The sequence below is a fragment of the Streptomyces sp. S3(2020) genome, from assembly GCF_013044505.1.
Taxonomy (GTDB): domain Bacteria; phylum Actinomycetota; class Actinomycetes; order Streptomycetales; family Streptomycetaceae; genus Streptomyces.
Map to the genome: position 1 here is coordinate 1 of NZ_JABERD010000077.1, position 41,772 is coordinate 41,772.

The following is a 41,772-nucleotide window of genomic DNA, read 5'->3' on the forward strand; positions in this document are numbered from 1 at the left end:
ATGTGCTCGCGAAACACCCGTCGCTCCGCGGTCAGCCCACCCCCTTGCGGATACCTCATATGACCGGCCTACTGCGAGAACCAACGCTTGTCAGCCCCTGCGACATCACGCCAACAAGGTCAGTAACGACAGTTGCCTGTACCTCGACAGCCTGGACAGCCTCTACAGCAACCTGTTGGAAGGGTGCGGCGCTCTGCGTGGTGTGGCGATCGGCCACTTGGAGGGCCAAGCCGTCGTGGTGAGTGGAGGCGGCACCGAGCTAAGAGTTTGGGACCTGTGGACGGGTGAGGAGATCCCGACAGGCTTCAGGATCAACAAATCCGATTTGCTGATCAGCAGCTTGGCGATCGGTCAGCTCAACGGAGACACCATCGCCGTCCTCGGAACGACTAATGACGTGACCACCCGGCGCGGTGAAGTCGACGTCTGGGACCTGACCAACGACAAGCGACTGGACCACTTGCTGTGGGCCCCAGGCGAGGTGAGTGCCGTAGCTCTGGCCGGAACATCTGATCACCCGCTGATGGTCGTCGGCGGGGACACGCACGGGCACGGCGCGGTCCATCTTCTCGACCTCGCCAACCAGCAAGGGCAGGCGTCTCCGATACCTCCGGCGGCCCCGGTCACCGCCGTCACGTTCGCCCAATACCGCGACCGCTCGATCGTGGCGGCGGGCGTGCTGACCCAGGACATCCAGAACCCGTTTGCTCGCTTTCCCAGTGAGTTGCGCCTCTGGGACGCCCAGACAGGCCAGAGACTTGGACCACCCATTCCCCATACTGACCTCATCCGCGGCATGGCAGTCACCAGCGTCGACGGTCGCCTCATCGCCCTCACGGGCACCATCCGCTCCGCCCAGGTCCGGCTGTGGAACATCGAGACAGGTGCATCTGAGGGCACCCTCAACCATGCGGCGGGCAAGGAAGACGAGACCGACCTGTCCGTCGCCCAGGTCGAAGTCGTATCCCACGACGACCGCCAGCTCGCCGTCACGCTGACGAAAGACGGCTCCTTCGGCGAAGTCTGGGTATGGGACCTAACCAGCAATGAACTCGTAGCAGGACCGCTGCTCGCCAAATCCTTTCTCAACGCCATGGCGGTCGCTACGACCAGGCAGGGCCTTCTCATTGCCGCCGGTTACGGATACCTCGAATCAGGCGAGATTGCGCTGTGGAACCAGACAACCGGCCAGGCCGAACGAGACCCTGTGCCGCACGCATGGCCAGTCCACGCGCTCGAGATCAGCGCCTGGGAAGGCCACACCGTCGTCGTCAGCTCAAGCGCTTTCAACGAGCGGGACGGGCTCGGTATCTGGAGCGTCCAAACGGGAAACAAGTTCCGTCGGCTCCTCTCGGACATACGAGGGACGGGGGTGCTCGCCATGGCTCCAGGCCCGCACCCCTTGGTCGCGGTGCCAGCCCTCGACCGTCAGATACGTCTCTGGCATCCGCTCACCGCGTCCGAACAGTGCCTCTTCGTGGGAGCTGCGGTGCACGCACTCGCCATGTCTCCCGACAGACACGTCTTCGTCGGAACGCCGGCGGGGCTGGCTTGCCTGCGCCGTCGCGGGAACAGCTCGGCTCCGGCCGCGAATCCGTGAAACCCCAGGTGAGCGTGCGAGTGCGGGAACAATTCTCGTGGGGATTGCCCCGGTATGGCGATCGAGGCCCCGAGCGCGATGGATGTCGCGAGGTGCACGAACACCACACTCCGGTTCCGCCAACCGCTCCCGCCCACGGGAAACATTCTGGCCAAAGCGGTGACAAGTCCGCTTCGGTCTGCCAGACGACGCAACAGGACGGCTCCGCTGTGACCGACGATGCCCTAGCCGTCGGCCCCGACCCGCAGGCCGTGGTCCCACGCGGCAGTGTTCCGCACCAGAAAGGTGACCTGACTTCTGCACCGGATATGACCTAGAAACTCACATCCTTGCAGGTCACGGGCGCCTTTCTGCTGTCAGGGCGTCACCTCACCCAATTCCACTGAACAGCCGAGGCTGAGGGACCGCGCGGAGATCCACGGACCAGCGGTACTGCATCAACTCCATCTCGCTGCGCCTGACGCCTTACGAGGGCGCGTGCCTACCGGAGTGCGAACAGGCCGGTGACCTCGGCCCCGCGCAGTTGCTTGGCGCGGATGGCCTTCATCCCCGCGTGCAGGGTGGTGGTGCCCTCCTGGTAGGCGGCCTCGATGGGCAGGTAGTAGGTGAGGTTGAAGTAGGCGAACGGGGCGGAACAGGACGGTTCGGTGCCGACGGCACGCAGCCATGTGGTGCCGCCGAAGTGGTAGTAGAGGCTGAAGGCGGCCATGCGCTGCCCCTCGTAGGCCGCTGTCACCCGGGCCTGCTCGCCCATCGCCTCGGCCTGCCGGCCCAGCAGACGGGTCATCAGGTCGGTGTCGTCGGCCGTGTGTCCGTGCGCGGACTGGAGGGCTGCCAGCAGCTGCCCGGCCTCCCGGAAGCAGTCGCCGAGCGGCAGGTGGCGGATGCTCAGCCCGGCCTCGTGGAACGCCGCACGTTCGTGGCGCACCGCGACCCGGCGCTTGGAGGGCAGGGAGGCGAGGTAGTCCTCGAAGGAGCTGCCGGGCAGCGGGATCGCGGCGTCGTCCTCCATCCGCTGCGGCGCGGCCCTGTCGTACACCGCGCCCAGCTGCTCGGCGGCGGCCTCCGTCAGATACGGCCACCAGTGCGTGGTGTCGTGGCGCTCGGCGTGGGTGCGCGCGCAGTCACGCAGCAGGGCCAGGCAGGCGGTGCGCCGCTCCGGAGACAGGCCGGGGTCGGTCAGGGGCGCGTTGTGGTAACCGCGGCGGGCACCGGCGAGCACCCGCGGTCCGGGCGGGCCGGACAGCTCCAGCAGGTCCGGGTCGTAGAAGTCGTTGGGTTCGCTGTGGACGAGGTAGAGGGGGGCGGCGGCGAGGAGCGTGCCGTCCCCGTCACGGACCAGGGCGTACGACGCGGTCGCGGTGGGATCCGACTCCTCTCCCAGTAGCCAGCGGTGGGAGAGGTACAGGCCTGCGGAACGGGCGAGCCGGTCCCAGTCGTCCGCCGGAACCTCGCGGACAGTGGAGGCGATGTGGGCTTTCACGGTGATGTCGGACTCTCCTCGGGATCGGCGGGGGCGGTGGCCGCCGGCCGCAGCGGCCGCAGGGCGGGAACCGCCAGCAGCGCCAGGAGGCAGGCAGCGCCCTGAACCACCCACGGCACGAGGCCACCGGCGGCCAGGAGGGTGGTGAACAGCACGGGGGCCGCGATGTTCCCGGTCGACCAGGAGAGCTGGTAGAGGCTCTGTTTGCCGCCCCGGGCGGCACCCGGGGTGAGGGTGACGGAGAGTTCGTTCAGGGCCGGCGAGCAGAAGATCTCGGCGAGGCTGAACAGCACCATCGCCAGCAGCAGTGCGGGCCATGCGGGGATCGCCGTGCCGGGCAGCGCCGGTGCAGCGAAGGCCAGCATGGCAGCCGTGAGGAGGCCGTAGCCGAGGGTGATGGAGTGCCGTGGCTGTGCGGGGGCAGCGTGGGCGGTCAGTGGGGTGGTGAGGGTGGAGACCAGGACTGTGTTCAGGATGAGCAGGAGGCTCGCAGTCCACGCCGCCAGCCCGAGGACGGTGGTGGCGTACAGGGCGATGAGCACGGCCAGCATCGACTGGGACAGCACGAAGGGAAGGGCGCAGGCGACGAGGAGGAGGTAGCGGCGGGTGCCGTCGTCGCGTGGCCGGTCGGGCTCCCGGCTGCTGCTCTCCGCGTCCCCGGAGTCCGGCCGCGGACCGGCCCGTGGCGCGGGCGGCGCCGTCACGGGCACGCGGGCGAAGCAGACCGCGGCCAGTAGGTACAGCGGGGCGGCGGCCACCAGCAGGCCGGTCAGGGCTCGGGTCCCGTACAGCGCGAGGGCACCCGCGGCCAGCGCCGCGCCCGCGCCGATGCCGATGTTGCGCAGGCTCCCGGTGAACGCGAACCAGGCTCGGATCTCCCCTGCCGGTGTGGCCTGGGTGATCAGCGTGCGCTGCGCCGTGTAGTACGTGTTCACCCCGGACTGCACCAGGAAGTAGGCGCAGACGATCTGCCAGGGTCGGTGGGCGAGGAGGAAGGTGAGGAATCCGGCGGCGGTGACCACGTTGGCCACGACGGTCGGCGCCCGGGGGCCGAAGCGGTCCATGGCGCGGCCGGCGAGGAAGACCGAGGGCAGGGCGGCCAGTTGACCGACCGTCACGGCGGCGCCGACGGCGGGGGCGGACAGACCGCGCACCGTGGTGAAGTACAGCAGCCCGAGGGGCAGCAGCATGCCGCTGCCCACGGAGTCGACGAGGTTGCCGGTGACGAACCGGCCGTACCCACGGACGGCGGGCAGGCCGAGGGCCCGCGACAGCGGGCCGGGACGGGCGGGCGCGGTGGAGGTGTCCGGCGTCATGAGGCGCGGAGCAGGGTGCGGATCTTGTCCAGCACCTCCTGCCGGGGGAAACCGGTGACGGCGTGCAGGTCCTCCAGCGCCTTGACGGTCTGCTGCTCCTCGCCGTCGGTGAGAGTGAACACGACGATGTCGCCGTGGTCGGTGCCGTCAATGAGAAGTTGGTGCGCGGTGACGAGGTCCACGCGGTCCGCCAGCTCTTCGCGGGCGCCCTGCGGCAGCCGTTCGGGCGAGAGGAACTCGACGGCCCAGCGGGTACGGCGGACCGCGTCGGGGGCGTACCGGCCGAGCGCCATGTCGGCCAGGGCGGTGAAGGTGTTGGTGCCGGAGGCGGCGCAGGAGAGCGTGGTGGCGCCGCCGATGCGGGGGTTGATCTCCAGGACCGCATACCGGCCGCCGCCGTAGATCATGTCCACGTTGACGGAACCACGGACGCCCAGCTCCTCGCAGAGGGCGACCAGCCGGGCGGCGACGGGCTCGAACGCCCGGTCGGCCTCGGGCCGCGGCCCGCACCAGCGCAGGTCGGCGAAGGTGAACACCGGTTCGGGGCCGGCGGTGCCGGTCCAGCACACCGGCAGGACCCGGTAGGCGCCGGGCTCGCCGACGATGTCCACGGAGCACAGGTCCCCGCTGACGCACTCCTCGACGACGGCCGACACGGGCGGCGGGTCGAGGAGGTAGGCGTCCAGCGCCGCCGGGTCGGGCACGGCCCGGATCCCGAAGCTGGTGGAGTCCCACAGTGGCTTGGACAGCAGCGGGTAGCCGATCCGCGCGGCCTGGGCCCGCAGCGCGTCGGCGTAGGCGGGGATCGCGAGGCCCCGCCCGGCCAGGAGGTCGGAGTCGGCCCGGAAGCCGCGCGGGACGTCGAGACCCGCACGGACGAGCAGCTGCTTGGTCTCCCATTTGTCGCTCAGCAGCGAGGTGGCGGCGAGCGGGGTCACGACCGTCGGTACGCCCTCTGCATCGAGCAGTTCCTTCGCGGTCGCGTCGCGCAGCGCGTTCTCGCACGGCAGGGAGATGGAGACCGCCGCGTCGGCTCCCCACCGCGTGACCAGCCCGGCCAGTTCGCGAGGGGTGACAGCCGGATCGACGGCCTGGCGGCCACCGGGGAAGTCGTCGTCCCCGGCCTGTCCGTGGGTGTGGAACAGCCGCGCCTCGATGCCCTCGCCGGCCAGCTCCCGGACGGTGCGCTGGATGTAGGGGTCGGCACGCTGGATGTCGACGGACCTCAGGAACGCGATCTTCCGCACGGTCCGGGGCGGGGTGTCCCGCTCGGCGTTCTGCATGGGCTTCCGCTCTGCTCTGGGGACGACGGGTGGGGTCACTTCACTTCTGCTCCGGGCGCGGGTGGGTCACTTCACGCTCAGACTGGTGCCGGCGATCGCCAGGTCGGCGAGGCTCCGGGCCTCGGCAGGAGTGTCGGCCACCGCCACCACGTGACCGATCCGGCCGGAGCTGTCCGCCGGTTCGGGGACGGGGTCTCCGGGACGCACCTCGATCTCGCTGTGGGTGCCGGGGACGTCGGGCACCTGGACGAGTTCCAGTACTCCGGAGCGCTCGGGGAGCAGGAAGCGGATGGCCGCCGCCCGTTCCCGGGTCACCCCTGTGTCGGGCAGTCGGCCCGTCACGGCCTGGAGGTAGGCGACGGCTTCGCTGATCCCGGTCGCGGTCTCGACGATCTCGCAGATGTTGTCACCGGGCAGCCGGGCTCCTGTCTCGATCACGACCGGCGTGTGGGATCCGGGCGGGATCTTCACCTCCGTGTGCGCGATGCCGTTGCGGATCCCGACGGCGAGCGCGGCGCGGGCCGCGGTGTGCTGCACCGCCCGGGTCAGCTCCGGAGGCAGTCCGGCCGGGCAGGTGTGCCCGGTCTCGACCCGGTACCGCCCTGAGGTGGTGTCCTTGGCGACCACCGGCAGCGCGTACGGGACGCCGTCGGCGACCACGGTCTCGGCGGAGTATTCCGCGCCCGGCACATAGCTCTGCAACAGTACCCGCGCGTCCAGCGGCAGCCCGTGCGGCATCGCCCGCGTGAACCGCCGGGCAGCGGCGACCGCGTCGTCGAGGCCGTCGGGTCCGGCCACGACGCTGACGCCCCAGGAACCGCCCTGCTCGGCGGGTTTGACCACCAACGGCCAGCCCAGCGCGGCATCGGCTGCGGCCCGGTGTGCCTGCTCGGCGTCGGCGGCCACCGCGTCCGCCGGGACCGGAATCCAGGCCGCCCGGAAGGCCGCGGCCATCGCGATCTTGTTGCGGGCGGCCTGCGCGAGGGCCGGATCGTTGCCGGGCAGTCCGAGCCGTGCCGCCAGCGCCGCCGCCAGCGGGGTGAAGAGTTCCCAGCAGGCCGCGACCGCGCCGATCCGGTGCTCCCGGCAGTAGGACTCCAGGTCGTCCAGCGCCCGGTCGGAGTCCGTCAGGTCGGTGAAGCAGACACCGGCCAACGCCCGGGTCAGCCAGGGGGCATAACTCTCGTGGACGTCGCGGTGCGTGGCGCCGTACAGCCGCAGTCCGAGGCGGCGGGCGGCCTCGGCCAGGAACGGTCCGGCGTTCCCCATCGGTTCGACCACCATCACGCCGGTGGCGTTCGACTCTTCACTCATTCGGCCTCAACTCTCTCCGGGTATGGGCGACTTGAAGGTTTCCCCAATGTAAATACCTTTCAAGAACCCAGAGTTGGTGCACTCACCCTATGGCCTCAACAAATTGTTGCATGTTCGAATGCGTAGGCACGATAGCCCACGCACGGCAGGCCCGACCAGGGGGACCCAACGTGAACAACCTGCACAACGAGCTCGCCCAGCACATCGAACAGGGCGTCATACCGCCCTACCAGTACTCCTACCCGCCGCGCTCGACCTACCGGCCCCTCGATGAGGGAGCCTGGGACGCACACGAGGTCTGGGCACGCGACCTGACGAACCATCAGGTGCCGGAGCTCAACCTCTACCTGCACGTGCCCTTCTGTCGCTACAAGTGCGGCTTCTGCAACCTCTACACGGTCATCTCCACCGACCAGGAGCTGTACGACGCCTACACCGACGCGCTCTGTACGCAGATCCGCGACCACGCCGAGGTCATCCAGGCACGCCGGCTGCGCACCGTCTACATCGGCGGCGGCACCCCCTCCCTGCTCGGCACCCGCCACTTCGAGAAGATCTTCGACACCCTCGGGTCCGTCTATCCCAACTGGCGCTCCACCGTCGAGGAGGTCGCCGTCGAGGCCACTCCCGACTCGATCGTCGCGGACCCGGAGGGCTTCGGCCGGTTACTCCAACTGGGCCTGACCCGGGCCAACATCGGCATCCAGTCCCTGGTTCCGCAGGAGATCCGGGAGGCGGGGCGCGGCCAGGCGGGCGAGGACACCATCCGCCGGGCCGTCGGGATCGCGCACGAGCGGGGACTGCCCGACCTGTCCACCGACCTGATCATGGGATTCGCGGGACAGACCCCCGAGTCCTGGCGGCACTCGGTGGACGAACTGGCCAAGCTGGCCCCCACCACCGTCTCCACCTACTTCCTGACGGTGCGCCCGGACGCGTGGTTCTCCCGGACGGGCGCCTACCAGTACATGTGGAAGCCCGAGCTGTACGAGCGCTACGACTACGCCCGCGAGGTGTTCACCGCGCACGGCTACGTCCAGGAGGGCTCGGTCCGCTACAAGACGCCCGGCCGTGGCGGCTACGTGCAGAAGGTCCTCACCTTCCACGGAGTTCCGCTGCTCGGACTCGGGGTCGGCGCACGCTCGTACACCTCGGTCCTGGACTACATGACCGGAAGCGTCAAGCCGTCGCTCACCGAGGTGGCGCAGTACATCGACCAGGCGAAGGCGCACACCCTCCGCCCCACCACGGGCTTCGTCCTCACCCCGGAGGAACGCGCCCGCAAGCGGCTGGTGTTGGACACCTTCGACCTCGACCTGGCCGAGCTGGACCGCTCCGGTCTCGACGCGATCGCCGACGAGGTGGGTACGGTGCTGGACGCCGCGGAGTCCAACGGGCTGGTACACCGGGTCGGCCCGAGCCGGATCCAGCTCACTCCCAAGGGGTTCAAGTACCGCGACGTCCTGTCCTGGATGTTCTATTCCGACCAGGTCAAAGACCTGGACCGCGAATACTACGAAGGGCTGCACGAGGTCAACAAGCGGGCCCGCAAGAACATGGGAACTCCGGTGCGCATCACCGGAATCACCGGTGCGCGGGAGACCGCGTGACAGACCTGTTCATCGCGGCGGGCGGGGGCGGAGACCCGATCGGGACCGCGATCACCGCCATCGCCATGAGCCCGCTGCTCACGACTGCCGGGCCGGGCGGGGCGCACGGGACCGGCGGCCCGGACCTACCCGTGATCGCCACCTACTCCTGGGAGCGCCCGGAGGTCGACCCGACTCCCGGCCCCCTCGGCGTACGGGACTTCACCGGACTCCTCGACCGTCCCGAAGGACACGTCCTGACTCCCGCCGCGCGGGCGGTCGCCCCGGCCGGCTCCACCCTCCCCCGGCTCGCCGCGGACCTGCCGGTACGGCTCGTGCTCCTCGACCCGTACGAGGGGCTCGCCGGTCTGGCGGCGCGGATCCGTCGGCTGGCCGAGGCCTGCGGCCCCGGCCGGGTGCGGATCGTCGACGTCGGCGGCGACATCCTCACCCACGGCGACGAGGACACGCTGTGCAGCCCGCTGGTCGACGCTCTGGTACTCGCCGCGTGCACCCTCGCCGAAGTCGACGCCACCGTGCACATCGCCGGCCCCGGGACCGACGGGGAGATCCCCCAGGACGTCCTTCTGGACCGCCTGGACCGCCTGGCGGGCCCGGACGACCGGTTCGCACCGACTCCCCTACACGTGCAGGCGGCCACCCGCGCCCTGGCCTGGCATCCGTCCGAGGCATCGGCCCTGTTCGCCGCGGCCGTCCATGGAGTGCGCGGCACCGTACGGACCGTGGGGCGGGCGATCCCGCTCACCGACACCTCCGCGTACGTCCTGAACACGGGCCTGGAAGCCGCCGTGGCGGAGAACCCGGTGGCGCGGGCCCTGCTGGAGTTGCGTCCCAGAACCGTGGACGAGGCGGCCGACCTCTCGGCGCAGCTCACGGGCATCCACGAGATCGCCCGCGAACGCCGCCCCACCGTGCCGCCCACCCCTTCGGCGGCACCGTTCCCGGCCGACGCGCACCAGGCACGGGAGCGGATACGGGCACAGGCCGGCGACGCGAGCCACGTGACGTCCCGCTTCGCCACCCGGGCACTGGGCCTGCCCTGGCAACGCATCCCCGAGGTACGCACCCTGCTCGACGACGAGGGGCCCGTCCACGCCCTGCACTGACCGACCACGAGTATCCGGCGCGTCCGCGCCCGGTGAAGGCCGGACATGCCTTGGTCAGCGCGGTGCCGCCGTGCTGTTCCTGACGGCCAGGCCGGTCGGGACGAGGTCGGTGCCGGGGCTGGGGCCGCCGTGGGTGCGGATCTGGCTCAGGACACCCTGGACCCAGCGGCGGCCCGCCTCGGCGAAGTCCTGGTGGACGGTGGTGAGGGGCGGGACGACGAAGAACGCGGCGTCGGGGATGTCGTCGAAGCCGACCACGCTGACGTCCTCGGGAACGGACCGGCCGCGTTCGCGGAAGGCGCGCAGCAGGCCCGGCGCCATCTGGTCGTTGGCGGTGAACATGGCGGTGCAGCCGCGCTGTTCGGCGAGCGCGAGGCCGGCCGCGCAGCCGGACTCGGCCGTCCAGTCGCCGTGCAGGGGTGGCGGCACCGGGCGTCCGGCCTCCTCAGTGGGTGTTCTGCGCGCCTTCGTCTGATGTCAGATTGAGCCGGTCTCTGAGGTGGTCGGTGCCGGCGGGGTGAGGGTGAACAGGGCGGGCTCGACTTCGGCGAGGATGCCGCGGTTGACCAGGCGTTCCAGCTTGGCGCGGGTGCCCTCGGTGTGCCGCGACTCGATGCCGAGGGTGTGACAGACCTCCCGGGCGCGCAGCCCGTCCCGGTTCCGCTCGAAGAGGGCGAGGATCTCGCGGTAGCCGGGCGGCAGCGGCTCGGGCGGTGGGGTGCCGTCCTCGGCAGCCAGTTCCAGCACGGTCTCGCGGGTGGTCTCCAGCCGTTCCAGGGTGCGCTCGGCGGCGGTGAGTTGCCCGGTGCGTTCGGCGATCCGCTCGCGCAGCTTCTCGGCGGTTTCAGGCACCAGCCGCTGCCGGGCCTCGATCTTGTCGAGGAGCTCTCTCACCGCCCGCTCCCGCTCGCCTGGGATGCATCGCGCCAGGTCGGGGTGGCGGTGGGGCTGAGGCGGCGGAGCATGACGTCGGCCATGGACCAGTGGATCATCACCACCGAGCCGGCCGGCCGGGTCTCGTAGTCCCGTGCGAGTCTGCGGTGCACAAGGAGGGTGCCGAACGTCTGCTCCACCACCCACCGCTCGGGTTCCGGGGGTGAACTCTCTGGCCCCGGGATCGCGTTGGACGATCTCCACATCGATGCCGAGGCGGGCACCGTGCTCGACCACGGCCTCCTTGAACCCGGCATCCACCCCGCTCTTGGTCACCGTGGGTGCGGTGGCGGCGACCTTGTCCAGCAGGGCGATGCCGATCACGTTGTCGTGCACACTCGCGGCGACCACGACCACGGTGATGATCAGACCGAGCACATCGGTGGTGATGCCCCGCTTGCGGCCCGGGCTCTTCTTGCCGGGATCCAGCCCGGTCGTGTCCTTGGGCGCATTCACCGAGGCCCGTACCGTCTGCGAGTCCAGGACGACGGCGCTGGGGTCCTCGTGTCGCTTGCGCATCTCGCGGGCCTGCCGGCGCAGCAGGTCGTGGACGGTCTCCGCGGTGCCGTCGTCCCGCCACTTGGCGAAGTAGTAGTACGGCGAAGTCCTGACCGCGCTCTTCGGCGGCAGAGTGCAACCCGTCGCTGACCTGCGATGGAATCCGATCGTTATCGGCGATCTGACCTGAGAACCCGCTGATCAACATAGGTTCACGGCCATGGACAGCCCCCAGCAGAAACCCATCAGCGAGCCCGAGGCCATCGCCGGCTTCCCCGAGCCGCCGGCCCCGGACGCCGCAGACGGCGAAGCCCCCACGGCACACGGCAGGTCCCGGTTCAAGACCTGGGGATGGGGCGGGCTGGCAGGCGCCGTGGCAGCGTCGGTCGTGTGGGGCTCGGGGCTCTATGCGGTCGACGCCGCCGGCACACCGGACACAGTGGTCGGATATCGCGTGACAGACAAGCTGTGCGACAAGACCCTCTGGCCGGGACTGAGCAGCCGGTTCACCAAGACCCCCAACTGGCAGTCCTCGGTGACGAAGCACCCCGCCATGGACACGGCGGACTGCTTCGGCGAGCTGCAACCCCTCGGAAAAGGCGCCCACGGCGCTCAGCTCGAGCTTTCAGTCGTCCTGCACAAGCAGACCGACCTGACGGCCGAGTTCGAGGCCCGGCGGGCAGGCACCATGAAGCGGTTCGCGGCAGGCGGCGGTGGCGGAGCGATTGAGGTCCACCGTGTTCCCGGCCTCGCGGACCACGCCTATCTGGTGACGAACGACTTCGGTGGCGGCACGCACTGGATGCAGCTGAACGTGCTCGACGCCAGAGCCGAGTTCACGCTGGGGGTGTCCACCCGGAGTTTCGGGGACCTGTACCCGGCCCCCACTCCCACAGAACTCGAACCACTCCTGATCAAGGACCTCAAAGACCTCATGCACAGCCTCAGGAAGAGCGGCTGAAACCCACAGCCCGGACATCCGGAGAACCCGAACAGTGCGACCACATCACGCCTCGTCCGGGTATCCCCACTCCACATCGATGTGAGCCTCGGGCGCCGTGGCACGGATCGACCGGGTCACGTCCGACTCGAACTGCTCGGACCACTTTGCGAACCCGCTGATGATGATCGGCCCGTTTTCGCTGCTCGTCAGGACCTTGGGCGGGTCATGAAAAACGCCCACGTACATCCACGAGTCGATCCCGTGCTCCTTGAAAACCTCTTCCACCGTCACCCCCACCGCGTCGGCTTCCTCGGCGGAGGCAAGCTTCGTGATGTCCAGGTAGAGATGGATGTTCACAGACATGCGCCCACCCTAGCCTCAACCTGACGACGGCCCGTCACACCCAGCGGTAAGCATCGGGGAGGCGTCCGGCGGTGGTCGCGCCGAGCATGCGTGACGTTCGCGCAGCACGTCCTCGTCGGTCGGATCTGAGCACACGCCGGCAAACGACGTCCGCTGGGGCTTGGACGTGCCACACCCCGCACCGCAGTTCACGGACCCGCCTGCGCTCGTCCAGGTGTCTTGCCAGGAGCACGGATCGCGCAGCTCCCGGGTGAGGCCGGCCTCTACTGTTGTGTCTGCCCGTGGTGGCGGGTGAGAGCCTGCCAGCGCCGTTCGAAGTCGTCGGCCTGGCCGGCGATGTAGGCGGCGGTGAGGGGCCGGTTGTGCCGATGCCGCCGGGGACCTGTGCCAGGGCCGTCTCGGCGCTAGCGCGCAGGGAGACGGGCTGGACGGCGAGGAGGGCGGCGAGATTCTCGAACTCCTCCGGGTGCTTGGGCAGGGCGACGATCGTGGAGTTCGCACCTAGGCAGCGGGAGAGGTGTGCGATGCGGGAGTTGTCGGTGCCCAGGCGTTCGCCTCCGTAGCGGGTGGAGCCTATGACGTCGCGGTACTCGAACTGGCCGATGCCGACCATGCCGCCGTTGGCGGCGGAGCTGTTGCCGTGGTTGCGCAGGTCGTAGGCGAGGACGTTGTAGCCGGCGTCGTGGAGGTTTTGCAGTCGGGCAGGAAGTTGATCTCGAAGTCGGCGAAGGGGGTGGCGTACTGGGGCAGGTGCCCGGGGTAGCCGTACCGGTTGGCCGGCATGGGGTGGTTGGCGATGACGAGCTTGTCGGAGTCGGCTGGGATGAACCAGCCTTCCAGCGGGGTGCAGTCCTGCGAGGGGAAGGTGACGTCCTCGTAGGCGAGGCCGTACTCGTCGGGCCGACGCAGGACCGGGACGCGCCGGGTGAAGGCGAATCCCTGGGCCAGGGTCGAGGCGATCGTCTCGGGCGAGGGCGTGCTCACGGGTGACTCCATGTCAGGGGCGCTGGGGTGGGCGAGAGGGCGTGGTTCCCTCTCGCCCGGAGGGTGTGCGTGCGGGGACGGCCCGATGCGCTCAGAGGTGCTTGGTGAAGAAGGGGATGAGCGCGTCGAGGGCTGGCTGGACGGCCTCGGGCTTGTCGTAGACGTAGTGGGAGACGTCGGGGATGATGAGCAGCTCCTTGTCCTTGGAGGCGGCGAGGTCGAAGACCGTGTGCGCGTCGCGGTAGGCGCCGAACTCTCCCGGCTTGTTGCCGACGATGAGCAGCAGCGGCTGGGTGAGGAGCTTGTCCGCGAGGTGGTAGGCGTCGAAGCCGACGGTGGGGGCGAGAGAGGAGAACAGCCACAGGTTGGTGCCGTGGGGGTGTGCTCCGCGCGGGGTCTTGTAGTACTCGGTGGCCTCGGCGACGTCGATGTGCAGCGGGGGCACGAGGCCGAGCTCGTTGGCCTTGTCGACCGAGGGGGGCAGGGAGCTGTCCAGGCGTCGCTCGCCGCCGCGGGCCTCTGCGGTGCGCTGGGCTGCAATGGCCTCCAGGGTGGTGATGGCGGCGTCGGCGGACATGTCGCCCTGGCGCAGGAGCCGGCCGAGGTTGACTCCGGTCACGGTCGCGACGGCCTTGAAACGGCGCTCGGTCATCGCGGCGGACCAGGTGTAGCCGCCGCCGGCGCACATGCCGAACACGCCGATGCGGTCCTCGTCGACGGAGTCGAGGGTGACAAGGTAGTCGGCGGCGCAGCGGAAGTCCTCCACACGCCATGTCGCGTCTTCCAGCTGGCGCGGCTCGCCGCTGCTGCCGGCCTGGAACCCGGCGTCGAAGGCGAGGACGACGAAGCCGGCTTCGGCCAGCGCCTTGCCGTAGACGGAGCCGGAGGTCTGCTCCTTGCAGCTGCCGACGGGGTGGGCGCTGACGATGGCCGGGTACTTGCGGACCGGGTCGAAGCCAGGCGGGAAGTGGATGTCGGCGGCGACGTCGATGTGCTTGTTCTTGAAGGTCACGGTTTCCACGGCTCACGCCTCCTGAGGGAAATGCTGTGTGTTCGGGAGAAGAGCCGGTTCCGGCGCTGTGAGCGGGGTTCCGGCTTGCCACCTGTGGCGGGGCTGCGATGTTTCAACCGTTTCATGGCGATTGGCCGGTGTGGAGGGTAGGGATCTCTACCCCCTCGTCGGGGCTGCTCGGCCTTTCGAGGACCGGGGAGCGCGGTGCCGCGCACGGGGCCGATGGCGGCGGCGTGCTGGTGGGGTTCGGCAAGGCGTACGCCGCCCGGCGCGCGGTCAGTCGAAGACGGGGCGGTCGCCTTCGGTGCCCGGCTTGTTCACGCCGACGTCGGCGCCTACCCACCGCGAGGGGTCCTTGATGATATCGACCGCAAGGGCCGCGACGGACTTCCGCGAGACGGTGGTTCCGCGGAACGGCTCGCCACGCGTGGTGACCTCGTAGTCGATCTCGTCCTTGTCCGAGAGCCATGCCGGACGCAGGATCGTGTAGTCGAGGCCGGAGGTGGTGATCGTGTCGGCCGCCGCCCGGTAGGTACGCAGCGTGCCGGTTCCGATCGTCTGCGTGTTCCAGCGGCCGAAGGCTCCGGGTACCTCGTCGTAGATGCCCAGGGCTGTGACGAACACCAGCCGCCGCACACTGGCGGCGCCCATCGCAGCCACGATCGCCCGGGCCTGTTCGTCGAGGTCACCGGCCAGGTTCGCGTAGACGACGTCCTGTCCCTGGAGCGCCTGCCCGAGCACCTCGGGGTCCCGAACGCCGCCCTCGACCACCCGCGCGCCCGGCGGCACGTCCGGCAGACGAGTCTGCTCGCGCGTCAGAAGGGTGAGCTCCACGTCCTCGCGCCCGAGCATGTCCACCGCCCACCGGGCGATCCGCCCGCCGGCGCCGAGGACCAAAACATTGACGGTCATGAGCGCGCACTCCCTGCTGCAGATGAACACCCCCATTCCGGACGATGCCAGAGACCGGTGAAGGGGAGCAGAGTAGAAATCCCTACCCCCATCCCGACATGCCCGTCTCCCCTGCGGGCCGTAAGATTCTGCGGCCAGGCAGCCCACCTGGTGTACGGGGCGGCCCGGGCCCCGCAGCGGGGTAATGATCCCTACCCCTCTTCGTCCGGTCCGGTGCCGGGACGCGGCAGTACGGTGGAGCCATGGCCAAGGAAGCGAACCGCACAGAGCTGGGCCAGTTCCTCAAGGCACGGCGTGCAGAGCTGATACCCGCGGACCTCGGCCTGGCTACGAACGGCGAGCACCGGCGCGTCCCCGGACTGCGCCGCGAAGAGGTCGCCCAGCTGACATCGATCAGCGTCCAGTACTACACACGCCTGGAACAGGGCCGGCTCCAGGCTTCCGCACCGGTCCTCGTCGCCCTCGCCGACGTGCTGCGCTTGGACGACGACCAGCAGACCTACCTCCTCGAACTCGCCGGGAAGGAAGCCCACCGCCGCCGACGGCCGCAAGTACAGGAAGTACGGCCCCAGACCCGACGCCTGCTCGACGCTATCGGCGCGCCCGCGATCGTCCTGGGACGCCGCATGGACATCCTGGCCTGGAACCCGCTCGCCGCAGCGCTCCTCACCGACTTCTCCCAGCTCCCCGACAAGCAGCGCAACTACGCCCGTCTGGTCTTCTCCGACTCGGAAATGCGACAGCGCTACGCGAACTGGGAAAAGGTGGCTCCAGACTGCGTCGCCTTCCTGCGCATGGAAGCAGCCCGCCACCCGGATGACCCGCGCCTGAGCGAACTGGTCGGCGAGCTGGCGATCAAGGACCCCCACTTCAGGCAGTGGTGGGCCGCCCACAACCTCGCCGCCCAGACCACGGGCGTCAAGACACTCCGCCACCCACTCGTCGGCGAACTCACCCTCGACTGGGAGACACTCGCCGTCGCCACCGACCCCGACCAGCAACTCGTCGTCTGGACAGCCGCACCCGGCACTGCCAGCCACGACGGCCTGGCCTTCCTGGCCTCATGGGTGACCGCGCACCCGTCCACCACCGCCGACAACGCCCCCGCCACCGGCACACCGGCACGAACCCACGCCGACGCCCAGCCCGCACCCCCTCCGCCTTCTACGGGACCGGCTCGTAGCTGACCACGATGGTGGGGCAGTCCTCGGCGAGATCGAGAAGGACATGCAACTCGCCGAAGTGCAACCGCCCCCCGTGCGGCACCACGGGCTCGCCGTCCAGCACGAGCGCCTCGCCCAGCTCGGCCGCCGCCGTGGCGACGTCGGAAAGAGCCCCGGTGAGGTCCCCGCCCTGGCGGCACTGGACCATGACCAGTCCAGGACACGCGAAGAGGATGGCCCTGAAGCCGTCCGGCTTGGCCTCCATGATCAGTTGTCCTGACAGCGCCCCGTCCGAGGGCGCTCACGGCGAGCATCGGCTGAGCAAGCGTTGACCGACACCTCTGGCCCGGCGAGGGCACTCATCGCGATCATGGCTGGCGGGAGAGGGCTCGCTGCACCAGGTCCTGGAGCGTGTCCTGCTCCTGCTGGGTCAGCGTCAAAAAGGGGTTCCTCGGACAGGAATTTCAGCCGCGGTCCGCTCAGTGGCCTGCCTTGGGGGACGGACCGTACTGATTGGCACCTGGAACGCCCTCCACGGTCATGCCCATGAGGTACAGGACGGGGCCGACGACCGGGATCAAGGCGATGAGCATCCTCAAGCCGGTCCTGCCTGTGTCGTGCAACCGGCGGACGGAGACGGACAGCATGGGCACGATGAACGGCAGCAGGAGGACGCTCAGCAGCGGGGCCTCCGCTGCCCAGGTGGTCCCTCCGATCACGGCGGTGGCCATCACGTACACCACCGAGTACCACCAGTACTCCGACCGCCGGGCGCGACCGGAAAACGTGGCGTACTTCGTGGTGAGACACGTGCGGGACGCCTCGATGAACGACATTCTCGGCATGATGGTTCCTTCGAATCGATCGGAGTGGGACACAAGCCGGACCGCGAGAGCGGTCATGCGGACATCAGGAAGACGGCAGCGTCCTCGCCGGTCACGGTGAAGCCGACAGGGTCGTGCCCGAGGAAGCCGGAGCGGGGCGGTGGCCTGATGGCCTTCGTCCAGCAGCTGCGGTAGAAGGGGGGCGGTTTCAGAAGCTGTACGGGCCGAAGCGTCCCCAAGCCACCAGCGCGGCGAGGATCAGCAGGACGGCGTTGAGGCCGATCGCGGGGAATTCCTTCTTGCGCGCGTGATAGGCCGCAGCCAGCAGCATCGTTGTGCCAAGGCCGACAGCGGCCAGTGGCGACAGGACGGTGGCGATGCCGGTGGCCGCGGGCAGGATCAGCCCAAGAACGCCGACGAACTCCACGATGCCGATGAAACGGGCGGTGCCGGGCGAGAAGTCGGCGACCCAGGGCGGTTTCTCGACGAGCCTGTCCTTGGGCTGGGCGGATTTCATGACACCGGCCATGGCGAACAAGACGGCCAGTACGGCCTGCACGATCCACAGCAAGATGTTCAACAGGCGTGGAGTCCTTCGGAACGAAGGCGAGGGTGAATGGGGCAGAGTGGGCTGCTTGCCGAGGAGGCTGCCGCCGGTGACGTCGAGGGAGGCTCCGGTGATCCACCGCGACCGGTCGGTGGCGAGGAAGACCATCACGCACGTCGGCGACCTCCTCCGGCTCGCCCAGGCGTTTGAATGCCGACAGCTGCGACATCGGCTCGCGCACCCCGGGCATCTGGACGGATTCGGCCTGGCCGCGACGCTCGTACGGGTCCCAGTACAGGCGCGGGACCTGCTCGGGGGCGGCCCCGAAGGAATGCTTTCGGGGCCGTCCTCCCCGAGCCAGATGTTGATGGCGAAGTGCGCGGCGTAGATACCGGGAGACCAGGCGGTCGGGTGGCTGATGGGCGTCAGAGATTGAAGACGAGTTCGGCCTGGTCGCGCTTGGTGGTGTGCAGGTCCCAGTAGACCGGGGAGATGTCCTCGGGCCGGGCGGTCGGGAATCCGGGGATCGCCGGCGTGCCGATCGACACGTTGATGGCAACGTGCGCGGCCTGGACACCAGTGCCCTCCAGCTCCTTGTGCAGGTTGATCACCCAGTTGCGCAGCGCCGCGGCGGCGGCATTGACGTTGGCGATCTGCGGCACGGGGTCGACGGAGCCGGCGCCGGTGGTGAACAGCAGGGTGCCCGCACCGGCCTCCCGCATGGCGGGCAGCACCGCGCGGGTGGCGGCGATGGCTCCGTAGAGCTGGAAGTCCATCTCGTGCTGCACGTCGGCCGGCTCGGTGGCGCCCGGGGTGGTCATGACGGTCTGGAGGCCGCCGACCGGGGAGTACTCCAGGACGTCGATGCCACCGAAGTGCGTAGCTGCATCCTTGAGTGCCTGGATGAGGGCGGGGCGGTCGAGGACGTCGGCGGGGAACGCGGCGGCGCTGATGCCCTCGGCGGCCAGCTCACCGGCCAGATCTTCGAGCTTGGCCCGGCTACGGGCAATCAGTGCGACGTCGTAGCCGTGAGTGCCGTAGGTGCGGGCGATGGCGAGACCGAGCTGGGGGCCGGCGCCGACGATGGCGATGGTGGGCATGAGACAGCCTTTCAGTGAAGGGGAGGTGGATAGGGTTATCCGTTTCATTTCCGGAAAGACCTATCCGGTTCGCCGTCCACCGTAACACGAGAATCGGATAAGGCATTCCGGTTTGCTAGTCTGGCGTCATGAGCCCCCGAGACCCGCACACCGAAGCCCGCGTCGGCGCTGCTGTTTCCGCAGGTCAGTCCAAGCGCAGCGATGCGGAGCGCAACCGGGGGCGGATCATCGCCGCCGCGCGCACGGTCTTCGGGCGCGACGGGCTGAACGCGTCGATGGCCTCAGTCGCACGGGAGACCGGGGTCGGGATCGCCACCCTCTTCCGCCACTTCCCCCACAAGGAGGACCTGCTCGCCGCAGTCTTCGCCGACCGCATGAAGACGTACGCACAGGCCACCGACGCAGCCCTGGCCGACCCCGACCCGTGGCATGGCTTCACCCGCTACATCGAGACCGTCTGCGCGATGCAGGCCACCGACCGAGCCTTCGCCGACATTCTGACCATGAACTTCCCGGGCGTTCCGGAGCTGGAGACCTACCACGCTCAGGCATACGAGGGCTTCCTCGAACTCATCGCCCGCGCCAAGAACAGCGGGAAACTGCGCGAGGACTTCACCAGCCGTGATCTCGTGCTGCTGCTGATGGCCAACGCCGGAGTCCTCAGCGCCACTGCCGATGCCGCCCCGGACGCCTGGCGCCGCCTGGTCGCCTGGATGATCCAGTCCTTCCAGGCCCCGGCCCGCGGCCCGCTGCCGGACCCGCCGGAGGACACCGCGCTGTACGAGGCCATGCGCCGCGCCAGCCAGAGCGCCACCGCCCCCGAGACCGGAAAGCGACGCTGAACCAGCGACCGGTGGGACAGGGCGACCGCGATGAGGCCGTACATCGGAGTGGCCTTGCCGGTGGTCGGATCTGCTTGGCAACCTCCCTCAACATCAACCATTCCGCACGTTCGCATAACCAGGTGCACCAGTACTACTCAAAGCCCTGCAACGGGCCTCGAAAGTCGCGGTCGCACGGTTCGCATGGCACGGCCGCGAACGCCTCGGGCCCCTCCGCGTCCGCGGCACCGCGATCGCCCTGCACGGCCTGCTCTGGCCAGACGACATCCGCGACCCCGCCCTGCTGCTCCCCGCCGCCATCCCGCTGGACGACAACGAGATCGACGAGGCCCTGGCCCTGCTCGAGGCCATGACCCAGGACGGCCTCGAAGGCCCGGACTTCACCGACCACTACACCAAAGCCCTGACCGAAGTGATCGAAGCCAAACGAGAACAACGCGAACCCCCCGACACCCCAGGCCAGCCAGCCAGCCGGGCCAGCTGGGCCAGCTGGTTGACCTGATGACCGCCCTGAGCTTGTCCTACCGTTCTGGAGCCGGTCTACCACCGGTCATTCGTAGGATCGGTGAGCCCGAGGGTTCCTGGTAGGGCAGTGAGCTTGTCGCCGCTCGATGGCTGAGAAGACTTGGCCGCCCGGAGCCCGTGACGGTCACAACCGCTCATCGGGATACGCGACTTGATCGCTGTGTAGGACAACGTCGGCAAGGCCGTCCGCGGGACCGCAGAACGAACCACTGACGGAGGCGGTCATGTTCAGGATCTGGGCCGGAGTCGACATCCGCAAGGAGCATCACCACTGTGTGGCACTCGACGCCCGTGGTCAATCACACGCCCAAGAAGCCCTCTTGACCTTCACCGGACAGGAACCATGCGACAGCCTCTGCACTGCCCAGCCCGTACACCGAAACGCTTAACACCCGGACCGGGCAGGCCACCTGGCTCGAAGAACCGTCAGCCCGCCACCCGCCACGACGGGGGCAAAACAACCAGACGACCGGAGACCATCGCCGAACACAACCGCCTGATACCTCGCAAAGGTTAAATAGCAAGCTCAGGAAGTCGCGGGCCATGGCACGGGCCTCGGCGATCTCCGTGCTGCCCTCGAACGCGGCACCGGCCCTGGTCAGACGGTCGGCAAGCCGGTCTGGCCCTCATTTTGGGCAGCAGTATCCATGGAACCGCCTCGCGTCCGAAGCGCCGAGCAGTGCCCACCCCGCATATCCCCGGAACACCACAGCACGCGCCAACACACTAGGTCACGGCGGCGCGTGAACCTGCGGGCCGTGTCTCCGCGGCGTCGAAGTGGGCCGACCGCACGCACGCCTGTGCAGCGAGGCCGGCCGTGCCCTTCTCAGGTGTGGCGCGGGCGAGGCAGCAAGGCGAACGCGCTCTCCGCGATCGAGGTCAGGCGGTCGGGACTGTGACCGTACGCGCCTACGACATCGATCCCGCGGATGACGCTCAGCAGGAGGAACGCGAGGTCCTCGGGGTCCGCGTCGGGGTCGATGTCGCCGTTGCGCTGCGCCGCTCGCACACACTCGGCCACCGCCGCCCGGACCACGGCGAAGCACTCGTTGGCCAGGCGTTTCACCTCGGGGTCGGAGGCGCCGATCTCCAGGGCCATCTTGGCGGCGAAGCAGGCCGCCGCCGCCCGGTCAGAGGCGGGGGGTACGTCGGCGGCGAGTGGCACCCCGTGGACGGCGCGGAGCAGGTATGCGTGCAGTCGTTCCAGGGCGCCCTCGTCCGGTCCGTCGAGCATGTTCCGCGGACCCTGCGCCAGCCGGGCGAAGTAGCCGGTCATCGCCTGCAGCAGCACGCCGTGCTTGCCGTCGAACGCGCCGTAGAGGCTGCCGCGGCCCAGGCCGGTGGCGGCGCTGATGTCGTCGACGCTCGTGCCGTTGTAGCCCGAGGCGCGGAACTGCCGCTCGGCGGCATGCAGGACGTGGTCGCGGTCGAAGCTTCGTGGTCTCGCCATACAAGGAAGGTAAATCCGACCCGCCATATTTGACAACCCAGTACAGAACCTCCTAGGTTTCGGACTGTCCAGTCCATAACCGTCCTGGGCTCACCGGACAGGCTGCGTGCACGTAGACGTCCCAGGCGAACCGGAGCCGGGCTCTCCACTCGGTGGACAGCCACCGTCGTGACCGCTCACCGGCACTGACCCCGGCTTCAGACAGCCGTACTTGCTACTTGGTCCGGGCTTGCCGGACCGCGACGCCGCGACAGCGGCTTGGAGGTTGAACTCATGACACAGGCGACCCAGCGACCGCCCTTCGGCGAGGACTCCCCGGCCAGGGGGTCCCAGGCGACCGACCGCGTCCGTCATCGGACGGTTCAGGCAGGCGGACTGGAGGTTCCGATCCTTGAGGCCGGCAGCGGGCCGCTCGTTGTGTGCCTCCACGGGTTTCCCGACCATGCCGCCAGCTGGACAGGGATCCTCGACCGCCTTGCGCAGGAAGGGTATTGGGCGGTCGCGCCCGCACAGCGCGGATACTGGCCCGGCGGCGCGGCCCTCGACGGCTCCTACAACATTGCCTCGACCGGCCAGGACGTCCTGACCCTGATCGAAGCACTCGGGCGCGAGCAGGCGGATCTCATCGGCCACGACTTCGGCGCCGCGGCGGCGTACGCGGCAACGAGCCTCGACGCGAGCCGTGTCCGCAGGCTGGTCACCATGGCGGGTCCCCCTGCCCGTCAGCTGATGACCGCTTTGGTCACCGATGCCGACCAGCAGCGACGCAGCTGGTACATGTTCTTCTTCCAGTCAGCCATGGCGGAGGCGGCCGTCGAGCTCGACGACTTCGCCTTCATCGACCGGCTCTGGCGGGAGTGGTCACCCGGCTACGAGCTGCCGGACGCGGAGCGTGCCGCGCTCAAGGAAACCCTGGGTGCTCCAGGAGTCCTGACCGAGGTCCTGGGCTACTACCGCCAGCTGTTCACGCCCCCCGCGGACGAGGCTGCCCAATCCCTCCAAGCCCGGGCCTTCGGCGCCCTCACCGTCCCGTCGCTCTACCTCCACGGAGCCGACGACAACTGCATGTCCGTGGAGTTGAGCGACGGCATGGACGACCTGTACACGAACGGCTTCGAACGCATCGTCATACCCGGCGCGGGGCACTTCCTGCACCTCGAACAACCCAAGACGGTCGCTGACCACATCGTCGGCTTCCTGAACAAGTAACCCCCTCCCACCACCCGGAACTTGAAGGGTTGACCGAACCATGACTGACAAGGAAGGCAGGAGGCCATGGCTGTGACGACTCCTGCGTACGCGAGCGACGCGCTGGCCGAGGGGACCGTCGACGCGGTGGTGATCGGCGGGGGCGCCGCGGGGCTGAACGGTGCTCTGATCCTCGCTCGCTCCCGCCGCTCGGTCGTCGTGATCGACAGCGGCTCTCCGCGCAACGCGCCCGCGGAGGCCGTGCACGGCCTCCTCGCCCTGGACGGCACCCCGCCGTCCGAAATCCTTCGACGGGGCCGGGAGCAGGTGCGCCAGTACGGCGGACGCGTCGTGTCCGGCGAGGTGGTCTCGGCCGAGTCCGCCGCCCCGTCAGAGGACGGGGACCTGCGGTTCACCGTCACCCTGGCCGACGGTCGCCGCATGACCGCCCGCCGCGTCCTGGTGGCCACCGGCCTCAAGGATGTGCTGCCGGAGGTGCCCGGGCTCGCCGAGCACTGGGGACACAGGGTGGTGCACTGCCCGTACTGCCACGGCTGGGAGGTACGCGACGAGCCCATCGGCATCCTCGCCACCGGCCCGGCCTCCATCGGCCACGCGTACCTGTTCCGTCAGCTGACCGAGGACCTGACCTACTTCACCCACACCACCGACCTGGACCAGGACAGCCGCGCCCGCTTCGCCGCCCGCGGCATCCGCATCATCGACACCCCCGTCACCGAGGTCGTCGACGACGAGGACGGTGCCCTCGCCGGCGTGCGCCTGGCCGACGGCCAGGTCGTGGCCCGCCGCGTCCTCGCGGTCGCCGCGCCGGTGCAGGCCCGCACAAAGGGCCTGGAAGGGCTGGGCCTGCCGGTGCAGGAGCTGCCGGGCAAGGGCCGCGGTTTCGCCTCCGGCCTGGCCGGCAGCACCGAGGTGCCGGGGGTGTGGGTGGCCGGCAACGTCACCGATCTGGTCGCCCAGGTCGGGGCCTCCGCAGCGGCCGGCGCGCTCGCCGGGGCCGACATCAACAGGATGCTGGCCATCGCGGACACCGACGCGGCCCTCCAGAAGACCGCCGAGGCAAGCCCACAAGGCGCCACAGGATGATCTTGAAGCTCGGAGATCTCAGCCCGCCACCCGCTCACCTCACGGGCAATCAAGCCCTTCCGCTCGTCTGCCCCGTCCCCTTCAGGAGCAACTGATGTCCTTCCTTGCGAACACCCCCGTGGAGAAAATGGCCGGGCCGTACGCGCGGCGCTGGTGGGCGCTGCTCGTGCTGTGTCTGAGCCTGCTGATCACGGTGATGGCGAACACGTCGCTGATCGTCGCCGCCCCCGACATGACCACCGATCTGGGCCTGAGCAGCAGTGATCTGCAGTGGGTCGTGGACAGCTACACCGTTCCGTACGCGGCGCTGATGCTGGTGCTGGGCGCGATCGGCGACAAGTACAGCCGGCGCGGGGCGCTGGTGCTGGGCCTGCTGGTCTTCGCCGGCGGTTCGGTGATGGGGAGCATGGTCGACGAGACCTCACTGGTCATCGTGGCCCGTGCGATCATGGGTATCGGTGCCGCGGTCGTGATGCCGGCCACGCTGTCCCTGGTGGTCGCGACCTTCCCCCGCAGCGAGCGGGCCAAGGCCATCACCGCCTGGGCCGCGACCTCCGGGGTGGCGGTGGCCGTCGGCCCGCTGGTCTCCGGCTGGCTGCTGGAGGACCACGCCTGGGGCTCGACCTTCCTGATTAACGTGCCGATCTCCCTGCTCGCCGTGTTCGGCGCGCTCGCCCTGGTACCGCCGTCCAAGGCGCAGGGCATGGGCCGGATCGACTACGTCGGCGGTCTGCTGTCGATCGTCTCAGTCGGCTCCCTGATCTACGCCGCCATCGAGGGCCCGCACTCCGGCTGGGGCGCCGGCCCCGTCTCCGCCGCCGTGGTCGCCGGCGCCGGTCTGGCCGCCTTCGTCGCCTGGGAGCTGCGGCACCCGCACCCGATGCTGAACGTCCGCAGGTTCGCGCTGCGGCCCTTCACCGGCTCGATGCTCGCGGTGATGTTCTTCTTCTTCGGTATGTTCGCCGTGCTCTACTACTCGACGCAGTTCCTCCAGTTCGTCCTCGGCTACGACGCCCTCGACACGGGCCTGCGGCTGCTGCCGCTGGGCGGTGCGGTGTTCCTCGGGTCCGCGCTGACCGGGATGCTCACCCCGAAGCTGGGGGTGAAGCCGATGGTCGTGACCGGCCTGGCCATCGGCACGGCGGGCATGTTCCTGCTCACCCAGATCGACAAGGGATCGACGTACGGGGACTTCCTGACGCCGCTGATGATGCTGGGCCTCGCGCTCGGACTGGCCATCTCCCCGGCGACCGACACGATCATGGGCTCCTTCCCCGAGTCCGAGCTGGGCGTCGGCGGCGGTGTCAACGACACCGCGCTGGAGCTGGGCGGGGCGCTGGGCATCGCGGTACTGGGCTCACTGCTGGGCACGGCCTACCGGGACGAGCTGACCGACCTGGTGGGCAACCGGCTCCCGGCGCAGGCGATGGACATCGCCAAGGACTCGGTCGGCGCCGGCCTGGCCGTCGCGGAGCGGGTCGCGCAGGATCCCTCCGCCGGGCCCCAGCAGGCCCAGGCCGCCGTGGACGCCGTCCACCAGGCCTTCGCCCACGGCGTCGCCCAGACCAGCCTCATCGGCGGGATCATCATGGCCGCCGGAACACTGATCGTCCTCACGGTCATGCCGGGCCGACGCGAGTTCGCAAAGAGCGCCGAGCCGGGGGCCGAGAAGGGGGCCGGCACGGCGGCGAGCGAGGCGGCGACCACGCGGGAGCACACCGGGTCCACCCGCTAGATCGCCGGCGGGGCGTCCGATTGGTCGCCGGGGACGCGCCCGCCGGAGCGTCGGGCACCCCCTGCGCCGGATCGCCCGCCAGGCGCGCCGGGCCGAACCCCACCAACAAGAAATGATCACACGCATCATCGACGTCGCCCACACCATCGCCACCCACCGCACCACCCCAGGCCAGCACCACAACCCCGCCGCAGCCCGCCAAGCCGTCACCACCGGCCTCGAAGCAGACCCCACCGCAGAGCTCCTCTACAGGGCTTGTATGCGGATCGAGTATGGAGCCGGGAACCGGCAGGGACTCCACACCGCCATCACCCGCGTGCAACAGGTCAACCAGGCACTCGACTGCTCACTGGAAACAGAGACCGAGAACCTCATCCGCGACCTCCTCCCCCGCCGACAACAGCGCGGACGGTCCGCCCGACGGTGTGAGTGGGCGATACGCAAGCTGATGTCCGGTTCGCGGCTCGGTTGAGTGAGGTTGGCGGGCCAGGTATTCGCGTGAGGAGTGAGCGTGCCGGGCCAGGCGAACATGTCCACCGATACGGAGTGAGTCCGGGCCGTGAGCACGACGAAGTGCTGTGGCACGATCCCCGTTGTGGATGACCGAACGCATGACGTGGACTGGTCCGGCTTGTTCCATGCCTCGGGACCTGCCAGCGACACGCCGCGGCACCTGGCAGCTCTCCTCGGCAAGGATGCGCGGGCTTCTGTCGACGGGTACTCGCACCTGTGGTCGGCGACGCTTCGCCGCGAGGGCAAGGCATGGCCTGCGACGGCGCCCACCGCGATGCTTGTCACCGGGCTCCTGGACAACCCGCTGCTGGGGCTCGACGATCCCTCGCTGCCCGATGCCATGCTCGCCTATCTGTACGTGGTCGGCGCCGCCGCCGACCTCGGCGACCAGGCGACGGAGATCCGTGCTCGGGTCCAGGACCGCGCGCCGGAGCTACGGGGCTGGACGGTCGAGTACGTGTCGGCTGATGAAGATGGCCGGGCCCGGATGTGGCAGGACGGCACAGGGCTGGGTGAACTCGTCCTCGATCAGGCTGCGCTCGCCTGCTTCGACGTGGTTCCCGTGCTGCTGCAGCGAACACTGCCGTACCTCGCGTCGGAACGTGCCAGGCGCAGGACATGTGCCGCCGCAGCGGTTGGGGCACTGGCGCGGCATCCCGCGGCCTCCGCGCAACGTTCGGAGCTGCTGAAACAGTTGAAGTCGATGGCCCTGGCCGCCGATTCCTCGTACGACCTGGCGACGATGGTGATAGCCATCGGTCACCTCGGCGGCGACACGCGCCCCTGGCTGACTGACCCACATGCAGGCGTTCGGGTCTGCGCGGCCCTGGCGCCCGACCTTGCCGGCAACGACACAGCAGAGCACGTGCTCATGGAACTGGAGCGGTCGCCGCAAGCGTTTAGCAAGTCATTCGGCGACATGGCTCCGCCCCTGCAGCTCCAGTCCCAGTCGCTCCAGGACTTGCTCGCAGGGCGACGCGCGAGCTGATGCCCGATGTCAGCGACCGAGGTTACGGTCGCGGCAGGGCGAACAGCCCTTGCTCGGTCTCTGTCAGGATCCCGCGGTCGGCCAGCCGCTTGAGTTTCAGCAGGACGTTGTTGACGTTGTTGGGCGCGATCTCCAGATCCAACGCCTCGCAGACCGCCCGTGCCCGCAGTGGGGCGTCGGCCGCGGCGTACACCGCCATGATCTGCTGGTAGGCCGGACGGTCCGGCAGCTTCGCGGCCGGCGGCGTCGGCGGGGATGGATCAGGGAGCGCCAGCAGGGCCTTGCGCGTGATGCGTACTTCCTCGGCGAGCCGGTCGAACTCCTCCAATTGCGCGGCGAGTTCCGCGATGCGTCCTCGCGTGGCCTCGGCCTGCGCGGCGATCTCGCGCTCTCGCTGCTCCTGATAGGGCTGAACAGAAAATTGAACCTCCACCGGGCAGGCGGCAGCATCCGGGCGGCGGAGCCGTCCGAATGGATCGGTGACTCGCATTCAGGCGACGATGTCGGAGACGGGGGCGAGCGTGACCTGGTGGCCGAGGTGTTCGAGCTGCCGGACGAGGTCGCGCGTCTTGCGCTGTGGGTTGAGATGTCTCTGGTGCCAGTCCGGGCCGAGTTCCTGATACCGGGCCTGCGGGTCGTCGATCAGATGCCAGACGATGACGGGGATCGAGCGCGCGACGCCAACCAGGGCCTTGGCGTGGCCTCGCCGTTTGACCAGGCGTCGGTAGCGGGCGCCCAGGAAGGTGTCGGTCCGCGCGGCGGCACAGGCGGCCTTGCCCAGAGCGCCCTTGAGCCAGGGGTTACCCTTCCCGGCGGGTCCGGTGGTGCTCTTGGCCCCGGACTGGATGGTGCGGGGACACAGCTTCGCCCACGAGGCGAGATGCGCGGGGGTGGAGAAGACGCTGCGGCCACGCCCTTCTTCAGGTCCCCGGTCTCATCGACCATCAACACCGCGTCTTCGTCGTGCATGTGCTCGACGATGAAGCCGCGCAGGTCGTCGCGGACCGCGTCGGCATCCCACTTCGCCCTCGACAGGAGATGCCGCAGGGTGTACGGGGTCGCCGTATCCGGCGTGCTCGGCCAGCGTCCAACCGTCCAGCGATTCTTGTGTGGCAGGTCCGACAGAAGTCCAGTACGAACTCCCGGGCCCGCCGCCGCGGTTCCACCCGGGCGACCCGCCGCGCAATGCGGTCCATCAGGAGCTCGAACGCGGCCTGCCAGCGGGCGGGATCTGCGCTGTGGCTTGCGGCCACCGTCACCTTGCCTCAGCCTCCGGCCGACCAGGACACGATACGGTCCGGGACGATCGTGACGATGGAGCGCAGGTCCGACCAGCGGGCAACGTAGCTCTCAACGTCCTCGGGGGCGACGTAGCGGCGGGCGATCGCCCGAGCCTCCTCGACCGTGGCAGCGTCATCTGCGGTCGCGACGGTCGCACGTCCGCGGATCATGACTGCCGGGTAAGGCGCATCGAAGGTCTGGACGGAGAAGGAGACCCGCGGGTCGCGCAGCAGGTTGCGCACCCAGACGCGTGCGTCGGTCGTCCAAAGCCTCACGACGCCCGAGTCCCATCGAAACCACACCGGGATGGCGTGTGGTGATCCGTCACGGCGCAAGGTTGCTATGACGCCAAGGGGGGTGGGCAAGGTCTGGGCGAGGAATGCTTCCAGCTCCGCCTCGCGCATGCTCATGTACTCGTTCCTCTCGGGAGTCCAGGCGTGCCGTCTCGACTCGTGCCCGTCTCGGTGCGCCTTGTGCTGGTTCAGGGCCGCGATGCCGACGATGATCACTGCGATCCCTGTGACCGTGGCGCCCGGTGGCGGCGCTCTTCAAGGCACGGCACACCGATGGCCCACGACACCAGCACCCAGGCCGAACCCATGACACGCCTCATGTGTAGCGACCGCTACGAATGTAGCAGTCGCTACAATCAGGCTCAATGGGACGAGGAGGCGTCATGGTCCGAAACACCGCGCGACGCGAGAAACTGGCCGCGCTGGCAACCGACTACGCACTCGACCACGGCCTGATCGGCCTGAGTCTGCGGCCCCTCGCTGCAGCAGTCGGCACCAGCGACCGCATGCTGCTCTACCACTTCGCCGACAAGGACGACCTCGTCGCCACAGTGCTCCGGATCTCCAACGACCGGTCGGTCCAGGCCGTCCGTGCACTGCCACGGTCCCGGAGCGTGCGCGCAGCGGTCCTGGACCTGTGGCGGGTCAGCACCTCGGACCAGTCCGACCACTGCCACCGGATGTACGTCGAGGCCGCCGCCCTGGGGCTACTCGGGCGTGAGCCCTACGTGTCGGTTGTCCGCGAGGCCAACGGGCGCTGGGTGGAAGCCCTCGCCGACCATCTGATCGCTGCGGGCTGCACCCGGGCACGCGCGGCACGCGCGGTGGCGTTGCTGGACGCCGCCTTCATGGGCCTTCAGTTGGACCTGCCGCTCAAACCCGACGAGTCCCACCGCAAGCGCGTGGTCAGCGACCTGGCGGACGCGATCACCGCAATCGCGGGAGGCTGACCAGCACTGCGACATCCGAACTCGACGGCTCCCGCGAGATGTGTGCCCAAGGCCCACATGGTCGCGGTCCGCCAGTCCGGGCCCCGCCGCGCCCGTCCCCGACGCACCGCCGACACAGGAAGCCGATCCAGCCGGGTCGCACATCACCCGACGCAGCACAGCGATACCTGGGTCGATGTGGTGGACAGCTTCCTCTCTCGATCACCCGGTCCGGGGCCCGCCACTACGAACGACCGGCCACCGATCACCGATCGCCGATGAAGATCACGATCTACAGCTGGGGTATTGGCCTCCCGGATCTTCTTGCGCTCTGTCTCGACTCCCGTGCTGGGACGGCTGACCAGTGCGCGACGCCAACCAGTCCTGTCACCAGCATGTTTGCCTGCGTCATGCCCAGGTCCTGCGTCACCGCAGGCACTCGGCCAGCAGGTCGACGACGTCGTGCCAGGCTCGCTGCGCGTGCCTTGGGTGGTAGCCGACGCCGGGGACCACGGGGTGGTCGACAGTCGGGTGGTGGAAGGCGTGCAGGGCGCCGCCGTAGACCGTTAGGCGCCAGTCGATTCCCGCGGCCTGCATCTCGGCCGTGAACGCGTCCCGTTGCGCGGGCGGCATGATCGGGTCTTCGGACCCGACCCCGGCCCACACCGGGCAGCCGATGCGTGCCGTCTCCCCCGGTCGGCCGGTGGTCAGTGCGTTGACAGTCCCGATCGCACGCAAGTTGACGCCGTCGCGCCCGAGTTCCAGCGCGATCGCGCCACCGGTGCCGTAGCCGACGGCTGCGATCCGGTCGGGGTCGGTCCGCGGTTCGGCGCGCAACACGTCGAGCGCCGCGTGGCCGATGCCCCGCATGCGGTCGGGGTTGGCGAGCAGCGGCATGCAACGGGCGAGCATCTCCTCGGGCTCACCCAGATAGCGCCCGCCGTGAAGGTCGAAGGCCAGCGCTACATATCCCAGCTCGGCGAGAGCATCGGCCCTACGGCGCTCGACGTCGCTGAGCCCCACGCCCTCTGGCCCGACCAGCACCGCGGGCCGGCGATCGACTCCGGCCGGGAGCGCGAGGTGCCCGATCATCGTCAAACCGTCAGCCGGATACTCGACCGCACGCGTCGCAATCGTCGTCATGCGACTGGACTGTAGTGATCGTCGAGCCCGGCCCGGCCGTTGCTCTGCCGTCGGCAGAGCAACTCCGTCACCAACCCCGTTGCCGCAGCAGCGGTTTCGGATCACCCGCCCTGGCCACAGGGTTGGAGGTGGACCTGCCGGTTCTTCCGCCGGGGCACACCCTTCGCCGGACGGGCAGCCGTTTGAATCAGCAGTGAACGGGGAGCCGTCCGGGCGGGCCTGCCTGAGTGCTTTTCAGATCGCCTCGCAGGTGCCGCGCACGCGATCAACGTTTCGGTGCACGGTGTCTCGCTCGTCTTCGGAGAAGGGCCGCTCGCGCAGGAACGGCTGTGGGGAATCGATGAGTTGCTGTTCGTGGGCCGAGTACAGCTGGCGCGGCCTGGTCGGCCTGGGCAAGGTTGATCGGTGTTGTAGGGCGCGTTGATCTCCTCGGACAGCCGGACAGCCGGACAGCCGGTGCAGCCAAGCCGGCACCTCGAATAGGTCGTCCCCGACCTACCGTCCGTCGTGCTCCTGCATCGGAACGATTTCCAGCGCCCCGTCACCGATGATGAACTGACACCTGGCCATCGTCTCGGAAGAACCTGCCACCCGGCACGGATCTCCCAGGGACGCGGCAGACTCGTCCTCGGGCGTACGGAAGAGGACGGAATCGGCCGACGATCTGTTCTCGGGGCTCGTCCGGCTCATCAAGGCCGGTGAGCTGGCGCCCGGCGAGGCCGCCGGGACGGGCGTGCTTCTGCTGTTCGCGTGCTTCGAGGCCTCCCCGTTCGGTACAGGGAGGCCTCCGGTTCCTGGGTCAGGCCGAGTTCTGGACGGGGGCGCTCTCCGCGACCGCGCGCCATACCTCCGCGCTGAGGTCCGGCATCCGTGCCGCCTGCACGTCGGCGGCCAGTTCCCTCAGGCGGTGGTCCGCCTCGGGGTCGCCGGCGTAGTTGGCGAGGAGTTCCTGGAGCAGTCTGAAGCGAATCTGGTCCCGGTACGTCAGCAGGTGCACATCGCCCTCGCCGGCCGCGACGAGTTCGGCGGAGTGTTCCATGCTCCCCTGCCGGTAGGCCAGTTGGGCCTTGAGGAGGAGCAGTTCCTGTACGTTCCTCGGCGCACCGGCGAGCTTGAGCGCGGGTTCCACCTCGGTCAGCAGGGCCTCGGCCCGGTCGAGGCGGGGCGGTAGGGACTGGAGCGAGAGGCTTGCGGCGGCCAGTCTGAGGCGCATCCACAAGGTGAGTTCCTCGCGGCTGTCCAGAGCCGCGAGCGCCCGCTCGATGAACTCGAAGGCCTGGCTGAAGTTGCCTTGCCTGGCCCGGACGGTGGACGCGGTCCAGTAGGCCTCGGCGGCGAGCGCCCCCTCGCCGTGCGGCAGGCTCTCGCACACTTCGGTGCTGAGGGCGGCCGCTTCCGCGAGGTTGCCGAGTTCCGCCTCGGCGGAGATGAGCAGGAGCTTGGCGCGGACGAGATCCGCGGTCAGTACGCGCAGTTGGTGCCGCCGGGTGAGCTCCAGCGCTTCCTGGGCGGAGCGCCGGGCACCCTCCATGTCGCCGAGGTTGCGGCAACATCGGGCGATGCGTTGCAGCACGTAGACGTGGAGTGCCGGGCGGTTCAGCTCGCGGCTCATCACCTCCAGTTTCTCCAGGACGGCGCACTCCTCCTGGAACTCGCCGAGTGCCGAGTGCTGGCGGGCGAAAAGGTCGAGGGCCTCCCAGCGCGTTGTGGCGTCCACGTCGATGGCGGTGCTCAGCGCGTCGTTGAGAAGGTCGCGGACCTCTCCGTCACGCTCGCCCTGCGGTCGTGAGGAGAGGGTCATGACCAGGTCGGCCAGATCGTTCTCGGAGTATCGGGCGAAGCTTTCGGCGGGCACGTCCAGTTGCTCGGCCAGGTACGCCACGGCACGGTCGGTCGGGGGGCGTGCTCCGGATTCGAGCCTGGACAGGTATGCGGCCGACATTCCGGGTCCGGTCAGCTCCGACTGCGACTTGCCCTGCTGCAGTCGCAACTGACGCAGGCGTCGGCCGAAGCTCGGCTGCTCCAGCATGAGTGGATCCGTCCTCGAGGGTGATGATCACGATGAGCCAGCGGCGCCCCGCACAGGCGCGTATGGCCCCAGAAGGCACTCAAGGGGGAGCCGCCTCGGCGACTCCCCCTGCGCTTGAGTATGGCAAATCTTGTCTATGTTTGGCAAGACTGCGTTTTACCCGACTTTGACCCGTCAGGGCCAGTCTATGACATCCGCGACCAGGGCCGATGAGGTGCTCACGGACGCCTGCGCGGAGGCATGACCGGACGCGTGTCCCGCGGGGAGGAACAGGAAGAGCGCCAGGGCAGCCAGTCCGCCGGTGAGAATCTTCACGATGATCGATCCTTTGCCTTGTTGCCAGGTTGAACGGGATGGATGCGATCACCGTTGACCGCGGGCAAGAGGCACTCCAGAGGTGGCCATCTCCCCCGTGTGACCCGCCTGATGTCATCAAGCTAACCCCGACCCAACGCGTTGGCAAGCCTTGACAAGAGTTGGCAACTATCGGCTGTTCACCTCGTCATCGCTTAGACGCTCCCCGCCATCCACATCTTCCTCATCGCCAGGTCCGGTCCGCCGGTCACGGATAGAGGCGGCGCTCGTAGTCGGCCCCGTACCGCTCTTCGAGCACCTCAAGGGGTACGTCCCTCCACTCCGTGCTCCTGGCGATGAGCGCTCTGGACGGCGCGGCCTGCGGCGTCCAGGACTCGGGGTCCCAGACGCCGGCCCGCATGAACGACTTCGCACAGTGGAAGTAGGCCTCCTCGACGTCCACCAGAAGCGCCAGTTTCGGCCGATTGCCCTTGACGACCATTTCGTCCAGCAGCGCCGGCGAACGGACCAGCCGCGCCCGGCCGTTGACCCGCAGAGTGTCGCCCCGCCCCGGAATCACGAAGATCATTCCGATGTGCGGGTTCTGCAGGACGTTGCGCCAGCTGTCGAGTCTCCGGTTGCCCGGCCGGTCCGGCACCGCCAGCGTCGAGTCGTCGAGGACCTGCACGAAGCCCGCCGGATCGCCCTTCGGGGACACGTCACAGGTGCCGTCCGCGGCCGCCGTCGCGATCAGCACCAGTGGCGTGTGCCGGATCCACGCCCGCTCGAACTCGCCCAGCCGCCGGGTCGCCTTGCTGAAGACCACCGGGTTCGCCTCGCCGATCAGGCTGCGCAGTTCCTCCTCGGACGTGATCTCGACATGGTCGTGGTCCGCCGGGACATCGGACCCCGGCACGGCCGGATCCGGTCGCGGTGCGGGGCGCGCCCGGTCACTCGGGGGCATCGGCCGGCACCTCCGTGCGGACGACGACGGCCGCGCCGGTCTTCTCGCACAGCGCGAGCGCGGCGTCCGCGTCGGGCCCCACGGCGACCACCTGCCCGATCCGGTCCCAGCTGGAGCGCAGTGGCCGTACGGTGTCGCCGACGGCGACGTCGAGGGCGAGGGTCAGTACGTCCGCCTGCTCCGCGGCCTCCGCCAGCCCCTCCACCGCCGTCACCGTGCCCGGCTCCGCGCTCAGGAAGCGGGTCGCCGCGGCCTGCCGCAGCGCGGGTCGGGTCTCCAGCGCCGGCAGTGTGCCGCTCGCCCAGGCGACGGTGTAACGCTCGATGTCGAAGCCGTACGCCGCCTCCACCAGGTCCCGGATGCGGTCGCCGCCCGGCCGGTTGTGCGACTCGATCACCCGGGGTCCCCGGTCCGAGAGCCGCACCTCCGTGTGGCTCGGGCCCTCGCGGAGCGCGATCGCGTCGAGGAAGGTCCGCACACAGCGCTCGATCGCGCGGGCCGCGTCCGGGTCCACCCGTGCGGGGACGACATGGCCGAGTTCCACGAAGTTGTCGGACGTCAGCTTCTCGGTGATCGCCACGATCACATGTCGGCCGGCGAAGGTGAAGGCCTCGACACTGAACTCCGGTCCGTCGATGTACTCCTCCATGATGAACCGTTCTATAGGGAACGCCGAGGCGAACTGGTGCTCCACCCCGCGCAGTCCTCTGGCGGTCTCCCAGACGCCGTCGAGTTCCGCCTCGTCCGCGACCAGTTGGAGGCCGAGGCTGGCGATGCCGTCCACCGGTTTCACGATGAAGGGGTATCCGTGGGCCGTCGCGAACCGGTCGAGGCTCTCCCTGCCGTCGAGTTCCTCGGCGGCGACGGTGATCTCCGGTGCCGTAGCGGCGAGGTGGCGGCGCATCCGGAGCTTGTCCCGCAGCAGCAGGGTCACCTCGTGGGAGACACCGCCGAGCCCCAGCAGGTCGTTGATGCGGGCGGCGGGTTCCACCCCGGCCTCGCTCGTCGTCACGGCGGCCGTGAAGCCGTACACCTGATGGGCCGTGGTGATCAGGGGCTCGAGTATGTCCCAGTCCCGGTAGTCGACCAGCAGCGCGGCCTCCACCAGCTTGGCGTGCTCCGCGAGGAACAGCTCGGGGCGCTGCAGGAGGACGACCTCGTATCCCTGTTCCTTGGCTTTGCGGACGTTCTCGATGCGTCCGCCGACGATCAGGACGCGCTGTCGGGACATGGAACTCCTCGCTCGGATGGGGGTGTTGAGATGGCTCGGCGGGTACGGGGCGGTCACGCGCCGGGGGCGGGTGCGGGAGCTGTGTCTATCTCCACCACGGCCTCGGTGACCAACCGCTGGGCCAGCAGGCGCAGTTCCTGCCCGGTCGGGCATTCGAGCACCGCCCAGGCCAGGCGGTCGCCGGAGTTCTGCGCGGGGCGCACCTGCGCGCCGGGGGCGAGGCGGGCGTCGTGCTTGGCGACCTGGGGACTGCCTGCCCACGCGGCGAGGCCGAGGGTGGTGAGCCGGCCCGCTTCCGGCGCCGACAGGAAGAGGCTGCCGGCGGCGCGCACCGGCTCCGGCGGCGTGGCCGGAACCTCGCCGAGTGCGAGGCGCAGACAGGCGGCGAAGACGTCGAAGTCGTGGGCGCGGGCGACGAGTTCCATGATGTGGTCGCCCGGGGTACGGACGGCCACCTCCATGATCACCAGATCGTGGTCCGCGCGCGCCCGGAACTCCAGGTGGACGATGCCGGTGACGAGGTTCAGCGCCGCTACGACGCCTGCGCACAGCTGGTCAGCGGCCTTTCGGAGGAGGGGACGGTCCACGCCGTAGCCGGCCTCGTGGAACAGCTCGACGAAGTACGGCGGGCCGCTGGTCTCCTTGCGGGTCAGGTTGGTGAACAGGAGCCGGCCCTGGTGCACCAGCGCCTCCACGCTGTACTCCTGGCCCTCCACGTACTCCTCGACCAGCAGCGGGCCCTCGCTCTCCCGCCTGGCCACCACGTCGTCCCACTCCGCGACGCTCGAGATCCGCTCCACGCCCTGACTGCCCTGCAACGACACGGGTTTCACCACGACGGGCAGCCGGGCGAGCGCCCACTCGCGCTGGTCGGACAGCCTTAGTGTGTGCCGGTGCCCGGGCTGTGGCAGGCCCGCGCGGTGGAACTCGGCGCGCTGAAAGGCCTTGTTGCGGGAGACGGTCGCGGCGTCGAGGCCGGGGCCCGGCAGTCCGAGGCGGTGCTGCACCATGGCCGCGGCCATGACGTGGGCCTCCGCGAAGGCCCACACGGCGTCCGGAGTGAGCCGGCCGGCCAGGGTCATGGCCGGGGAGAGCCAGCTCTCGTCCCGGGTCGCGGTCTCCTCCGCCACCGGTTCGAAGTCCACGATGCACGGGAAACGCCCGGTCAGGGCGGCGCGCCGGGCGCGTGTCTCGACGATGCCCACGCGCAGGCCCGCTTCCTGGGCCGCGTGCAGGTAACCCTCGGCCATGACGCCCGCGCCGATCAGGAGGACGGTCTGCTGCTGTCGTGTGTCTGTCATGGTGCTCCGTACGTTGTCAGGAGGTCTTCCAGGTCGGCCAGCCAGTGTTCGGCCCAGCGGGCGGGCCGGACATCCGTGTCGATCTGGAGGAGCAGCCGCATGCCCGAGTCGTCGACATCGGCGCTGAGGTAGTGGGCGGACTGCCAGAGCATGACGCTGTCCACCCAGGCGCTCTCGGCGTCGGCCGCGGCCCGGCGCAGCTCTTCGGCGTCGGTCTCCCGGAGGGGCAGCGAGGTCGCCCGCGGGCGGTAGTTGAGGGTCGGGGCGCCGTCCAGCCGTATACCCCGCTCCTTCTCCACCGTGGCGCGCAGTTCCGCCAGGGCGGCGGGCGGGCAGGGGCCGGCCCCGTAGGCGCGCAGGGAGGCGGACGCGGTGCGGCGCACCAGTTCCGCGAAGGACGCGTCCCGCGTGTCCACACAGCACAGCACCGGCTGGGAGCAGGGCACGACGGCGTCCACGGTCTCCGGGCGCAGCCTGTTCGCGGAGATCAGCTGGACGACGCCGTAGCGCTCGCCGGATCGTGCCGCGTCGACGGCCAGTACGGCCGCGGTGAGGACGGAGGCGGGGCTCTCCCCGGTGCGGGCCGCCACGGCGCCCACGGCGAGGTCGAGTGCGGCCGACCTCCGGCGCAGGAAGCGGAACCGCTCGCCGGTGGCCGAAGGGCCGGCACCGGTGGGGGCCGCGGGCATGCGCCGCAGTGTCTGCTCGGCGTGCCGCAGCGCTCGTCGAGGGGTGCGGCTCGCCTCGGCCTCGGCCAGCTCTCGTGGTTGCAGTGCCTCGACGGCACAGCCGGGTGCGGTCCGTGCGACGGGGTCGGCCCGCGCGCACCGGGCGACCAGGAACGCGCCGACCGGCAGCAGCGCGAAGGCGTCCACGGCGACATGGCTGAAGGCCAGGGCGAGGAAGCGGGGCCCTTCCCCGGTGCCGATCAGGGCGGCCCGCAGCGGCCATTCCTCGACGACGTCGAAGGGGCGGCGGGCGAGGTCCGCGAGCACGGCCTCGGCCGCCGCCCGGACGTCGTGGTCCGTGGCGGGCGCCGTGACCTCGTGCACCGCCACGTCCAACGAGCCCTGGCGGTGCACGTACTGGCCGGGAGGGACGGTCCGTGTCACCCGGCTGCGCAGGCTCTCGTAGCGCTCGACGAGCTCGCGCAGCGCGGTCGTGGCCTCCTTCTCATCCGTGCCGGCGATGAGGGGATAGAGCCGGGTGATGGCCAGGCTGCGGCCGTGCGGGCGGGCCGCGTCCAGTTCCGCCAGGTAGTACTGCTGACTCCAGGTCAGTGGGGCCGGGCCGGTGCCGCCCGCCGTGAAGGGCACGGACACCGTGTGGCGGGGGGCCGCTCCGGCCGGGCTCGCCGGCCCGTGCTCGGGCACCATGCCGACTAGGCCCCCTCGGCGCCGGCGCCGGCGGGCGACCAGACGAAGGTGAGCTCCCCGCCCGCCGCGTGCGCCCGTCCGAGGGCCTCGTCCCGGTCGGCCCCCTCGGCGATGATCCAGGCCGCGCGGTCCCGGTTGGAGCCGTTGGCCTCGTAGGTCATGCCCGCCTGCACTCCGGGGCGCAGGTGCACCTCGTGGACGCCCTTGACGGCCTTCGCCTCCGGCATGCCGTCGATGGCGTCGAGACGGCCACTGCGCCGCAGCATCAGGAAGTGGATCGCGGCCGTACGGTCGCAGCGCAGGGTCAGATCGGGGGTGCCGCCGAGGAGCGCGATCATGTGCAGGCGGCACATGTCGACGCCGCTGGCGATCCGGACGGCCTCGGGGATGCGGTCGCCCGCGATCCGGCCGTTGACCTCGATGACCCGGGCGTCGGTGCCGTCCGCGGTGAGCTTCAGTTCCACGTGCGAGGGACCCCAGGTGACACCGATCGCCCGCACCGCCTGCTCGGCCTTGTCGACCAGGAGCCGTTCGCGTTCGGGCGACAGGGCTGCGGGGAAGACGTGCCCCATCTCCAGGAACAGCGGCGGCTCGCTGCCGATCTTCTCGGTGAGGCCGAGGACCTTGCCGTGCACGATCTCGGCCGAGTACTCGGCGCCCGGCACGCACTCCTCCACGACCACCTTCGGGGTCACCGTGTGCCCGAGGTACTCGCCGAGTTCCATGACCTGGCCGGTGATCGCGGCGACGTCCTCGGCCGAGTCGCAGCGGCGTACGAAGAGACTGCCCGTCAGATCCAGCGGCTTGACGACCACGGGGTAGCCGATGGCCTCGGCGGCGGCCACCGCCTGCGCGGGGGAATCGGCGACCTGGAAGAGCGGGTTGAGACCCGGGGTGCCCGCCATGGCCTCGCGCATCGCCGCCTTGGAGCGGCAGATCGCCACCGCCTCGGGGTCCGGGCCGGCCAGGCCCAGTCGGGCGGCGACCGCCGCGCCCGTGTCGCAGTAGTACTCGTACACGGACGTCACGCCGATCACCTCGCCCTGCGTGGCGAGTTCGCGGCAGAAGTCCACGACGGCGTCGACGGAGTCCACGTCACAGGCGCGGATCTCCACGCCGAGTTCGGCGTAGTCGTGCAGCAGGGAGGGGTGCAGCGCTGCCGGGTCGGCGGCGACGATGATCGGTGTGACGCCTTGTTCCAGCAGGTAGCGGGCACAGTCCTGGCCCGCGCCGGTCCACGGCGAGTCGATGAAGACCACGAAACGGGAAGGCATGATTGCTCCATTCACTTGCTCAGGGGGGCGGTGTGCGCCGAGGGGAAGTCCTCGGGCGCGGGCAGGTCGCGCATGCTCCGCAGCCGGGAGCAGACCAGCCACAGTCCGCCGGCGCTCATCCCCGCCCCGGCGACGAACAGGGCGGTCCGCACTCCGGCCCACTCGCCCAGGGCGCCGCCCGCCAGGGAGCCGAGCGGCAGGATTCCCCAGACGAGGAAGCGCACGCTGGCGTTCATGCGGCCCAGCAGGTCGGGCGGGCACAGCGCCTGCCGGATGCTGGCCTGGCCGACGTTGTAGACGATGATGCCGAAGGCCGTGGCGAACCAGGGTCCGGCGAACAGCAGCGCGGCCCAGCCGTCGCCGGCGAGCGGGATCAGCAGGGTGGTGGGCACTGTCGCGAGATAGCCCAGCCGCATCGCGCGGACCTGGCCGAGCCTGAGGGCGAGCCGGCCGGAGAGGGCGGCGCCGAGCACTCCGCCGACCCCGCCGATGGTCATGAGGACGCCGACGAGGGTGCCCGAGAAGCCGATCTCGTCCACCAGCAGCAGCGTCACCAGCGGCACGGTCATGGCGTAGAAGAAGTTGTACGTGGCGGCTGAACCCGTGATGGCGCGGAACACCGGGTGGCCCAGCACGAAGCGCAGCCCCTCGCGGATCTCGGCGCCCATGCGCCGGTCGGGGCGTCCTTGCGGGACCGGTTCGGCGGTGCGGACGCGGGAGAGGAGGAACACCGACAGCAGGTGGGCGACCGACTGGGCGCACATCGTGGCGGTGGCGCCCGCGAGTTCCACCAGGGAGCCGCCGAGGGTGGGGCCGACCGTCCGGGAGACCGAATTGGTGCTCTCCAGGCGGGCGTTGCCCTCGACGAGCCGGTCGCGGCCCACCAGGACAGGGATGTAGGACTGGTAGGCGATCTCGAAGAACACGGTGGCGAACCCGATCAGCAGCATCCCGGCCAGCAGGACCGGGAAGGAGATCCGGTCCAGGAAGAAGCCCACACCGATCAGGACCATCAGGGCGGCCCGCAGCAGGTCGCAGACGATGAGGACGGGGCGCCGCCGGGCCCGGTCGACCAGGACTCCGGCGGGCAGCCCGACGAGCAGGAAGGCGAAGGTCTGCGCCGCCCCGAGCACTCCCATCTGCATCGGGGTCGCGGCGAGCGTGGTCGCGGCGAGCAGCGGGATGGCGGTCCTGCTGGTGTTCGTCCCGATCATGCTGATCGTCTGGGCGCCCCAGAACAGCCGGAACTCGGCGTTCTTCAGCAGTGACATGTGGACTCCCCCTGGTCTAACGGCCGGTCGTGAGGCTGGTGGTCCATACCCCGGGGCCCGCGACGAAGGAGTTGTGGCTGCGGTTGACCCGTAGCCGGCCGTCGTGTCCGTCGATGTTCCGGAGCAGTGCGAAGACATTGCCGGCGAGGGTGATGTTGCCCGCGTTGTGCCGCGTGCCGTCGGGTCCGACGACCACCGCGTTGGCGCCGATGGAGAACTCGCCCGTGATGGGGTTGGAGGTGTGCGCCCCATTGGCCTGCACCACGTGCAGCACGGTGCGGCCGGGCCGGAACTCGGTGCCGAGGTCGGTGGTGTGACGCAGCAGCAGATAGCCGGGCTGGACGGTGACCATCTCGCCGCCGGGGCCGCGCTGCCCGGAGCCGGTGCCGGTCGTGCCGGCCTCGGCCGCGGTGCGGCGGGCGCTGAGGAAGCCGCGCAGCGCGCCGTCCTCGATCAGCACGGTGCGGCCGCAGGCCGTTCCTTCGCCGTCCCAGGGGACAGGGAGCGGGCTGTCGGGTGCGGTCGGGTCGTCCACGAGGGTGACGCCGGGTGAGGCGACCGCTTCGCCGGTGCGGTCCGCGAGCGGGGAGCGTCCTTCGAGGACGGAGTCCAGCAGGAAGGCGGGGACGATCAGCGAGAGCAGCTTGACCAGCACCCGGCCGTCGACCAGGAGGTCGTCGTAGGCGAGTCGCGGGACGGGCCTGGCGGCCAGCAGGCGTGCCAGGCCGACGAGTTCGGGCAGCTCCGTGCGCTCGGTCCGGTCGAGGAGATCCGGTACGGAGCGGCCGTAGGCCTGGTGGCCGATGTAGCCGATGCCGTCGCCGCGAGCGGTGATCCGGGTGTGCAGTTGGACGACGCCCGTGTCGTAGCCGATGGGCCGGGCTCCGGCGCGGTGCAGCCGTATGCGGGAGCGGTCGGCGCGGGCGCGCAGTTCGACCTCGATGCCGTCCTCGCCGGCGCTCAGTTCCCGCAGGCGTGCGGTGGCCTCGGCGTCCAGGTGCGGTGGCGGGGTGTCCGGCGTCCGGTGCGGCGCATCCGGGGCGGGCG

The 41,772-nt window shown here is 69.8% G+C and carries 38 protein-coding genes and 4 pseudogenes; 13 read left to right on the forward strand and 29 right to left on the reverse strand.

Annotation, left to right across the window (positions count from 1 at the left end):
• Nucleotides 1-1,600 (forward strand): hypothetical protein (locus HLK59_RS24110; protein WP_206327519.1); only part of this gene is annotated, 1,600 nt, incomplete at its 5' end.
• Between the two features lie 481 nt (nucleotides 1,601-2,081).
• Here the strand turns inward: HLK59_RS24110 and HLK59_RS52435 are convergent.
• The 4 genes from HLK59_RS52435 to HLK59_RS24125 form a co-directional block, all read right to left on the reverse strand.
• On the reverse strand, nucleotides 2,082-3,083 hold the full coding sequence (locus HLK59_RS52435) for a peptidogalycan biosysnthesis protein (protein WP_346779808.1): 1,002 nt from the start codon (nucleotides 3,081-3,083) through the stop codon (nucleotides 2,082-2,084).
• Entirely contained in the window at nucleotides 3,080-4,399 is a 1,320-nt protein-coding gene (locus HLK59_RS51215; RefSeq protein ID WP_240982613.1) for an MFS transporter, read from the reverse strand. The genes HLK59_RS52435 and HLK59_RS51215 overlap by 4 nt, the downstream gene beginning before the upstream one ends.
• Nucleotides 4,396-5,682, reverse strand: a complete 1,287-nt coding sequence (locus tag HLK59_RS24120; RefSeq protein WP_171143580.1) for an ATP-grasp domain-containing protein — start codon at nucleotides 5,680-5,682, stop codon at nucleotides 4,396-4,398. The genes HLK59_RS51215 and HLK59_RS24120 overlap by 4 nt, the downstream gene beginning before the upstream one ends.
• A gap of 66 nt (nucleotides 5,683-5,748) precedes the next feature.
• Nucleotides 5,749-6,996, reverse strand: a complete 1,248-nt coding sequence (locus HLK59_RS24125) for an ATP-grasp domain-containing protein (RefSeq protein ID WP_171143581.1) — start codon at nucleotides 6,994-6,996, stop codon at nucleotides 5,749-5,751.
• 170 nt (nucleotides 6,997-7,166) lie between these two features.
• Here HLK59_RS24125 and HLK59_RS24130 point away from each other — a divergent pair, with 170 nt between their 5' ends.
• Entirely contained in the window at nucleotides 7,167-8,606 is a 1,440-nt protein-coding gene (locus HLK59_RS24130) for a radical SAM protein (protein WP_171143582.1), read from the forward strand.
• Nucleotides 8,603-9,712: a DUF1152 domain-containing protein gene (locus tag HLK59_RS24135; protein ID WP_171143583.1), complete on the forward strand. Its 1,110-nt coding sequence runs from the start codon at nucleotides 8,603-8,605 to the stop codon at nucleotides 9,710-9,712. Before HLK59_RS24130 ends, HLK59_RS24135 begins: the two co-directional genes overlap by 4 nt.
• Nucleotides 9,713-9,766: 54 nt before the next feature.
• Here HLK59_RS24135 and HLK59_RS24140 read toward each other — a convergent pair.
• Together HLK59_RS24140 and HLK59_RS51220 are read right to left on the reverse strand one after the other, a co-directional pair.
• Nucleotides 9,767-10,159: pseudogene (locus HLK59_RS24140) on the reverse strand (substrate-binding domain-containing protein); the annotation flags it as partial.
• Between the two features lie 30 nt (nucleotides 10,160-10,189).
• On the reverse strand, nucleotides 10,190-11,164 hold the full coding sequence (locus HLK59_RS51220) for a transposase (RefSeq protein WP_240982614.1): 975 nt from the start codon (nucleotides 11,162-11,164) through the stop codon (nucleotides 10,190-10,192).
• A 199-nt stretch (nucleotides 11,165-11,363) separates the two neighbouring features.
• Here HLK59_RS51220 and HLK59_RS24155 point away from each other — a divergent pair, with 199 nt between their 5' ends.
• Entirely contained in the window at nucleotides 11,364-12,104 is a 741-nt protein-coding gene (locus HLK59_RS24155; RefSeq protein WP_171143586.1) for a hypothetical protein, read from the forward strand.
• Between the two features lie 45 nt (nucleotides 12,105-12,149).
• Here HLK59_RS24155 and HLK59_RS24160 read toward each other — a convergent pair whose 3' ends face one another.
• The 4 genes from HLK59_RS24160 to HLK59_RS24175 form a co-directional block, all read right to left on the reverse strand.
• Nucleotides 12,150-12,449 carry a hypothetical protein gene (locus tag HLK59_RS24160; protein ID WP_171143587.1) on the reverse strand — a complete coding sequence of 100 codons (300 nt, stop codon included), beginning with the start codon at nucleotides 12,447-12,449 and terminating at the stop codon, nucleotides 12,150-12,152.
• A gap of 573 nt (nucleotides 12,450-13,022) precedes the next feature.
• Complete coding sequence (locus HLK59_RS24165; RefSeq protein WP_206327521.1) at nucleotides 13,023-13,433, reverse strand: hypothetical protein; 411 nt, start codon at nucleotides 13,431-13,433, stop codon at nucleotides 13,023-13,025.
• Between the two features lie 91 nt (nucleotides 13,434-13,524).
• The gene (locus HLK59_RS24170) at nucleotides 13,525-14,454 is read right to left on the reverse strand and encodes an alpha/beta hydrolase (RefSeq protein ID WP_171143588.1); all 930 of its coding nucleotides are present in this window, start codon (nucleotides 14,452-14,454) and stop codon (nucleotides 13,525-13,527) included.
• 267 nt (nucleotides 14,455-14,721) lie between these two features.
• On the reverse strand, nucleotides 14,722-15,357 hold the full coding sequence (locus HLK59_RS24175) for an SDR family oxidoreductase (RefSeq protein WP_171143589.1): 636 nt from the start codon (nucleotides 15,355-15,357) through the stop codon (nucleotides 14,722-14,724).
• A 242-nt stretch (nucleotides 15,358-15,599) separates the two neighbouring features.
• Here HLK59_RS24175 and HLK59_RS24180 point away from each other — a divergent pair, with 242 nt between their 5' ends.
• On the forward strand, nucleotides 15,600-16,544 hold the full coding sequence (locus HLK59_RS24180) for a helix-turn-helix domain-containing protein (protein WP_171143590.1): 945 nt from the start codon (nucleotides 15,600-15,602) through the stop codon (nucleotides 16,542-16,544).
• On the opposite strand, the gene HLK59_RS24185 is transcribed toward HLK59_RS24180, so the two are convergent.
• The 4 genes from HLK59_RS24185 to HLK59_RS24200 all read right to left on the reverse strand — a co-directional run bounded on the left by HLK59_RS24185 (nucleotide 16,522) and on the right by HLK59_RS24200 (nucleotide 18,991).
• Nucleotides 16,522-16,785 (reverse strand): hypothetical protein, encoded by a 264-nt coding sequence (locus HLK59_RS24185; protein ID WP_206327522.1) that lies wholly within the window; start codon nucleotides 16,783-16,785, stop codon nucleotides 16,522-16,524. The two genes, HLK59_RS24180 and HLK59_RS24185, sit on opposite strands and share 23 nt — an antisense overlap.
• 214 nt (nucleotides 16,786-16,999) lie before the next feature.
• Nucleotides 17,000-17,365, reverse strand: coding sequence for a DUF805 domain-containing protein (locus tag HLK59_RS24190; RefSeq protein ID WP_240982615.1), 366 nt, complete (start codon nucleotides 17,363-17,365; stop codon nucleotides 17,000-17,002).
• Nucleotides 17,366-17,552: 187 nt separating this feature from the next.
• Nucleotides 17,553-18,059 carry a DoxX family protein gene (locus HLK59_RS24195; RefSeq protein ID WP_240982620.1) on the reverse strand — a complete coding sequence of 169 codons (507 nt, stop codon included), beginning with the start codon at nucleotides 18,057-18,059 and terminating at the stop codon, nucleotides 17,553-17,555.
• A 257-nt stretch (nucleotides 18,060-18,316) separates the two neighbouring features.
• Complete coding sequence (locus HLK59_RS24200; protein ID WP_171143591.1) at nucleotides 18,317-18,991, reverse strand: SDR family NAD(P)-dependent oxidoreductase; 675 nt, start codon at nucleotides 18,989-18,991, stop codon at nucleotides 18,317-18,319.
• A gap of 128 nt (nucleotides 18,992-19,119) precedes the next feature.
• On the opposite strand from HLK59_RS24200, the gene HLK59_RS24205 reads away from it, so the two are divergent.
• Nucleotides 19,120-19,833, forward strand: coding sequence for a TetR/AcrR family transcriptional regulator (locus tag HLK59_RS24205; protein ID WP_171143592.1), 714 nt, complete (start codon nucleotides 19,120-19,122; stop codon nucleotides 19,831-19,833).
• A gap of 133 nt (nucleotides 19,834-19,966) precedes the next feature.
• On the opposite strand, the gene HLK59_RS24210 is transcribed toward HLK59_RS24205, so the two are convergent.
• A complete protein-coding gene (locus HLK59_RS24210; RefSeq protein WP_171143593.1) occupies nucleotides 19,967-20,269 on the reverse strand; it encodes a hypothetical protein in 303 nt (100 codons plus the stop codon).
• Between the two features lie 432 nt (nucleotides 20,270-20,701).
• On the opposite strand from HLK59_RS24210, the pseudogene HLK59_RS52440 reads away from it, so the two are divergent.
• Nucleotides 20,702-20,875, forward strand: a pseudogene (locus HLK59_RS52440) (transposase); the annotation flags it as partial.
• 309 nt (nucleotides 20,876-21,184) lie between these two features.
• Here the strand turns inward: HLK59_RS52440 and HLK59_RS24215 are convergent.
• A complete protein-coding gene (locus HLK59_RS24215) occupies nucleotides 21,185-21,808 on the reverse strand; it encodes a TetR/AcrR family transcriptional regulator (RefSeq protein ID WP_171143594.1) in 624 nt (207 codons plus the stop codon).
• Between the two features lie 273 nt (nucleotides 21,809-22,081).
• Between HLK59_RS24215 and HLK59_RS24220 the strand changes: the two genes are divergently transcribed.
• From HLK59_RS24220 to HLK59_RS24240, 5 genes are all read left to right on the forward strand, one after another.
• Nucleotides 22,082-23,017, forward strand: coding sequence for an alpha/beta hydrolase (locus HLK59_RS24220; RefSeq protein WP_171143595.1), 936 nt, complete (start codon nucleotides 22,082-22,084; stop codon nucleotides 23,015-23,017).
• A gap of 66 nt (nucleotides 23,018-23,083) precedes the next feature.
• Nucleotides 23,084-24,103 (forward strand): NAD(P)/FAD-dependent oxidoreductase, encoded by a 1,020-nt coding sequence (locus HLK59_RS24225; protein ID WP_171143596.1) that lies wholly within the window; start codon nucleotides 23,084-23,086, stop codon nucleotides 24,101-24,103.
• Between the two features lie 94 nt (nucleotides 24,104-24,197).
• On the forward strand, nucleotides 24,198-25,838 hold the full coding sequence (locus tag HLK59_RS24230) for an MFS transporter (protein ID WP_171143597.1): 1,641 nt from the start codon (nucleotides 24,198-24,200) through the stop codon (nucleotides 25,836-25,838).
• A 112-nt stretch (nucleotides 25,839-25,950) separates the two neighbouring features.
• On the forward strand, nucleotides 25,951-26,310 hold the full coding sequence (locus HLK59_RS24235; protein ID WP_346779809.1) for a bacterial transcriptional activator domain-containing protein: 360 nt from the start codon (nucleotides 25,951-25,953) through the stop codon (nucleotides 26,308-26,310).
• Between the two features lie 87 nt (nucleotides 26,311-26,397).
• Nucleotides 26,398-27,339 (forward strand): hypothetical protein, encoded by a 942-nt coding sequence (locus tag HLK59_RS24240; protein ID WP_171143598.1) that lies wholly within the window; start codon nucleotides 26,398-26,400, stop codon nucleotides 27,337-27,339.
• Nucleotides 27,340-27,361: 22 nt separating this feature from the next.
• Here HLK59_RS24240 and HLK59_RS24245 read toward each other — a convergent pair whose 3' ends face one another.
• From HLK59_RS24245 to HLK59_RS24260, 3 genes and pseudogenes are all read right to left on the reverse strand, one after another.
• On the reverse strand, nucleotides 27,362-27,829 hold the full coding sequence (locus HLK59_RS24245) for a hypothetical protein (protein WP_206327525.1): 468 nt from the start codon (nucleotides 27,827-27,829) through the stop codon (nucleotides 27,362-27,364).
• Between the two features lie 422 nt (nucleotides 27,830-28,251).
• Nucleotides 28,252-28,535 (reverse strand): annotated as a pseudogene (locus HLK59_RS24255) (transposase); the annotation flags it as partial.
• 69 nt (nucleotides 28,536-28,604) lie between these two features.
• On the reverse strand, nucleotides 28,605-29,129 hold the full coding sequence (locus HLK59_RS24260) for a TIGR03618 family F420-dependent PPOX class oxidoreductase (RefSeq protein WP_171143599.1): 525 nt from the start codon (nucleotides 29,127-29,129) through the stop codon (nucleotides 28,605-28,607).
• A 167-nt stretch (nucleotides 29,130-29,296) separates the two neighbouring features.
• On the opposite strand from HLK59_RS24260, the gene HLK59_RS24265 reads away from it, so the two are divergent.
• Nucleotides 29,297-29,863 carry a TetR/AcrR family transcriptional regulator gene (locus HLK59_RS24265; protein ID WP_171143600.1) on the forward strand — a complete coding sequence of 189 codons (567 nt, stop codon included), beginning with the start codon at nucleotides 29,297-29,299 and terminating at the stop codon, nucleotides 29,861-29,863.
• 397 nt (nucleotides 29,864-30,260) lie between these two features.
• On the opposite strand, the pseudogene HLK59_RS24270 reads toward HLK59_RS24265, so the two are convergent.
• From HLK59_RS24270 to HLK59_RS24315, 10 genes and pseudogenes are all read right to left on the reverse strand, one after another.
• A pseudogene (locus HLK59_RS24270) lies at nucleotides 30,261-30,985 on the reverse strand (dienelactone hydrolase family protein); the annotation flags it as partial.
• 799 nt (nucleotides 30,986-31,784) lie between these two features.
• On the reverse strand, nucleotides 31,785-33,014 hold the full coding sequence (locus tag HLK59_RS24275) for a helix-turn-helix transcriptional regulator (protein ID WP_171143602.1): 1,230 nt from the start codon (nucleotides 33,012-33,014) through the stop codon (nucleotides 31,785-31,787).
• Nucleotides 33,015-33,188: 174 nt separating this feature from the next.
• Nucleotides 33,189-33,329, reverse strand: coding sequence for a hypothetical protein (locus HLK59_RS24280; RefSeq protein WP_171143603.1), 141 nt, complete (start codon nucleotides 33,327-33,329; stop codon nucleotides 33,189-33,191).
• Between the two features lie 247 nt (nucleotides 33,330-33,576).
• Nucleotides 33,577-34,272 carry an MSMEG_1061 family FMN-dependent PPOX-type flavoprotein gene (locus HLK59_RS24285; RefSeq protein ID WP_171143604.1) on the reverse strand — a complete coding sequence of 232 codons (696 nt, stop codon included), beginning with the start codon at nucleotides 34,270-34,272 and terminating at the stop codon, nucleotides 33,577-33,579.
• Nucleotides 34,259-35,503 carry an ATP-grasp domain-containing protein gene (locus HLK59_RS24290; RefSeq protein ID WP_171143605.1) on the reverse strand — a complete coding sequence of 415 codons (1,245 nt, stop codon included), beginning with the start codon at nucleotides 35,501-35,503 and terminating at the stop codon, nucleotides 34,259-34,261. The genes HLK59_RS24285 and HLK59_RS24290 overlap by 14 nt, the downstream gene beginning before the upstream one ends.
• A 53-nt stretch (nucleotides 35,504-35,556) precedes the next feature.
• Nucleotides 35,557-36,804: an ATP-grasp domain-containing protein gene (locus HLK59_RS24295; protein ID WP_171143606.1), complete on the reverse strand. Its 1,248-nt coding sequence runs from the start codon at nucleotides 36,802-36,804 to the stop codon at nucleotides 35,557-35,559.
• Entirely contained in the window at nucleotides 36,801-38,180 is a 1,380-nt protein-coding gene (locus tag HLK59_RS24300) for a condensation domain-containing protein (RefSeq protein WP_171143607.1), read from the reverse strand. Before HLK59_RS24300 ends, HLK59_RS24295 begins: the two co-directional genes overlap by 4 nt.
• 5 nt (nucleotides 38,181-38,185) lie before the next feature.
• Complete coding sequence (locus tag HLK59_RS24305; RefSeq protein ID WP_171143608.1) at nucleotides 38,186-39,454, reverse strand: ATP-grasp domain-containing protein; 1,269 nt, start codon at nucleotides 39,452-39,454, stop codon at nucleotides 38,186-38,188.
• Nucleotides 39,455-39,465: 11 nt separating this feature from the next.
• Nucleotides 39,466-40,725 carry an MFS transporter gene (locus tag HLK59_RS24310; protein ID WP_171143609.1) on the reverse strand — a complete coding sequence of 420 codons (1,260 nt, stop codon included), beginning with the start codon at nucleotides 40,723-40,725 and terminating at the stop codon, nucleotides 39,466-39,468.
• A 16-nt stretch (nucleotides 40,726-40,741) separates the two neighbouring features.
• A partial coding sequence (locus tag HLK59_RS24315; protein WP_240982616.1) for a metallopeptidase TldD-related protein occupies nucleotides 40,742-41,772 on the reverse strand: 1,031 nt, incomplete at its 5' end.

Excerpts from the sequence above, each read along its gene's own strand:
- HLK59_RS51215 (WP_240982613.1), bottom strand. The coding sequence starts at position 4,399 with ATGACGCCGGACACCTCCACCGCGCCCGCCCGTCCCGGCCCGCTGTCG.
- HLK59_RS24120 (WP_171143580.1), bottom strand. The coding sequence starts at position 5,682 with ATGCAGAACGCCGAGCGGGACACCCCGCCCCGGACCGTGCGGAAGATC.
- HLK59_RS24125 (WP_171143581.1), bottom strand. The coding sequence starts at position 6,996 with ATGAGTGAAGAGTCGAACGCCACCGGCGTGATGGTGGTCGAACCGATG.
- HLK59_RS51220 (WP_240982614.1), bottom strand. The coding sequence starts at position 11,164 with ATGCGCAAGCGACACGAGGACCCCAGCGCCGTCGTCCTGGACTCGCAG.
- HLK59_RS24155 (WP_171143586.1), top strand. The coding sequence starts at position 11,364 with ATGGACAGCCCCCAGCAGAAACCCATCAGCGAGCCCGAGGCCATCGCC.
- HLK59_RS24160 (WP_171143587.1), bottom strand. The coding sequence starts at position 12,449 with ATGTCTGTGAACATCCATCTCTACCTGGACATCACGAAGCTTGCCTCC.
- HLK59_RS24175 (WP_171143589.1), bottom strand. The coding sequence starts at position 15,357 with ATGACCGTCAATGTTTTGGTCCTCGGCGCCGGCGGGCGGATCGCCCGG.
- HLK59_RS24180 (WP_171143590.1), top strand. The coding sequence starts at position 15,600 with ATGGCCAAGGAAGCGAACCGCACAGAGCTGGGCCAGTTCCTCAAGGCA.
- HLK59_RS24185 (WP_206327522.1), bottom strand. The coding sequence starts at position 16,785 with ATGGAGGCCAAGCCGGACGGCTTCAGGGCCATCCTCTTCGCGTGTCCT.
- HLK59_RS24190 (WP_240982615.1), bottom strand. The coding sequence starts at position 17,365 with ATGCCGAGAATGTCGTTCATCGAGGCGTCCCGCACGTGTCTCACCACG.
- HLK59_RS24195 (WP_240982620.1), bottom strand. The coding sequence starts at position 18,059 with ATGGTCTTCCTCGCCACCGACCGGTCGCGGTGGATCACCGGAGCCTCC.
- HLK59_RS24200 (WP_171143591.1), bottom strand. The coding sequence starts at position 18,991 with ATGCCCACCATCGCCATCGTCGGCGCCGGCCCCCAGCTCGGTCTCGCC.
- HLK59_RS24205 (WP_171143592.1), top strand. The coding sequence starts at position 19,120 with ATGAGCCCCCGAGACCCGCACACCGAAGCCCGCGTCGGCGCTGCTGTT.
- HLK59_RS24215 (WP_171143594.1), bottom strand. The coding sequence starts at position 21,808 with ATGGCGAGACCACGAAGCTTCGACCGCGACCACGTCCTGCATGCCGCC.
- HLK59_RS24220 (WP_171143595.1), top strand. The coding sequence starts at position 22,082 with ATGACACAGGCGACCCAGCGACCGCCCTTCGGCGAGGACTCCCCGGCC.
- HLK59_RS24225 (WP_171143596.1), top strand. The coding sequence starts at position 23,084 with ATGGCTGTGACGACTCCTGCGTACGCGAGCGACGCGCTGGCCGAGGGG.
- HLK59_RS24230 (WP_171143597.1), top strand. The coding sequence starts at position 24,198 with ATGTCCTTCCTTGCGAACACCCCCGTGGAGAAAATGGCCGGGCCGTAC.
- HLK59_RS24235 (WP_346779809.1), top strand. The coding sequence starts at position 25,951 with ATGATCACACGCATCATCGACGTCGCCCACACCATCGCCACCCACCGC.
- HLK59_RS24245 (WP_206327525.1), bottom strand. The coding sequence starts at position 27,829 with ATGCGAGTCACCGATCCATTCGGACGGCTCCGCCGCCCGGATGCTGCC.
- HLK59_RS24265 (WP_171143600.1), top strand. The coding sequence starts at position 29,297 with ATGGTCCGAAACACCGCGCGACGCGAGAAACTGGCCGCGCTGGCAACC.
- HLK59_RS24275 (WP_171143602.1), bottom strand. The coding sequence starts at position 33,014 with ATGCTGGAGCAGCCGAGCTTCGGCCGACGCCTGCGTCAGTTGCGACTG.
- HLK59_RS24285 (WP_171143604.1), bottom strand. The coding sequence starts at position 34,272 with ATGCCCCCGAGTGACCGGGCGCGCCCCGCACCGCGACCGGATCCGGCC.
- HLK59_RS24290 (WP_171143605.1), bottom strand. The coding sequence starts at position 35,503 with ATGTCCCGACAGCGCGTCCTGATCGTCGGCGGACGCATCGAGAACGTC.
- HLK59_RS24295 (WP_171143606.1), bottom strand. The coding sequence starts at position 36,804 with ATGACAGACACACGACAGCAGCAGACCGTCCTCCTGATCGGCGCGGGC.
- HLK59_RS24300 (WP_171143607.1), bottom strand. The coding sequence starts at position 38,180 with ATGGTGCCCGAGCACGGGCCGGCGAGCCCGGCCGGAGCGGCCCCCCGC.
- HLK59_RS24305 (WP_171143608.1), bottom strand. The coding sequence starts at position 39,454 with ATGCCTTCCCGTTTCGTGGTCTTCATCGACTCGCCGTGGACCGGCGCG.
- HLK59_RS24310 (WP_171143609.1), bottom strand. The coding sequence starts at position 40,725 with ATGTCACTGCTGAAGAACGCCGAGTTCCGGCTGTTCTGGGGCGCCCAG.